This window comes from Nocardiopsis prasina DSM 43845 (assembly GCF_000341265.1).
Classification (GTDB): Bacteria; Actinomycetota; Actinomycetes; order Streptosporangiales; family Streptosporangiaceae; genus Nocardiopsis; species Nocardiopsis prasina.
The window spans coordinates 1-57,176 of record NZ_ANAE01000193.1 but is presented as its reverse complement, the minus strand read 5'-3'; the positions used below and the strand labels follow the sequence as shown (position 1 = coordinate 57,176).

General features: G+C 71.6%; 49 protein-coding genes and 1 pseudogene (1 of these 50 running past the window's edge). 9 read left to right on the top strand and 41 right to left on the bottom strand.

From position 1 onward, the window contains the following. Together D452_RS0123650 and D452_RS0123645 are read left to right on the top strand one after the other, a co-directional pair. On the top strand, positions 1-274 hold the final stretch of the coding sequence (locus D452_RS0123650) for a TetR/AcrR family transcriptional regulator (RefSeq protein WP_040694737.1). It extends 317 nt beyond the left edge of the window; 274 of the gene's 591 nt are visible here — the last part of the coding sequence; its start codon lies beyond the left edge, outside the window; it ends in the stop codon at positions 272-274. 104 nt (positions 275-378) lie between these two features. Next, complete coding sequence (locus D452_RS0123645) at positions 379-1,104, top strand: HNH endonuclease family protein (RefSeq protein WP_017546617.1); 726 nt, start codon at positions 379-381, stop codon at positions 1,102-1,104. Between the two features lie 58 nt (positions 1,105-1,162). Here the strand turns inward: D452_RS0123645 and D452_RS0123640 are convergent, their stop codons facing one another. The 9 genes and pseudogenes from D452_RS0123640 to D452_RS28860 all read right to left on the bottom strand — a co-directional run bounded on the left by D452_RS0123640 (position 1,163) and on the right by D452_RS28860 (position 11,552). Further along, positions 1,163-1,669: a hypothetical protein gene (locus D452_RS0123640; protein ID WP_017546616.1), complete on the bottom strand. Its 507-nt coding sequence runs from the start codon at positions 1,667-1,669 to the stop codon at positions 1,163-1,165. A 190-nt stretch (positions 1,670-1,859) separates the two neighbouring features. Then, on the bottom strand, positions 1,860-3,077 hold the full coding sequence (lhgO, locus tag D452_RS0123635) for an L-2-hydroxyglutarate oxidase (RefSeq protein WP_017546615.1): 1,218 nt from the start codon (positions 3,075-3,077) through the stop codon (positions 1,860-1,862). Between the two features lie 74 nt (positions 3,078-3,151). Then, positions 3,152-3,604, bottom strand: a complete 453-nt coding sequence (locus tag D452_RS0123630) for a DUF742 domain-containing protein (RefSeq protein WP_017546614.1) — start codon at positions 3,602-3,604, stop codon at positions 3,152-3,154. Continuing rightward, a complete protein-coding gene (locus D452_RS0123625) occupies positions 3,594-6,029 on the bottom strand; it encodes a nitrate- and nitrite sensing domain-containing protein (RefSeq protein WP_026129622.1) in 2,436 nt (811 codons plus the stop codon). Before D452_RS0123625 ends, D452_RS0123630 begins: the two co-directional genes overlap by 11 nt. A 270-nt stretch (positions 6,030-6,299) precedes the next feature. Beyond that, positions 6,300-7,217 carry a sirohydrochlorin chelatase gene (locus D452_RS0123620; protein WP_017546613.1) on the bottom strand — a complete coding sequence of 306 codons (918 nt, stop codon included), beginning with the start codon at positions 7,215-7,217 and terminating at the stop codon, positions 6,300-6,302. A gap of 147 nt (positions 7,218-7,364) precedes the next feature. Then, the gene (locus D452_RS0123615; RefSeq protein ID WP_026129621.1) at positions 7,365-7,985 is read right to left on the bottom strand and encodes a GTP-binding protein; all 621 of its coding nucleotides are present in this window, start codon (positions 7,983-7,985) and stop codon (positions 7,365-7,367) included. Further along, positions 7,966-8,424: a DUF742 domain-containing protein gene (locus tag D452_RS28865; protein ID WP_051061358.1), complete on the bottom strand. Its 459-nt coding sequence runs from the start codon at positions 8,422-8,424 to the stop codon at positions 7,966-7,968. Before D452_RS28865 ends, D452_RS0123615 begins: the two co-directional genes overlap by 20 nt. Positions 8,425-8,471: 47 nt before the next feature. Further along, positions 8,472-8,906, bottom strand: a complete 435-nt coding sequence (locus D452_RS0123605) for a roadblock/LC7 domain-containing protein (protein WP_017546610.1) — start codon at positions 8,904-8,906, stop codon at positions 8,472-8,474. A 1-nt stretch (position 8,907) separates the two neighbouring features. After that, a pseudogene (locus D452_RS28860) lies at positions 8,908-11,552 on the bottom strand (sensor histidine kinase). A 286-nt stretch (positions 11,553-11,838) separates the two neighbouring features. Here D452_RS28860 and D452_RS0123595 point away from each other — a divergent pair. Together D452_RS0123595 and D452_RS0123590 are read left to right on the top strand one after the other, a co-directional pair. Then, the gene (locus D452_RS0123595) at positions 11,839-12,420 is read left to right on the top strand and encodes an XRE family transcriptional regulator (protein WP_017546608.1); all 582 of its coding nucleotides are present in this window, start codon (positions 11,839-11,841) and stop codon (positions 12,418-12,420) included. Positions 12,421-12,524: 104 nt separating this feature from the next. Continuing rightward, entirely contained in the window at positions 12,525-13,418 is an 894-nt protein-coding gene (locus D452_RS0123590) for a class I SAM-dependent methyltransferase (protein WP_017546607.1), read from the top strand. Positions 13,419-13,447: 29 nt separating this feature from the next. On the opposite strand, the gene argH is transcribed toward D452_RS0123590, so the two are convergent. The 20 genes from argH to ruvX all read right to left on the bottom strand — a co-directional run bounded on the left by argH (position 13,448) and on the right by ruvX (position 36,872). Further along, positions 13,448-14,866, bottom strand: a complete 1,419-nt coding sequence (argH, locus tag D452_RS0123585) for an argininosuccinate lyase (protein ID WP_017546606.1) — start codon at positions 14,864-14,866, stop codon at positions 13,448-13,450. A gap of 80 nt (positions 14,867-14,946) precedes the next feature. Continuing rightward, on the bottom strand, positions 14,947-15,480 hold the full coding sequence (locus D452_RS0123580; RefSeq protein WP_017546605.1) for an arginine repressor: 534 nt from the start codon (positions 15,478-15,480) through the stop codon (positions 14,947-14,949). After that, complete coding sequence (argF, locus tag D452_RS0123575) at positions 15,477-16,424, bottom strand: ornithine carbamoyltransferase (protein ID WP_017546604.1); 948 nt, start codon at positions 16,422-16,424, stop codon at positions 15,477-15,479. The genes D452_RS0123580 and argF overlap by 4 nt, the downstream gene beginning before the upstream one ends. After that, entirely contained in the window at positions 16,421-17,629 is a 1,209-nt protein-coding gene (locus D452_RS0123570; protein WP_017546603.1) for an acetylornithine transaminase, read from the bottom strand. Before D452_RS0123570 ends, argF begins: the two co-directional genes overlap by 4 nt. Continuing rightward, the gene (gene argB, locus D452_RS0123565; RefSeq protein ID WP_086002875.1) at positions 17,626-18,576 is read right to left on the bottom strand and encodes an acetylglutamate kinase; all 951 of its coding nucleotides are present in this window, start codon (positions 18,574-18,576) and stop codon (positions 17,626-17,628) included. Before argB ends, D452_RS0123570 begins: the two co-directional genes overlap by 4 nt. Before the next feature lie 38 nt (positions 18,577-18,614). After that, positions 18,615-19,421, bottom strand: coding sequence for a bifunctional ornithine acetyltransferase/N-acetylglutamate synthase (locus D452_RS28855; RefSeq protein WP_017546601.1), 807 nt, complete (start codon positions 19,419-19,421; stop codon positions 18,615-18,617). Positions 19,422-19,434: 13 nt separating this feature from the next. Continuing rightward, positions 19,435-20,463 (bottom strand): N-acetyl-gamma-glutamyl-phosphate reductase, encoded by a 1,029-nt coding sequence (gene argC, locus D452_RS0123555; RefSeq protein WP_017546600.1) that lies wholly within the window; start codon positions 20,461-20,463, stop codon positions 19,435-19,437. 137 nt (positions 20,464-20,600) lie between these two features. Next, positions 20,601-22,019: an NAD(P)/FAD-dependent oxidoreductase gene (locus D452_RS0123550; RefSeq protein WP_110051562.1), complete on the bottom strand. Its 1,419-nt coding sequence runs from the start codon at positions 22,017-22,019 to the stop codon at positions 20,601-20,603. A 195-nt stretch (positions 22,020-22,214) separates the two neighbouring features. Beyond that, complete coding sequence (locus D452_RS0123545) at positions 22,215-22,727, bottom strand: MarR family winged helix-turn-helix transcriptional regulator (protein WP_017546598.1); 513 nt, start codon at positions 22,725-22,727, stop codon at positions 22,215-22,217. 210 nt (positions 22,728-22,937) lie between these two features. Beyond that, on the bottom strand, positions 22,938-24,164 hold the full coding sequence (locus D452_RS0123540; protein WP_017546597.1) for an aminotransferase family protein: 1,227 nt from the start codon (positions 24,162-24,164) through the stop codon (positions 22,938-22,940). A 503-nt stretch (positions 24,165-24,667) separates the two neighbouring features. Then, positions 24,668-27,157 carry a phenylalanine--tRNA ligase subunit beta gene (gene pheT, locus D452_RS0123535; protein ID WP_017546596.1) on the bottom strand — a complete coding sequence of 830 codons (2,490 nt, stop codon included), beginning with the start codon at positions 27,155-27,157 and terminating at the stop codon, positions 24,668-24,670. After that, the gene (gene pheS / locus D452_RS0123530; RefSeq protein ID WP_017546595.1) at positions 27,157-28,275 is read right to left on the bottom strand and encodes a phenylalanine--tRNA ligase subunit alpha; all 1,119 of its coding nucleotides are present in this window, start codon (positions 28,273-28,275) and stop codon (positions 27,157-27,159) included. The genes pheT and pheS overlap by 1 nt, the downstream gene beginning before the upstream one ends. A 186-nt stretch (positions 28,276-28,461) precedes the next feature. Next, positions 28,462-29,694: a sensor histidine kinase gene (locus D452_RS0123525; protein WP_026129620.1), complete on the bottom strand. Its 1,233-nt coding sequence runs from the start codon at positions 29,692-29,694 to the stop codon at positions 28,462-28,464. A 666-nt stretch (positions 29,695-30,360) separates the two neighbouring features. Then, on the bottom strand, positions 30,361-31,209 hold the full coding sequence (locus tag D452_RS0123520; RefSeq protein WP_017546593.1) for a TrmH family RNA methyltransferase: 849 nt from the start codon (positions 31,207-31,209) through the stop codon (positions 30,361-30,363). 30 nt (positions 31,210-31,239) lie between these two features. After that, positions 31,240-31,611 carry a 50S ribosomal protein L20 gene (gene rplT, locus D452_RS0123515; RefSeq protein ID WP_026117095.1) on the bottom strand — a complete coding sequence of 124 codons (372 nt, stop codon included), beginning with the start codon at positions 31,609-31,611 and terminating at the stop codon, positions 31,240-31,242. Between the two features lie 163 nt (positions 31,612-31,774). Beyond that, positions 31,775-31,969, bottom strand: coding sequence for a 50S ribosomal protein L35 (rpmI, locus tag D452_RS0123510; RefSeq protein ID WP_017546591.1), 195 nt, complete (start codon positions 31,967-31,969; stop codon positions 31,775-31,777). A gap of 217 nt (positions 31,970-32,186) precedes the next feature. After that, positions 32,187-32,753 carry a translation initiation factor IF-3 gene (gene infC, locus D452_RS0123505; protein WP_255421507.1) on the bottom strand — a complete coding sequence of 189 codons (567 nt, stop codon included), beginning with the start codon at positions 32,751-32,753 and terminating at the stop codon, positions 32,187-32,189. 410 nt (positions 32,754-33,163) lie between these two features. After that, positions 33,164-34,003, bottom strand: a complete 840-nt coding sequence (locus tag D452_RS0123500) for a shikimate dehydrogenase (RefSeq protein ID WP_017546589.1) — start codon at positions 34,001-34,003, stop codon at positions 33,164-33,166. After that, on the bottom strand, positions 34,000-36,387 hold the full coding sequence (mltG, locus tag D452_RS0123495) for an endolytic transglycosylase MltG (protein ID WP_017546588.1): 2,388 nt from the start codon (positions 36,385-36,387) through the stop codon (positions 34,000-34,002). Before mltG ends, D452_RS0123500 begins: the two co-directional genes overlap by 4 nt. Further along, complete coding sequence (gene ruvX, locus D452_RS0123490; RefSeq protein ID WP_017546587.1) at positions 36,384-36,872, bottom strand: Holliday junction resolvase RuvX; 489 nt, start codon at positions 36,870-36,872, stop codon at positions 36,384-36,386. Before ruvX ends, mltG begins: the two co-directional genes overlap by 4 nt. Here ruvX and D452_RS30950 point away from each other — a divergent pair. After that, on the top strand, positions 36,864-37,013 hold the full coding sequence (locus tag D452_RS30950) for a hypothetical protein (protein WP_169336572.1): 150 nt from the start codon (positions 36,864-36,866) through the stop codon (positions 37,011-37,013). The genes ruvX and D452_RS30950 overlap by 9 nt on opposite strands. 387 nt (positions 37,014-37,400) lie before the next feature. On the opposite strand, the gene alaS is transcribed toward D452_RS30950, so the two are convergent. The 5 genes from alaS to D452_RS0123455 all read right to left on the bottom strand — a co-directional run bounded on the left by alaS (position 37,401) and on the right by D452_RS0123455 (position 42,520). Then, positions 37,401-40,067 (bottom strand): alanine--tRNA ligase, encoded by a 2,667-nt coding sequence (alaS, locus tag D452_RS0123480; protein WP_017546585.1) that lies wholly within the window; start codon positions 40,065-40,067, stop codon positions 37,401-37,403. A 342-nt stretch (positions 40,068-40,409) separates the two neighbouring features. Then, entirely contained in the window at positions 40,410-40,850 is a 441-nt protein-coding gene (locus D452_RS28850) for a hypothetical protein (protein WP_017546584.1), read from the bottom strand. A gap of 295 nt (positions 40,851-41,145) precedes the next feature. Then, positions 41,146-41,703 (bottom strand): hypothetical protein, encoded by a 558-nt coding sequence (locus tag D452_RS0123465; RefSeq protein WP_017546582.1) that lies wholly within the window; start codon positions 41,701-41,703, stop codon positions 41,146-41,148. A gap of 149 nt (positions 41,704-41,852) precedes the next feature. Continuing rightward, positions 41,853-42,131, bottom strand: coding sequence for a hypothetical protein (locus tag D452_RS0123460; RefSeq protein WP_017546581.1), 279 nt, complete (start codon positions 42,129-42,131; stop codon positions 41,853-41,855). Next, on the bottom strand, positions 42,128-42,520 hold the full coding sequence (locus D452_RS0123455) for a DUF948 domain-containing protein (protein WP_017546580.1): 393 nt from the start codon (positions 42,518-42,520) through the stop codon (positions 42,128-42,130). The genes D452_RS0123460 and D452_RS0123455 overlap by 4 nt, the downstream gene beginning before the upstream one ends. Positions 42,521-42,918: 398 nt before the next feature. On the opposite strand from D452_RS0123455, the gene D452_RS0123450 reads away from it, so the two are divergent. After that, positions 42,919-44,487, top strand: a complete 1,569-nt coding sequence (locus D452_RS0123450; RefSeq protein WP_017546579.1) for a serine/threonine-protein kinase — start codon at positions 42,919-42,921, stop codon at positions 44,485-44,487. Between the two features lie 70 nt (positions 44,488-44,557). On the opposite strand, the gene D452_RS0123445 is transcribed toward D452_RS0123450, so the two are convergent. Both D452_RS0123445 and D452_RS0123440 read right to left on the bottom strand, forming a co-directional pair. Then, a complete protein-coding gene (locus tag D452_RS0123445; protein WP_017546578.1) occupies positions 44,558-45,895 on the bottom strand; it encodes a replication-associated recombination protein A in 1,338 nt (445 codons plus the stop codon). Positions 45,896-45,949: 54 nt separating this feature from the next. After that, on the bottom strand, positions 45,950-48,004 hold the full coding sequence (locus D452_RS0123440) for a SpoIIE family protein phosphatase (protein ID WP_026129619.1): 2,055 nt from the start codon (positions 48,002-48,004) through the stop codon (positions 45,950-45,952). Positions 48,005-48,582: 578 nt separating this feature from the next. On the opposite strand from D452_RS0123440, the gene D452_RS30945 reads away from it, so the two are divergent. Next, complete coding sequence (locus D452_RS30945) at positions 48,583-48,723, top strand: hypothetical protein (protein WP_169336573.1); 141 nt, start codon at positions 48,583-48,585, stop codon at positions 48,721-48,723. Positions 48,724-48,780: 57 nt separating this feature from the next. Here the strand turns inward: D452_RS30945 and D452_RS0123435 are convergent, their stop codons facing one another. From D452_RS0123435 to D452_RS0123425, 3 genes are all read right to left on the bottom strand, one after another. Beyond that, positions 48,781-50,448 (bottom strand): ATP-binding cassette domain-containing protein, encoded by a 1,668-nt coding sequence (locus D452_RS0123435; RefSeq protein ID WP_017546576.1) that lies wholly within the window; start codon positions 50,446-50,448, stop codon positions 48,781-48,783. 305 nt (positions 50,449-50,753) lie between these two features. Beyond that, positions 50,754-52,520: an aspartate--tRNA ligase gene (gene aspS / locus D452_RS0123430; protein WP_083927605.1), complete on the bottom strand. Its 1,767-nt coding sequence runs from the start codon at positions 52,518-52,520 to the stop codon at positions 50,754-50,756. 152 nt (positions 52,521-52,672) lie between these two features. Continuing rightward, entirely contained in the window at positions 52,673-53,350 is a 678-nt protein-coding gene (locus D452_RS0123425; RefSeq protein ID WP_017546574.1) for an MBL fold metallo-hydrolase, read from the bottom strand. A gap of 457 nt (positions 53,351-53,807) precedes the next feature. Here D452_RS0123425 and D452_RS0123415 point away from each other — a divergent pair, with 457 nt between their 5' ends. Continuing rightward, the gene (locus tag D452_RS0123415; protein ID WP_026129618.1) at positions 53,808-55,040 is read left to right on the top strand and encodes a DUF349 domain-containing protein; all 1,233 of its coding nucleotides are present in this window, start codon (positions 53,808-53,810) and stop codon (positions 55,038-55,040) included. 132 nt (positions 55,041-55,172) lie between these two features. Continuing rightward, positions 55,173-55,940, top strand: coding sequence for an LPXTG cell wall anchor domain-containing protein (locus tag D452_RS0123410; protein WP_160167881.1), 768 nt, complete (start codon positions 55,173-55,175; stop codon positions 55,938-55,940). A gap of 55 nt (positions 55,941-55,995) precedes the next feature. On the opposite strand, the gene D452_RS0123405 is transcribed toward D452_RS0123410, so the two are convergent. Both D452_RS0123405 and D452_RS28845 read right to left on the bottom strand, forming a co-directional pair. After that, entirely contained in the window at positions 55,996-56,655 is a 660-nt protein-coding gene (locus tag D452_RS0123405) for a DUF11 domain-containing protein (RefSeq protein ID WP_026129617.1), read from the bottom strand. Between the two features lie 152 nt (positions 56,656-56,807). Continuing rightward, the coding region (locus D452_RS28845; RefSeq protein ID WP_040694732.1) for a methionine adenosyltransferase domain-containing protein at positions 56,808-57,176 on the bottom strand (369 nt) is incomplete at its 5' end.

Below are 57,176 nucleotides of genomic sequence, written 5' to 3'. Positions count from 1 at the left end.
TCCGGCCCCGACGGACACCGAGGCGCGGGCGACCTTCGCACGACCCGTCGAGGTGATCGCCGCGGTGCTGCGCGGGTTCGCGATCCCCGAACGGCAGATGGTGCACACGATCCGCGCGCTGCGCAGCGCCGTGCACGGGTTCGTCGACCTGGAGACCCACGGGGGCTTCGGGCTGCCGGAGGACGTCGACGAGAGCTATGCCGTGATGGTGGAGGGCTTCGTCCGCGCCCTGGAGAACTGGCCCGGCCGCGACGAGGGGGCCAGGGAGATCTGACCCCGGGCGTCGTTACGGTCCGGGCCGGTGATGGGCCAAGCTTGAGGGACCCGGATCGGACGACCCGCCCGTCACGGGAGGCAAGACAGTGTTGGAGTTCCCCGATGGCCCAGAAATCCTCCCCCCGACCCCCCGCCAAGGGCGGGAAGCCCACCTCTCGACTGACCGCGATCATCAGTACCGTCGTCGGCGTCGTGGTGCTCGCCGCCTTCGTGCTGCAACAGCTGGGCGTGATCGACCTGGAGTTCGGTGAGTCCGGCACCGAGCCGCAGAGCTCCCCCGAGTCGGGTTCCTCCGACGTCGACCAGGCCAGGCAGCAGTTGGAGGAGATCCGGATCGAGGAGGAGAACGACCCGCCGGGATACGACCGCGCGCTGTTCCCGCACTGGGACTCCGGGGTCGAGGACAACTGCTCCACCCGTCAGGTCGTGCTGCTCCGCGACGGTGAGGACGTCCAGACAAACGACAACTGCCAGCCGGTCTCCGGTTCCTGGCACAGCCCCTACGACGGCGAGACCTTCACCGACGCGCAGGACATCGACATCGACCACATGGTGGCGCTCAAGGAGGGGTGGCGGTCCGGAGCCCACGCCTGGTCCACCGAGGAGCGCCAGGAGTTCGCGAACGACCTCGACTCCTCACAGCTGTGGGCGGTGAGCGCCTCGACCAACCGGTCCAAGGGTGACGCGGACCCGGCGAACTGGCTGCCGCCGCTGGAGTCCTCCCACTGCGACTACGTCGTGTCCTGGATCGAGGTCAAGCACAAGTGGGATCTGACCGCCGATCCCGAAGAGGAGACCGCGCTGCGCGAGGTCCTCTCCGGTTGCTGACGCGGCCCCCGGTCCGATGACCACGTGACGCGCTGGCCCGGCGGTCCGGGCCAGCGCCCTAGGCCGGGTTCTCCTGAGCCATCCCCCGGGCGGTCGCCAGGATCTCCTCCTCGCCGATCAGGCCGAAGGGATCTCGGACTTCGACGGCCACCCCCGGCGCGGGCGTCCAGAAGGCCTCGGACCCCCCGTACAGGCCCCCGGTGCCGTTGTTGTCGAAGTCGCCCAGCGCCCAGGTGTCCGGATCGCGCTCGTGGTAGCGGGTGAGGAAGGAGCGGACCGTCTCCAGGTCGGTGAGCTCCTCCCCCCTCAGGACCAGGACCTGGAGCAGCACCTCGAACCCGCCGCCCTCCCTGGCCTGTTCCCAGGCCCGTTGGGTGAAGGCGACGTCTCCCCACTCGTAGGTGAAGTCCGAAGCAGAGGCCTCTGGCCCGACCTGCGCGGGCAGGTGGCCGATGGTGAATCCGTCCAAGGGTCCTCCTCGGGGGCCGACGGCGGACACCGCCGCCGTGAGAACGAGTGCGAGCACGGTGGCGAGGGCCACCGGGGCCCACCTGGTCAGGCGCATGTCACCTCCACCGGCGCCCCCGGGACCGTCCCGGGGGTGACCGGTGATTCCATGCTCCGCCGGGCGGGCGGTCAGTACCAGAGTGTCCTCGAACCTGTGGATAACTCCGCTCCGACACACCCCGCGGGTCCGCTCCAAGGGGGTTCCCGTGCCCCGGGGTGGGCCTTCCTGGTCCCCCGCCTCAGCCGTCTCAGCCCGCGTTGACGTGGTGGTCGTACAGGAACTCGGCGATCGCCAGGGACGAGGTGGCCGCCGGGGAGGGCGCGTTGCGCACGCACACGACCCGACCGTGCGTGTCCACGTGGAAGTCGTCCAGGAGTCCGCCGTCCCGGCCCAGGGCCTGGGCCCGCACACCGGCGGGGGCGGGACGCAGGTCGGCGGCGGTGAGTTCGGGGAGCAGGCGCCGGGCCTGGCCGGCGAACACGGCCTTGGAAGCGGACACCAGCGTCTCCCGGGCGCCGACGGTCCAGTGCCGGCGGGCCAGGCGCCAGAAGCCGGGCCAGGCGAGCGTCTGCGCGAACTCGCGGGCCCGCAGGTCGCGGGCTCGGTATCCCTCCCGGGCCAGGGCCAGGATGGCGTTGGGCCCCGCCATGACCTCGCCGTGCACGTGACGGGTCAGGTGCACGCCCAGGAACGGGTACCTGGGGTCGGGGACCGGGTAGAGCAGGCCGCGCACGAGGTCGCGGCGCTCGGGAACGAGTTCGTGGTAGTGGCCGCGGAAGGGGACGACCCTGGGGTCGGCGCCGCCGCCGGCCATGCGGGCGAGATGGTCGCTCTGGAGTCCGCCGCACAGGACCATGCGGTCGAACCGGTGGATGACCCGCTCTCCCTTGGGGTCCCCGGTCAGGGCCTCCGTGCCGTCGTGGTCCTGGCGGAGGTCGATGACGGGGGTGTTGAGCAGGACCCGGCCACCGGAGCGGCGCACGTCGTCGGCGAGCTGCTCGGCGACCGCGACAAAGTCCGTGATGGCGGTGGTGGGCGAGTGCAGCGCCCCGACGCCGACCGCGTGGGGTTCGAACTCGCGCAGTCCGTCGGGACCCAGACGGGTGACGCCGGGGACGCCGTTCTCCCTCGCTCTGCCCTCGATGTCGTCCAGGCGCGCCTCCTCCTCGGCGTTCACCGCGACGAGGAGCTTGCCCGCCTCCTCGTAGGGCAGGCCGTTCTCCGCGCAGTAGTCCCTGAGCAGACCGACGCCCCTGCGGCAGAGGGTGGCCTTGAGTGACCCCGGGCGGTAGTAGAGCCCGGCGTGGACGACGCCGCTGTTGTGGCCGGTCTGGTGCGCGGCGACCCGGTTCTCCTTCTCCAGGACGGTGACTCGGGTGCCGGGGCGGTGGAGGGTGATGTGGCGGGCCAGGGCCAGTCCGACGATCCCCGCTCCGATGATGCCGATGTGTTCGGTGCTGCGCATGGGCGCACGCTAGCAACCCGGTGTCCGGCGCCCGGGCACCGGGTGACGAGGAACACGGGGCACGCGTCCGCGGATCACAGTGAACGCAGTCCCACCAGCACGGCGTGCAGGATGTCCTCGTGCCCCAGGGGGCGTGAGGGTCCGCAGCGCTGGAGCGCCCCCTCGGCGACCATGACGGTGACCATCGAGCGCACCTGTCCCATGGGGAGGCCGACCTCGGCGGCGAGCTCCGCCACCGTCCGGGCGCGCCTGGCGTGGTTGAGGATGGCCTCCCGCTCGGGGCGCAGCCACTCGTGGCGGCCGGGGGTGCGGGCGGCCACCACGAGGGTGAGCAGGTCGAGGTCGGCGGAGTCCGTGGTGTGCGGCGCGGCGCGTTCCGCGGTTCCGACGTCGACGGCGTAGGGGCGCAGGAACCTCTCGTTCCCCACGTCCTCTCCTTCGTCGGCGGGTCTGCGGCCGTTGCCGTCGGTGCGGTCGGCCGGGCCGCGTTCCGTCAGGCGACGGGCGCGGCGGCCCTCAGCGGTCACTGGGTCCTCCTGGTGGTGTCGGGAAGGGCGAGGTGTCGGTGGGCGCGGGACCGAAGGGGGCCTGTTCCCCGGAGTCGAACCGGACGGACGGCCCCGTGGTGCCGTCGCGGTTCTGCGGACCCGACGGGTGGTGCGGTTGCTGGGCTCCGGAGGACCCGTACGGCCCTCTCGGGTCCGAGGCCCCGATCCGGTAGTGCGCGCCGCTCGCTGGGCGGGGACCCGTCCGGGGCCGGGGGCCGGTGTGCGCCTGCGGACCGGTGTGCGCCTGCGGGCCGGTGTGCGCCTGGGGGCCGGTCCGGGAGCGGGGGTCGTGCTGGTCGGGGACCCCCTGGGGCCCGGACTGGCCGAACGGTCCCTGGGGTCCCGTCTGCTGGCCGGTTCCCTGTCCGGTCAGGTGGCTCAGCGCGCCCGGGAAGGCGGGCACCCCCGCCGGGGCCCCGGTGACCGGGACCGGGTTGTCCGCGGGCTCCAGCAGGCTGTCCGGGATGAGCGCCGTGGCCAGGGTCCCGCCGTAGGGCGAGGGGTGCAGCCACACGCGGATGCCGTGCCGTTCGGCCAGGCGCGCCACGACGAACAGCCCCAGCCTCGGGTCGTCAGGAAGGGCCATGACGTCGAACTCCGGCGGCCGTGTGAGCGTGCGCTCGGCCGCCGCGTAGCCCTGCTCGGACATACCCAGCCCACGGTCCTCGATCTCCACCACGAGTCCTCCGCCGACCGGGGCGCAACCCATGTCCACGGTGGTCCCGGCAGGAGAGAACTGGGTGGCGTTCTCCACCAGTTCGGCGAGGAGGTGAACCACGTCCGCCACCACCTGGCCGTGCATGAGTACCCGGGGCGCGGAGGTCAGCCGAACGCGTTCGAAGTCCTCGGTCTCGGCGATGGAGGCGCGCAGCACGTCCACGAGGGGGCGGGGCTGGCGCCAACGGCGCGCGGACTGGCCGCCGCCCAGGATGATGAGGTTGTCCGCGTAGCGGCGGGCGCGGGTCGCCAGGTGGTCCAGACGGAAGAGTCGGCGCAGCGCCTCGGGGTCCTGCTCCTTGTACTCGATCTCGTCGAGCAGGCGCAGTTGGCGCTGGACCAGGGTCTGGTTGCGGAAGGCGATCCCCAGGAAGGCGCGGTTGGCGCCCCTGCGGATCTCGGCCTGGCGGACGGCGGCCTCCACCGCGGTGATCTGGGCGCTGTCGAAGGCGTCGGCGACCTGGCCGATCTCGTCGTCTCCCTCCTCGTCCAGGGCCGGGAGTTCGTCCACGACGTCGACCTTGTCCCCGCGCTGGGCCCGCTCGATGATGTCGGGCAGGTCGGCGTCGCGGTCCAGGATCTGTTCACGCAGACAGGTGAGGCGTTCGGTGAGGCGGCGCGAGGACCGGCCCACGAGCGCGATGGCGACCACCCCGCCGAGCAGGGTCACGGTGGCGGCCGCGACTCCGAGCGTGACCCTGAGCAGGGCCGCGCTCCAGGCCAGGTCCACGGTGCGTTCGATCTGGGCCCGGGCGATGCCGTCCAGGGACCGGGCCGCGACGGCGGAGGAGGTGTCCCAGTCGTTGGCCTCGATGTCGATGGCGGAGTTCCACTCGGTGAGGGGCTCCTGGCCAGGGAGGGCCTCGTCGTTCTGCGCGACCGGGGGCCGTGTGACGACCCTGCGGCTGAACCCCTCCGCCCTGGTCCACGCGTCGTCCTGGACCAGAGCCTCGTGGGCCGCGCGGACGCTGGGGTGCATGGCGTGGCTGACGGTGTCGAGGGTGGCGCGGTAGGAGGCGGTGAGGAAGGTGAAGTGGGCCGTCTCCTCGTAGGTCATCCGCTCCGCCGCGATGACCCCGGCGAGCAGGGCGTCGGCCGTCGCGTACTCCTCGCGGGCGGAGAGGAGCTCCCTGGTGAGGACGGCGTCGGTGAGGTTCTCCCCGCCGTCGGTGGTGTGCAACAGCGCGATGACGGTGTCAGTGAGGGTCCCCAGCAGGTCGCTGTAGCCGCTGAGGGCCTCCTCCCGGTTGGCCGTGCGGGCGTCGACCGTGGAGCGCAGGGCCTCGAGGCGGTCCGGGGCGCCGGTCACCAGCGCGGCGTTGCGGTTCACCTCGATGTCCCGGCCGTCCTCCAGTCCCTCGGCGAGGGCCACGGCCTCCACCAGGACGTCGTCGGTGCTGGCCCGCTGCTCCTCCAGGTCGTCCTGGTGGGTCGCCTCCCCTCCGCCGTCCTGGACGCCCAGGTGGACCATGGACAGGCGGCGTTCGGCCCGGAGTTCCGTCGCCACCCGGGACAGGACCTCGGTGCCCTCGCGGGCCTGGCCCACGGCGCTCATGAGCTGGGCGGCCTGCGCGGTCCCGAGTGTGGCCACGATGAGCCAGAGCGCGAGGAAGCACAGGCTCGGGATGAGCACGATCCGGGTGAGCTGCCCGCGGATCGTCCGGGTGGACGCGTGTGTTCTTCGCAATGGCCCCCTCCAGCCCGTGCGGGTGCCGGGGCGTCCTGGGGAGGTGCCTCGGCGGCTTTCGGTCCTGCCGAGGCTATCGAAAAACCATTGCCGTACGTTGTCAAACAATCACGACTAGTTATCCGAGCTTGTGGGAAGGGCCGCCGGGCGCGTCCGGGGACGGTTCGTGTCCACGATGAAGGGGCAGGTCACCGCCGATCAACGCGACAGGGCCGCCCGGTGGTCCGGGCGGCCCTGTTCGACGGGGTCCTGGCGGGGCGTGTCGCGGGATCAGGACTCCGGACGGTGTCGGGAACCCACCGGGGCGGGCAGCTCCTCGGCGGTGGGCGGCTGCTCCACACCGAGCGAGTTGAGCACCTCGGCGTAGCGCAGCGCGGCGATCTTGCCCAGGAGGCTGTCCGCCCCCAGGGGAGCCCCGGGACGGGCTCCGTGGCGCTCGGCGAGGTCGGCCAGGTAGTGGGCCGGGATCTCGGGGCCGAGGGCGCTGGGCGCGATGACCGGGCGCTGACACCCGCCCTGGCGCAGCTGGGCCACGACCTGCTCGATCGAGGCCTCGTTCTCCAGGTCGGCCGGCAGCACCGTCAGCCCGAGCCGGGCCGCGAGCAGCACGGCGGTGACGCCGGCCGCTCCCACGGCGCCCTCTCCGCCCACGGCACCGACGACGACGCCGTCCGCCATGGTGGTGTTGCGGGCGGTCACGCTGATCAGGCGCATGCGGTCGGCGCGCACGAACCCGGCCTCGGCCAGACGCAGGTGCAGCACTTCGGCCAGCATGGGGTGCGGGCCCAGGCCCTCGGTGACGCGGACGTCGGCCCCGGTCGAGGCCACGGCCGCCGCCACCGCGGCGTTGGTGCCCCCGTGCGGCGCCGTGACCAGGGGGACCACGACGCCGGCGAGTGGCCGTTCGTCGGACTTCTCCAGGTCGGACAGGGCCTCTTCGATACCCAGTTCGTGGCCCTCGGTGTGCCCGAACCTGATGGTGACCTCGGGGCGGTAGGCCCGGACGAGATCGGCCATTCGGGCACCGATCAACTCACCTTCGGCGTCCCTGGCCTGTTCGGCCGTGCCCGGGACCGCCATGATCAGTGTGGGGGTACCGAACCAGTTGTCGAAGGACAGCGGGTTGCGGTGGCGTCCGGAACGCCGCTTGGGCAGTTCGCGTGGGGGAAGTCGGTCAGAGTTTCGCATACCAGGATTCAGACGAGAAGTGGATGGGGCGCGCTGTCAAAGCGGGTGGTCACTGCCGCGACATTGTAGCGTTCAACACCACATTCACGGGCGTTTCTCCCGAACGTACAACGGACCGACCCGGCTCGGACTGGCGGGGTCGCCCGGTCAGCCGCTCAGTACCGGGCGACGGCTGTTGATAACGTGGGTGACCAGCTGGACGAGGACGTCCTTGGACGACTCCCGTTCCCTGGCGTCCGCCATCAGCAGCGGTACCTCCGCCGGGATGTCCAGCGCCTCGCGCACCTCCTCCGGCTCGTAGTGGGCCGCCCCGTCGAACTGGTTGACCGCGACCGCGAACGGCACGCCCCGGCGTTCGAAGAAGTCCACCGCGTGGAAGCACGTGTCCAGCCGACGGGTGTCGGCCAGCACCACGGCGCCCAGTGCGCCCTCCACCAGCTCGTCCCACATGAACCAGAAACGGTCCTGTCCCGGTGTGCCGAACAGGTACAGCACGATGTCGTCGTTGATCGTGATGCGGCCGAAGTCCAGCGCGACCGTCGTGGTGGTCTTGTTCTCCACTCCCCCGAGGTCGTCGACCCCCTGGCTGGCCTCGGTCATCACCTCCTCGGTGCTGAGCGGGGTGATCTCGCTGACGGAGGCCACCATCGTCGTCTTGCCTGCGCCGAACCCTCCGGCGATGATGATCTTGACCGCTTGGGGTATCGCCTCCGGCGCCTCACGCGCGTCCTGCGTACCCGGTCGGTTCTCAGAGTCTGCGGATGCCATCGAGTACCGCCTGAAGTACTTTCTTCTCGGGAAGCTGGGTCACGGGCGTCGCTGCCCGGGTGTGCACGTCGCCCTCGGCCACCAGGTCTCCGAGGAGCACCTTGACCACCGTCAGGGGGATGTCCAGGCGCGCGGAGATCTCCGCGACCGAGATGGGCCTGCGGCACAGGGCCAGGATCGCCTGGAGCTCGGGGTCGCGGACGCGGTCGTCGAGGTCGCGGGCGGCCATCACGATCGTGATCAGGTCCAGCCCGCGTCCGGCGCTGCCGGGCCGGGTCCTGCCCCGGGTCATCGTGTAGGGACGGACCAGCGGACCGGCCGGGGCGTCGCCAGCGGTGGCCCCGGCCGCCGGCCCCTCGGAGGTGGGGTGCCCTCTGCCCCGGTGCCAGGTGGGGTGCGTGCGCCGCGCCGGGCCCGCACCCTCCCGATCTCCTCTCATCGGCGGCACGCTCGACAGCGGGCCGCCGCGCTGTTCGCCCGGGGTGTTCACGAACTCCCGCCTCCCATCGCCGTGAGGTGGCCCGGGCGCCGTGGCGGCGCGGTGAGGAACTGGCCCACCCTCTTGACCCGGAGGTTCATCTCGTAGGCGACCAGTCCGACGTCGGCGTCCTCCGTTGCCAGGACGGCCAGACAGGCCCCGGTGCCCGCCGCGGTGACGAACAGGTACGAGTGCTCCATCTCCACGACGGTCTGGCGGACGTCGCCGCCGCCGAAGTGGCGCCCGGTGCCCCGGGCCAGGCTCTGGAACGCGGAGGCCACCGCGGAAAGATGCTCGGCGTCGTCCGAGACCAGTCCCCGGGAGCGCCCGAGCAGCAGTCCGTCGGCCGACAGCACGATCGCGTGGCTGGCGCCCACGACGCGGTCGACCAGGTCGTCCAGGAGCCAGTCCAGGTTGTCCGCGGCCTTGCTCATGCCCACCATCTCAGTCGCTCTCTCCTGTGTGGTCGTCGGCGCCTGCACCGACCTGGTCATCACTGCTGTGTCCGAGTCCGTCGCGGCCGATCTCCTCGGCTCGACCGCGTCGGGTTCCGGCGCTGAAAGCGTCCATCATGCGGCGTGCCTGTTCGGGGCTTCGCTGCGACACCGGTTCGGAGCCGGGCGGGCCCGCCCCGGTCGAGGGGTCGTCGCGGAGCTGGGGTGCGAGGTTGGCCTGCCGCCTGCGGCGGGGCAGCCCCGCCCGGTCCGGTCTGGATCCGGTCCCCGTCTCGTCTCCTCCTCTTCGGGGCAGGGGCGCGTTGACGCTGGGCCGGGACGGTCCGGGCGCGGGCCCGGGGTCCGGCGTGGGATCGGGCTCGGGTGTCAGGTCCGGCACCTGACGCAGCAGAGGCCCCCCGGGGGCGTGGTCGTCCGTCCCGTCGCCGGGGCGCCGGTCGTCGTGCTCGGGGACCGACCGCAGGACGGGGCGGGCGTGACGGGGACCCGACTCCGCGGCCAGCAGGTCGGCGGGGGCGTCGTGGTCGTCGCCCGCCTGGGGTTCGGGGTTCACGCCGCTGGAGCGGGCAAGCACCGCCGCCCGGGGGCGCTCCACCGGGGCTCCGCCGCTGGAGACCACCAGGGCGTTGGGCACGAGCACCACGGCGCGGGTTCCTCCGTAGGGCGAGTGCCGCAGCTGCACCCCGATCTCGTGCTTGAGCGCGAGCCTGGCCACGACGAACAGGCCGAGGCGGCCGTCCGTTCCGGGGGTCATGACGTCGAACTCCGGCGCCTCGGCGAGCGTGGCGTTGTTCTCGTCCAGGACCTCCTCCGTCATGCCCAGACCCCGGTCCTCGATCTCGATCACCACGCCCTTGGGGACGTTGTCGGTGGCGATGGTGACGTTGGTGTGCGGCGGCGAGTAGGCGGTGGCGTTCTCGACCAGTTCCGCGAGCAGGTGGATGACGTCGGCGACGACCGCTCCCACCAGTGACAGGTCCGGCACGGAGGTGAGTTCGACCCGGGCGTACTCGTCGGTCTCGGAGATGGCGCCGCGCAGGATGTCCACGAGCGGGACGGGGTGGCGCCAGCGCCGGCCGGGCTGGGCGCCGCCGAGGATGATGAGGTTCTCGGCGTGACGGCGGCCCCGGGTCGCGAGGTGGTCGAGCTGGAAGAGGCTCTCCAGCAGGTCCGGGTCCTCCTCCTCCCGCTCCACGCGGTCCAGGAGTTGGAGCTGACGTTGCACGAGGGACTGGTTGCGGTGGGCGATGCCGAGGAAGACCCGGCTGACGCCCGCGCGGATGTCGGACTGCTTGACGGCGGCGCCGACGGCGGTGCGCTGGGCGATGTTGAAGGCGTCGGCCACCTGCCCGACCTCGTCGGTTCCGTGGTCGAGCTGCTTCATCTCGGTGTCGAGATCCACGCTCTCACCCGCCTCCAGACGGCGCACGATGCGGGGGAGGTCGCTGCGGGCGATCCCCAGTGTCTCCGCCCGGAGCCTGGCNGGCCCAGCCGGTAGGTGAGGCGGCTGGCCGAGCTGGCGGCCACCCCGTAGGCGACCGTTCCGGCGAACAGGGAGGTGATACCGCCGCCGAGGGCCATCGTGAACATCCACGAGCTGGCCTCCTCGGTGGAGGTGACCACGCTGTCCACCCGGTCGGTGGTGACCTCGGCGAGCCCGGTGTTGACCTCGTCGGCCGCCTCGCGCCAGTCGCCGAGGCCGCGCGGCGGGGTGCGGTCGCGGTCGAACTCCCCGGTGAGGGGGTCGATCTCCACGGGCGCCTCGTGTTGGACCAGGGTGTCGGCGATCCCCATGGCCTCCACCCACGCGGCGCCGCGGGTGATCCGTTCGATGCGGGAGGCCTGGTCCTCCTCCTGGGTGCCGCGGGCCGCCCCGGCCTCCACCGGAGCCTCGGGGCCCTGGTCGTCGGGAAGTTCCTCGGGCGACTCCTCCGCGCTCAGGCGGCGGCGCGTGTCACCCGCGAGTGAGGCGATCTCGGCCTGGTGGGAGCGGGTGAGGTCGTTCTCCGCCTGAACCGCGGTGATGAGGGCGTCGACGTGGCCGAAGCTCTCCTGGGACCACAGCAGGTTGTCGGCCTCGGAGGCGGCGTCGGAGACGAGCCCGTCGTCCAGCCCCTGGACGGTGGCCGAGTAGAGGCGGATGCCCTGTTCGATCGCACCGGTGTAGGTGTCCAGGACGTCCGTCACCGCGCCCGGGTCGGCGAGGTTGTCGGTGCGCAGCGCCTGGACGTCCTCCAGGGAACCGAAGAACGCCAGGGCCAGTGGCTCGGGTTCGCCGCGACCGCCCTCCAGGGTGTCGCGCACCTGGCGGAGCTGGGCGAGGGCCTCGTCGGTGGTCCGAGCGGCGTCGACCAGCGCCTGTCGGCTGTCGCCGCCGGGGTCGGTCACGAACTCGACGCCGAGTCGGCGCTCGTCCTGGAGCGCGGTGAGCGCTCCGGCGAGGTCGGCCCCCGCTCGACCGTCCGTGACGGAGTGGTGCAGCGACACCGCCTGGGCGAGTGTGGCCGTGCTGAGCAGGATGAACAGCGCGAGGAAGGTGACACTGGGAATCAGCACGATCCGGTTGAGCTGTGTCCTGATCCCGGGGCCGTTCCCGGTCTTGGGCCCGCGACCCGTGCTCACTGGCTGACCCACTGCGCTCCTCCCACGGACTCGACGCGGGCACCGGAGACCACGCTTGGTGCGTGCCGGTCCCCGCACGGGTCGTCACGGTACGCGCAGATGGAAACACGTGCGGTGTCCGCAGACTCTGGACGCTACCGCACTCTTCCCTCTGGCGCGGGGGAATCGGAGATTGGATCCCTTCCGACCACGGGCCCTCGGGGCGTCCGTGGCGCGGTGTGTACACGCATGTCAGGCGATGGTGCTGGAAGTCCGGACCTCAGTGCGGTTGTTGCCGCTGGGACATAGGGTTCTGCCCATGACGCAAGAGGACCGTGATCTGGACCGGCTGGTACGAGGACGCATCCGCGCGCTGCGGGTGGCGCAGGGTTGGTCCCTGGAGGAGTTGGCCACCCAAGCCCGGCTGAGCCAGTCGACCCTGAGCCGGATCGAGAACGGGCAGCGCAGGCTGGCCCTCGACAGCCTGGTCACGCTCGCCCGGGCACTGGACACCACCCTCGACCAGCTCGTGGAGAGCACCACTGACGATGTCGTCACCAGCCCGATGGTCGACGGCAACCACGGCACGCTGCGCTGGCCGGTGAGGGCGGACCCCGGCATGACCGTCATGCGCCAGAGACTGACCGATCCCCCGCCGGACCAGCCGTCGCGGATGCGGGCGCACCCCGGCCGGGAGTGGTTGGTCGTGCTGTCCGGCACCGCCGTGCTGCTGTTGGGAGAACGGCGCCTGCGGATCGAGACCAACCAGGCGGCCGAGTTCCCGACCATGCTTCCGCACGCGATCGGGGCCGAGGGCGGTCCGTGCGAGATCCTCGGCATCTTCGACCGGGACGCCCGCCGGGGACACCAACGGGGTGGCTCCGAGGGCTCCCCCGCGTGAGCGCCGAGGCGGGCGCTTGCGCGTCCGGCAGCCACCGCCGGCACATTCTTGCCTTTGGCGAAAGAAGTGCTGCCACAAGCGCAAGATGTGCTTAGCCTGGGCGCATGACGCACTCTCACACACACCACGGTCACCACTCTGAGCACCAGCACCACGACCACCAGGAGAACCACAGGCACGCGCCCGGATCCCACGCCCTGGCGCTGATCCTCGACCTCGACGCGCGGGTCATGGCACCGCAGACCGACCGCGTCATCGGTTGGCTGCCCGTCCGGGAGGAGCCGCGCGAGATCGTCGACTTCGGCTCCGGCACCGGGGCCGGGACCCTCCCGCTCCTGGACCGCTTTCCCGAGGCGCGCGTGACCGCCGTCGACTCCTCGGCCGAGCACCTGGACCGCCTGCGGGTGAAGGCCCGGGAAGCGGGGGTGGAGGACCGCGTGCGCACCGTCCTGGCCGACCTCGACCAGGCCGACTGGCCCGACCTCGGGACGCCGGACCTGGTGTGGGCCTCGGCGTCCCTGCACCACATGGCCGACCCCGACCTCGCCCTGCGCCGGGTCCGCGACCTGCTCGCACCCGACGGGCTCCTCGCCCTGGTGGAGCTGTCCGGCTTCCCGCGATTCCTGCCCGAGGACGCCCCGGAGGAGCGGCCCGGACTGGAGGAGGCCCTGCACGCGGTGAGCGACCGGTGGCACGCCGGACACCTGACGCACCGGGGCGCCGACTGGACGCGGAAGCTGACGGCCAACGGGTTCGTCATTGAGGGCGAACGCACCGTGACGGCGGAGGTCCAGGGCTCCGGGGACCCGGTGATCGGCGAGTACGCCCTCACCAGTCTCAGGCGCCTGCGGGAGAGCGTGGCCGACAAGCTGGCCCCCGAGGACCTCGCGGCGCTCGACCGGCTGCTGGATACTGACGGCCCGGGTGCGATCACGCGCCGCGACGACCTGACGGTGCGTACCGTCCGCTCCGTCTGGGCCGCCCGCCGCTCGGACTGATCCGGGTCCCAGCGGCGGACGGTCGCGGGCTAGGCCACGAAGGCCTTGCGGTGTTCTTCGACGTCGGAGCGGAGCCGGCCGAGCTGTTCGGCGACCCGAACCGGGGCGGTGCCGCCCCGGCCCGCGCGGGAGGCCAGGGAGCCCGGGACGGTCAGGACCTCGCGCACGCCCGGGGTCAGGTGCTCGGAGATCTCGGCGAAGTCGGCGTCGGTGAGGTCGGGCAGGTCGATGCCGCGCTCCTCGCAGACCCGCACGCAGGTACCGGCGATCTCATGGGCATCACGGAAGGGGACGCGCTCGCGGACCAGCCATTCGGCGATGTCGGTGGCCAGGGAGAAGCCCTGCGGGGCCAGCTCGGCCATCCGGTCGGTGTGGAAGGTGAGCGTGGCGACCATTCCGGTCATGGCGGGCAGCAACAGGTGCAGGCTGTCCACCGCGTCGAAGACCGGCTCCTTGTCCTCCTGGAGGTCCCGGTTGTAGGCGAGCGGGAGCCCCTTGAGGGTGGTGAGCAGGCCGGTGAGGTCACCGACCAGTCGGCCCGCCTTGCCCCGGGCGAGCTCGGCGACGTCGGGGTTCTTCTTCTGCGGCATGATCGACGAGCCGGTGGAGAAGGCGTCGTCCAGGGTGATGAAGGAGAACTCCTTCGTCGCCCACAGGATGATCTCCTCCGAGAGCCTGGACAGGTCCACGCCGATCATGGCGGTGACGAAGGCGAACTCGGCGACGACGTCGCGGGCCGCAGTGCCGTCGATGGAGTTCTCCGAGGAGGCGGGGAAGCCGAGTTCGTCGGCGACCGCCTCGGGGTCCAGTCCCAGGGAGGACCCGGCCAGGGCACCGGAGCCGTACGGGGAGACGGCGGCGCGGCGGTCCCAGTCGCGGAGTCGTTCGACGTCGCGGACCAGCGGCCAGGCGTGTGCCATCAGCTGGTGGGCGAGCAGCACGGGCTGCGCGTGCTGGAGGTGGGTCCGGCCCGGCATGGCGGCGTCCGGGTGGGCCCCGGCCTGGTCGGCGAGGGCGCGCACGAGGTCGAGGAGCTGGTCGGCGATGGACCGGGCCTCCTCACGCAGGTACATGCGGACCAGGGTGGCGATCTGGTCGTTGCGGGAGCGCCCGGCGCGCAGCCGTCCGCCGAGCTCGGGCCCGACCCGCTCGATGAACCCGCGCTCCAGCGCGGTGTGCACGTCCTCGTCCTCCAGCACGGGGGTGAAGTCCCCGGAGGCCACATCGGTCTCCAGCCGGTCCAGTCCCGCGATCATGCGGTCCAGCTCGTCGGCCGTGAGCAGCCCGGCGCGGTGCAGGGCGCGGGCGTGGGCGCGCGACCCGGCGATGTCGTGGCGTGCGAGGCGCCAGTCGAAGTGGGTGCTGAGAGAGAGGCGGGCCAGGGCCTGGTCCGGTCCCCCCTCGAAGCGGCCGCCCCACAGGCGCAGGGCCTCGGGCTGGTCGGCCATCGTGGTCTCCTTCGTGACGTTTCGGTTGGTGCGGGGACGGCGCCTGGGCCGTCCGAAGCCGGGTGGACGGCCCCGGGCCGTCAGGGTCTGCGGTCGGCCAACCGCAGCAGCGCCGCGGCGAGGTCCTCCCCGCCCTGGGGGTCCCGGGAGATCACCAGGATGGTGTCGTCTCCGGCGATGGTCCCCAGGATGGTGTGGAAGTCCGTGTGGTCGATGGCCGAGGCCAGGTACTGGGCGGCCCCCGGCGGGGTGCGCACGATGACCATGTTGGCGGAGGCCTCGGCCGAGACGAGCAGGTCCTCGGCCAGCCGGGTGAGGCGGGCCCCGGAGACCTGTTCGAGGCTGAGGGTGTCGGGGCGGGTGCGCTGGAGGCGTTCGCCGCCCTCCCCCGGGAGTACGTAGGCCAGGTGACCGTCGGCGGTACGGAGTTTGACCGCGCCCAGTTCGTCCAGGTCCCGGGAGAGCGTGGCCTGGGTGACCTGCACCCCGGCCTCGGAGAGGCGTTTGGCCAGTTCTCCCTGGGAGCGGACGTCCTCGCGGGTGAGGACGTCCGTGATGCGGGCGTGCCGGGCGGCCTTGGTCATCGGGACCGGTCCGCTGTGGTCGTGGCTCATCGCGTCTCGGGCTCGGGGTTGTCGCTGCTCTCCAGCAGGTAGGCGAGCAGGGCCTTCTGGACGTGGCGCCGGTTCTCGGCCTCGTCCCAGACCACGCTCTGGGGTCCGTCGATGACCCCGGCGGTGATCTCCTTGCCCCGGTAGGCGGGCAGGCAGTGCAGGACGATGGCCTCGGGCTGGGCGGAGGCCACCAGGTCCTCGTCCACGATGTAGGGGCGGAAGGGGGCCTCGCGGTCCTCCTTCTCGCTTTCCTGCCCCATGGACACCCAGGTGTCGGTGGCCACGACGTCGGCGCCCTCGGCGGCCTGGCGGGGGTCGGTGGTGACGGTGACTGACCCGCCGGTGCCCTCGGCGATCTCGCGGGCCCGGGTGAGCACGACCTCGTCCGGGTGGAACCCCTCGGGAGCGCCGATCCGCACGTGCATCCCGGCGGTGGCGCAGCCCAGCAGGTAGGAGTGGGACATGTTGTTGGCGCCGTCGCCGAGGTAGGCGAGGGTGAGACCGGCCAGCGTGCCCTTGAACTCGCGGACCGTCTGGAGGTCGGCGAGGATCTGGCAGGGGTGGAACTCGTCGGTGAGCGCGTTGATCACCGGGACGCCGATGTGCCGGGCGAGGTTCTCCACGTCGGCTTGGGCGAAGGTGCGCCAGGCGACGGCGGCGACCTGGCGTTCCAGGACGCGCGCGGTGTCCTCCAGGGGTTCGCCGCGCCCCATCTGGGTGCTTCCGGAGTCCAGGACCAGCGGGCTGCCGCCGAGGTCGGCGACGCCCACGGAGAAGGACAGCCGGGTCCGGGTCGAGGGCTTGTCGAAGAGCAGGGCGACGGTGCGGGGACCGGCCAGGGGGCTGTACGCGAAGCGGTCCCGCTTCATCTCGTCGGCGAGGTCGAGGACGCGGGTCTGCTCCTCGGGTGTGAGGTCGTCGTCACGCAGGAAGTGCCGGGTCATGACTGCTGCTCCTTCGTGGCGGCGGCCTCGGCGGCGTCGAGGATGGTGGGCAGGGCCTCGATGAACACCCCGATCTGTTCGGGGGTGATCACCAGGGGCGGGGCCAGGCGGATCGCGTCGGGGGCGACCGCGTTGACCAGGAACCCGCGGACCGCGGCCTGTTCCTGGACGTGTGCGGCGTGCGGTCCGGTGAACACGAGGGCGCGCCAGAGGCCGCTGCCGCGCTGTCCCGCCAGCAGGGGGTGGTCGACGCCCTCGATCTGCTCGGCGAGGAGGTCGCCCATCACCTTGGTGTGGGCGAGCAGCCCCTCGGCCTCGATGGTGTCGATGACGGCGAGCGCGGCGGCGCAGGCCACGGGGTTGCCGCCGAAGGTGGAGCCGTGGTCTCCCTTGTGGAAGGCGTCGGCGAAGCGGCCGAAGCCGACGCAGGCGCCGATGGGCAGCCCGCCGCCCAGGCCCTTGGCGAGGGTGAGCACGTCAGGGCGCACACCCTCCTCCTGGTGGGCGAACCACTGGCCCGTGCGGCCGATGCCGCTCTGGATCTCGTCCAGGACGAAGGCGGCGCCGGTGCGGTCGCACAGGGCGCGGACTCCGGCGAGGTAGCCCTCGGGCGCGGGGACCACGCCCGCCTCCCCCTGGGTGGGCTCGACGAACACGGCCACGCAGTTCTCGTCGACCGCCTCGGTGAGGGCGTCGATGTCGCCGTGGGGCACGAAGCGCACGTCCATGCCGAAGGGGCCGAAGGGCTCGCGGATGGAGTCCTTGCCGGTCAGGGCGAGGGCCCCGGCGGAGCGGCCGTGGAAGCCCTTGGCGGCGGCCACGAAGTAGTGGCGGCCCGATCCGGCGGCGCGCTTGACCAGCTTGAGGGCGGCCTCGTTGGCCTCGGTGCCGGAGTTGGCGAAGAAGACCTTGGCGTCGCCGCCAACCAGCTCCACGAGGCGCTCGGCCAGTTGGACCTCGCGCTCGTGCACGAAGAGGTTGCTGGTGTGGGCGAGGGTGGCCGCCTGGTGGGCGACCGCCTTGACCAGGGCGGGGTGTCCGTGTCCGAGGCTGGAGACGGCGATACCCGCGATGAGGTCGAGGTACTGGCGTCCGTCGGCGTCGTAGACCTCGCAGCCGCGCCCGAGGGACAGGGCCACCGGCGGCACGCCGTAGTTGGGCATGAGTGAGGCGGCGAAGCGCTCCCTCAGGTCGCTGCTGGTCACTTGTGGGCTCCCGGGTTCTGATCGGTGGTGTACGTGGGGCGCCAGGGGCGCGGGTAGTGGCCGCTTCCGGAGAGGAGTTCGGCCTCCAGCTCCTCGTCGGCGACCATCGTGCCCACTCCGAGGTCGGTGAAGACCTCGAGGAGCAGGGAGTGCGGCACGCGGCCGTCGATGATGTGGGCCTGGGGCACGCCGCCCTCGACCGCCTTCAGGCAGGCCTCCATCTTGGGGAGCATCCCCGAGGAGAGGGAGGGCAGGATGGCGCGCAGCTCGTCCACGTTGAGGCGCCGGATGAGGTCGGTGTTGGCCGGGTAGTCGGCGAACAGGCCCTCGACGTCGGTGAGCATGATGAGCTTGCTCGCGCCCAGGGCGACGGCGAGAGCGGAGGCGGCGATGTCGGCGTTGACGTTGTAGACGCCGCCGTCGTCGGCGCGGGCGACGCTGGAGACGACGGGGATGCGGCCGTCCGCGATGAGAGCGGAGACGGCGCCGGGGTTGACCTCGGTGACCTCGCCGACCCGGCCGATGTCGACGGTCGCACCGTCCACCTCCACGCTCTTGCGCTCGGCGTAGAGGAGGTTGGCGTCCTCGCCGGACATACCGACCGCGAACGGGCCGTGCTGGTTGATCAGCCCGACGATCTCGCGGTTGACCTGTCCGGTGAGGACCATGCGGACGATGTCCATGGCCTCGTCGGTGGTCACCCGAAGCCCGGCGGTGAAGCTGGACTCCACACCGGAGCGGTCGAGCATGGCGCTGATCTGGGGTCCGCCGCCGTGGACGACGACGGGGCGCAGGCCCGCGTAGTAGAGGAAGACGATGGACTCCGCGAAGCGGACCCGCAGCTCCTCGCTGATCATGGCGTTGCCGCCGTACTTGACCACGACCGTGCGGCCGTGGAAGCGGGAGAGCCAGGGCAGTGCCTCGATGAGGTGCGCCGCCTTGTCCATGGCCTGGGCCTGGTCCTGGGTGGTGTGTGTCGCGGAGTTCACTGGTGGGCCTGCCTGTCCTCGGGGGCGCCGGGTTCGGCGGTGACGGATGCGGGTGCGTCCGCCGCGATCTGGGCGGCGAGTTCCTCGCAGACCCCGGTGAGCAGGAGGGCGATCTCCGACTCGTCGGGGGTGGCCGGGGCGGCGCCGCTGGCGAGCAACAGGACGGTGTCGTTGGTGCCGGTCAGCGGGGCAAGGGCCGAGGCGGCCGCGTCGGCGACCAGGCGCTGGCACTGTTCGGGGCTGAGGGCGGCGTCGGTGGTCAGGACGCACAGCGCCGAGCCGACGGAGGCGTCGGGCCCCTTGGCCATGCCGCCGACGGTGACTCCCCCGCCGCGCCGGAAGGCGAACTTGGCCACGGTGTCGTCGGTGCGGATGGCGTCGGCGGCGGAGAGGCCGCCGCCCCGGGCCGCCTGGGCGAGCGCGTCCGTCACTGCGGTGTTGAGGGGGGCTGCCGGTGGGACGGCCCCGATCTCACCGGCGGAGCAGAGCGCGATCTCGGCCGCGGAGTCGGCCAGCAGGCCGGCGGTGTGCTCGGCCTCGGCGTGGGCGGTCTGGAAACCGAGCGGACCGGTGGCGGCGTTGGCGCTGCCCGCGTTGAGGACGACCGCGCGGACGCGGCCGCCCGAGACGACCTGCCTGGTCCACAGGACGGGTGCGGCGGGCTCGGGGTGGTCGGTGAAGACGGCCCCGGCCGCGCGTGAGGGACCGTCGTTGACGACGACGGCGACGTCTCGGGCGTGTTCCCCGCCCGAGCCGGCGGTGACACCGGCGGCGCGGAACCCCTGGGGTGCGGTGACGCTCATGTCGGCCCCTTCCCTAGGGCGCGACCGCGGCGAGCGGGAGGCCGGTGGTCTCGGGCAGGCCCAGGGCGAGGTTCGTGCTCTGGACCGCTCCGCCGGCGGTGCCCTTGGTGAGGTTGTCCAGGGCGGCGACGGCGACCATACGACCCGCGTCGGGGTCCACGGTGACCTGCACGAGCGTGGTGTTGGCGGCGAGGGTCATGGCGGTGTTGGGCCAGGTCCCCTCGGGGAGCAGGTGGACGAAGGGCTCGTCGGCGTAGGTGGTCTCGTAGGCGGCGCGGACCTGGTCGGCGGTGACCCCGGGCTTGAGGGGCGCGGTGCAGGTGGCGAGGATGCCTCGGGGCAGGGGTGCCAGGACCGGGGTGAAGGAGAGCCGGACCGGTTCGCCGCTGACCGAGGTGAGGTTCTGGATGATCTCCGGGTTGTGCCGGTGGGCGCCGCCGACCCCGTAGGGGCTCAGGGCTCCCATGATCTCGCTGCTGACCAGGTTGGGCTTGGGTGCCTTGCCCGCGCCGGAGGTGCCGGTGACGGCGACGACGGTGAGGTCGGTCTCGACGAGCTGTTGGGCCAGGCTGGGGAAGAGGCCGAGGGTGGCGACCGTGACGTGGCAGCCGGGGACGGCGATCCGGCGGGCGCCGGTCAGGCGGTCGCGCTGTCCGGGCAGCTCGGGAAGGCCGTAGGGCCAGGTCCCCGCGTGGGGGGTGCCGTAGAAGCGTTCCCAGGCGGCGGCGTCGTCGAGTCGGAAGTCGGCTCCGCAGTCAACGACGAGGACGTCGTCGCCGAGCTGTTGGGCGATGTCGGCGGACTGGCCGTGCGGAAGGGCGAGGAAGACGACGTCGTGGCCGCGCAGTTCCTCGACGGTGGTGGGCACGAGTGTGCGGTCGGCGAGCGGCAGCAGGTGGGGCTGGTGCTGGATCAGGGGGGTCCCGGCGTTGCTGCCCGCGGTGAGGGCGCCGATCTCGATGTCGGGGTGTCCCAGGAGCAGACGCAGCAGCTCGCCTCCGGCGTAGCCGCTGGCTCCGGCGATGGCCGCTGTGTATCCCATGGTGAGACCCTCTCTTCTCGCTTGGACTGAACCATCATGCATGCCAGTGTAATTTTATGCAACTGGTGACGGTCGAAGCGGGGGGTGTATCAGGAGGGTGGGGTGGACACCGCGGGCGCGACCGGAGGGGGCTCGGGTCAGTTGCCGGGCATGCGGGTGGCCAGATCGGCCAGGCGGGAGGTGTGGCCCCCCTCGGTCCGGGACTCGCGGCGGTCCGCGGTGCGGTACAGCCCGCGCACGACCTGGGTCCCCATCCAGCGCAGGGGCTCGGGCTCCCAGCCGCGCACCTCGTGACCGACCCACGGCAGGCGGGTGAGGTCGGTGCTGCGCCCCAGGACCAGGTCGCGCAGGGTGCGTCCGGCGAGGTTGCTCGTGGAGACCCCGCTGCTGGAGTAGCCGCCCGCCCAGCCCAGCCCGGACTCGGCGTCCAGGTTCACCGTCGGCGACCAGTCCCGGGGCACACCGAGCACACCGGACCAGGCGTGCTCGATCGGGGCGTCCGCGACGTCGGGGAACATGCCGGTCAGCGACCGCCACAGCTCCGCGATGGCCTGCGGGGCCGTCGCGCCCTCGTTGTCCTCCGAAGCGCCGAGGCGGTGGGGCGCGCCCCGGCCGCCGATGGCGATGCGGTCGTCGGCGGTGCGCTGGGCGTAGACGTAGGAGTGAGCGGAGTCGCGCAGGAGCTCACGGCCCTCCCAACCGATGCGTTCCCACAGGTCGGCGGGGATCGGCTCGGTGACGATCATCGAGGAGTACATGGGGCGCCACCGGCGGCGCTGCCCGCGCAGGGTGGAGGTGAAGCCCTCGGTGGCCCGCAGTACGTGGTCGGCGCGGACGGTGCCGTGCTCGGTGACCACGGACGGGCGCTCGGAGCCCTGCCGGGGTCGGATCTCCGTCACCGGGGTGTCCTCGAAGATCTCCACGCCCAGGGCCTCGACCGCTCGGGCCAGGCCGGTGACCAGTCTGGCCGGTTGGACGCGGGCGGCGTGCGGCGAGTAGGCCGCCGCGACGGCGCCCTCGACCGCGATCGGGGGCGCGTGGTCCGGGTCCACCATGTGGATGTCGTCCGGCCAGTACCCCCAGTCCTGGAGGTAGTCGATGTGGGCCTGGAGGCGTTCGCGCTGGGCGGCGTTGCTGGCGACCACGCGCATGCCGCCCTTGACGACGTCCGCCTCGATCCCCTCGGCCTCGGCGACCGAGACGACCTCGTCCACGGTGTTCATCAGCGCGCGCTGGAGGGCGATCATGGCGGGCTTGCCATGTGACCGTGCGTAGTCCTCCTGGGATCCGGAGAACTCGGCGGACAGCCACCCTCCGTTACGCCCCGAGGCCCCGAACCCGGCGAACTCCCGCTCGACGACGCAGACGCGCAGGTCGGGCTGGTCCTTCTTGAGGTAGTAGGCGGCCCACAGGCCCGTGTAACCGGCTCCGACCACGCAGACGTCGTAGTCGGCGTCTCCGGGGAGCGGGGCTCTGCGCTCCGGCAGACCGTCCTCGCGGAACCAGAAGGAGACACCGCCGTTGGCGAAGCGAGAGGACCGGGGAATGGGCCTCATCTGGGCAGCAGTGGTGAACAGCCTCATCATTCCCCCCGGAACCTCAGTGCTCCCGACCCACCCCGCGTTGGGCCCCCGAACTCTGGCCAACCTACATGGGAACGAACGCGGATGGGATGTTTTCTGCACATTCACGTGGATCGCCACGCCACTGAGTGGGAATTCGACTACGCAGAGTCCTCATTCGGGCTCGCGTCAGCCGCGGGCACTGTCACGGAGCGTACGCGCGATGGCGGCGAGTTGTCGAACCCCCGCCTCGCCGAGCGGTGCGAGCACGTGCTCCCTGAGGCGTTCGACGTGCCTCACCCGCGCGGCGACGATGAACTCCAACCCCTCCTCGGTGAGGGTGGCGTAGACGACCCGGCGGTCGCTCGCACAGTTGTGTCGTTCCAGGTAGCCCTCCTTCTCCAGGCGGTCGGCCAGCTTGGTGAAGCCACCCGTGCTGAGGCTGACCTCGCGCGCCAGGCGGCTCATCGGCAGCTGGTGCCCCGGGGTGCGCTGAAGGCGGATGAGGACCTCGAACCACGGCCCGGCCATGTCCTTGCCGTCCGGAGTGATCCCGTGCAGGAGGCGCGGCTGGATCGCGTTCATCGCCTCGTGCACCAGCCCCCAGGCCGTGATCAGATCGTCGTCGCTGGATCCGGACTCCCGCGGCTCGACGGTGTCCGCACCGTCCCGCTCCTCCGTGGTGTCGCTCTGTGCCGTCATGGACCGCTCCCTGCCGTGTGCACGGGGGGCCTCGTCCATACGCACCCCCGAAGAAGTATCTTCCCAGTAAATATTACTGCACGATACCAGTACCTGACAGAGGTTTCCTGGGAAAATAATCAACCCACCGGCGTCCCGCACCGGTGGGTTCCTCGGGTCCTGCTGTGGGTCCTTCTTCCGGGGAGCCCGGAATGACCGGGCTCCCCCTCGTCAGTGTCGGGCCATGACGGCGTCCAGGGCCGCCGACAGGGTGGACGTCAGGTGCTCCACCTGCTCCCAGGTGATGACCAGGGGCGGCGAGACCAGCAGCGCCTTCGGGACCGGACGGACGATGACGCCCCGCGTGCGGGCCTCGGCGAAGACCTCCGCCGTGGTGATCCCGCGCTCGGTGAGGGCCTCCTCGGTGAGCTCCACCGCCCCCATCACCCCCATCCCGGAACGGACCTCGGCCACCAGCGGGTGGTCGGCCAGCCCGCGCAGCGCGGAGTCCAGGTGGGTCTCCACCTCACGGGAGACCGTGAACAGGTCCTCGCGCTCCAGGATGTCGAGGTTGGCCATGGCCGCCGCGCAGGCCGACGGGTGCCCGGCGTAGGTGGTTCCGTGCAGGAACGGGTTGCCCTCCTCGTTCCAGAAGGGATCGGCCACGCGACCGTTGACCACGACCCCGCCCAGCGGCAGGGATCCGCTGGAGACGCCCTTGGCGAAGACGATCATGTCCGGGCTCACCCCGAACCGCTCGATCCCGAACCAGTTCCCCATACGCGCGAAGCCGCAGATCACGCTGTCCACGACGAAGAGGACACCGTACTTGCGACAGATCCGCGCCACGTCGGCGAAGTAGTTCTCCGGAGGCAGGAAGACCCCGCCCGCCCCGATCACCGGCTCGGCGAAGAAGGCGGCCACCCGGTCCGCCCCCACCCGCAGGATCTCGGCCTCCAGAGCGGCGGCGGAGTCGTGCGGGACCACCGAGGTGTCCTCGACGAGCTTCCCGTAGCCGGAACGGAAACGCTCCATGCCGATGATGCTCGTACCGAAACCGTTGAGGCCGTGGTAGCCCCCGGTCCGGCTGATCAGGTGCTGCCGCTCCGGCTGGCCCTGCGTGGTCCAGTAGGCCCGTGCCAGCTTGGCGGCGGTGTCGATCGACTCCCCTCCCCCGCAGGTGAGGATGATGCGCGGGTCATCGACAGGGGCGTGGGCGGCGAGGCGCTCACTCAGCTCCATCGCGGGTACGTTGGCGAAGTCCCCGTAGACGGTGTAGGCGTCCAGGGTGCTCATCTGTCGGTGGACCGCGTCCGCGATCTCAGCGCGACCGTGACCGACGTTGGAGTACCAGAGACTGGCGGTGCCGTCGAGGTAGCGGTCACCGAACCGGTCCCAGAGCCACACGCCCTCGGCGCGGGCCACGACGAACTCCGGGCCCTTGGCCACGGTGTTCATATCACAGAAGGTATGCCAGAGGCGGCTGGGCTCCCGGTGTTCCTTGGGAGCGAGCGCGGACGAGACAACCGTTTCGGTCATATGGCGACCTCCGAGCCGTGACATGCGCGAGAACGCGCAGCGGAAAACGGATCTGACCCCTTCCTGGGCGCCCAGGTCGTGGCAGGTACTCGCAGGCTAAGTTCTCAAGCCGCTCCACAGCAAGAGCCAAAACGAGCTTTCATGCCCCGAAACCCAAACTTCATTCCGGCTACCCCCGGCGCCTCGCACTAAAACCCTTACTACGCTGGAAAGACGTGGCCGCAATTTCCTTGAAATCCAAACCCTGCGACCGAACGTTTCACAGCGTGCGGCGCACTCGGGGCATTCCTTCCCACGGTGTCCGGACCCGCTCCCCCTGTCGTAACACAGAAGGGCGGGGCGGGTCCTCCTCCTGAGGGAGTACCCGCCCCGCCCTTCCCCCGCGACCCCGTGTCGTCCGTCCGGGCCGGAGCCGACCGGGATCAGCCGCGTAGGACCGCGCCGGTGCGCTCGGTGGCCAGGGCGACGGCGGCGTCACGCGCGGCCCCCGCCTCCTCGGCCGTCAGCGTCCGGTCCTCGGCCCGGAACCGCAGCGCGAAGGCCACGGACCGGCGGCCCTCGCCGACCTGCTCACCGGTGTAGACGTCGAACAACCGCACGCTCTCCAGAAGGGGGCCCGCCCCCTCGGCCAGCGCCTCGCTGATCCGGCCGACCGGCACCGAGGCGTCGACGACCAGGGCCACGTCCTGGGTGGCCACCGGGTAGGTCGACACCGTCGGCGCGGGCGAGTCCGTGCGGGCCCGCTCGACACCGTCGAGGTCGATCTCCGTCGCGGAGGTGCGCTCCGGCAGGCCGAACGCCTGGACGACCCGCGGGTGCAGTTCACCGGCGTGGCCGACGAGCACGCGCTCGCCCTCGACCCGCACGTACAGGGCGGCGCAGCGACCGGGGTGCCACGGCGCGCGGGCGTCGGCCTCGATCTCCAGGTCGACCCCGGCGACGCGCGCGACGTCCCGGGCGGCCTGGATCGCGTCGGCCCAGGTGGCCGCGCGTCCCTCGCCCCACCAGCCGGCGCGCTCGGCGTCACCGGTGATGACCACGCCCACGCGGCGCGGCTGCTCGGGCAGGGCGGCGTCGACGAGCGCGAGCTCCTCGGCGCTCGGACCACGGTCCACCGGCAGGATCGGCGCGCGGGTGGCGCCGGGAACCGGCAGGTACACCAGACCGGTCTCGAACAGCGCGACGTCGGTGAGGCCCCGTCCCACGTTGCGGGCGAGCGCCTTGAACAGCCCCGGCAGGAGGGTGGTCCGCAGCAGCGGCTCCTCCTCGCTGAGCGGGTTGGCCAGGCGCAGGCTGGCGCGGCGCGGGTCGTCGGCGGCCAACTGGAGTCCGTCGAGGTCGCGCTCGGCGGTGAACGGGTAGGACAGCACCTCGTTGTAGCCGGTGTCGGCCAGGACCCGGCCGACCGCCCGGCGCAGGCGCTGGCTGGAGGTCAGACCACGTCCCGAGCCGCTGGGCCGGATCGAGGGGATGTTCTCGTACCCCTCGAAGCGGATGATCTCCTCGGCGAGGTCGTTGGGGTCGGTGATGTCGGGTCGCCAGGTGGGCGGGGTGACCCGCAGCAGGTCCCCGTCCGTCTCGACAGCGCAGCCCACGGCGCGCAGCCACCGCTCGCTGGTGCCCTCGGGGTAGTCGACGCCGGCCACGCCCGACGCGTGGGAGGCCCGGATGACGATGGGCTCACGCGGGGTGCTCTCGTCGACCACCGTGTAGGCGGTCTCGACCGTGGCACCGCCGAGCTCGGCCAGCAGCTCCACCGCTCGGGTGGCGGCGACCAGCTGTCCGGCGGCGTCGATGCCGCGTTCGAAGCGGCGGGAGGCCTCCGAGGAGAGCTGGTGCCGCCGGGAGGCGCGCGCGATGCTCATGGCGTCGAAGTGAGCGGCCTCGACCAGGACGTTGGCGGAGTCCGGGCCGATCTCGGTGTCGAGCCCGCCCATCACACCGGCGACGGCCTGGGCGCCCGAGTCGTCGGCGATGACGATGTCGTCGGAGTCGAGGGAGCGCTGGACGTGGTCCAGGGTCTCCAGCTTCTCCCCCGCCGCGGCCTGGCGGACCCGGATCGCGCCGTTGACACGGTCACGGTCCCAGGCGTGTAGCGGCTGGCCGAGTTCGAGCATCACGTAGTTGGTGACGTCCACGGCCAGGGAGACGGGGCGGACCCCGCTCTGGTGCAGGCGGCGCTTCATCCACAGCGGGGTGGGTGCCTGCGGGTCGAAGCCGGTGGCGCCGCGCAGCACGAGGCGGTCGCAGCGCGCGGGGTCCTCGACCGAACCCGGGTGGCCGGGGCCCGTGGCCCCGGCGACGGTGACGTCGGCGGGATCGTGCAGGGCGACCCCGTACAGCGCGGCGACGTCACGGGCCACGCCGCGCAGGGACAGCGCGTACCCGCGGTCCGGGGTGACGGCGATGTCGAGGACGTCCTCGCGCAGGCCGAGCGCGGCGATGGCGTCGGCGCCGATCTCGGCGAAGCCCTCGGGCAGCACGACGATGCCCTCGTGGTCCTCCCACAGGCCGAGTTCGGTCGCCGAGCAGATCATGCCCGCCGACATCTTCCCGTAGGTCTTGCGGGCACCGATCCGGAAGCCGCCGGGCAGTTCCGCTCCGGGCAGGGACACCACGACGAGGTCGCCCTCGGAGAAGTTGCGGGCGCCGCAGACGATCTCCTGCGGCTCGCCGGTGCCGTTGGCCGAGCCGACGTCCACCCTGCAGTAGCGGATGGGCTTCTTGAAGCCGGTGAGCTCCTCGATCTCCAGCACGCGGCCGAAGACGACGGGGCCGGTCAGGTCGGAGCCGAGCTCGTCGACGGTCTCGACCTCCAGCCCGGCCAGCGTCAGCTGGGAGGCGAGGTCACGGGCGGAGACGTCGGCCGGAAGCTCGACGTACTCACGCAGCCAGGTCAGGGGGACGCGCATCAGTTCTCACTCCCGAACGCCGAGGTGAAGCGGATGTCGCCCTCGACCATGTCGTGCATGTCGCGCACACCGTGCGCGAACATCAGTGTCCGTTCGATTCCCAGGCCGAAGGCCCAGCCGCTGTAGACCTCGGGGTCCACCCCGGCGGCGGTGAGCACGCGCGGGTTGACCACGCCGCAGCCGCCGATCTCGATCCAGCCCTCGCTGGAGCAGGTGCGGCAGGGCCGGTCGGGGTCGCCCACGGAGGCGCCCCGGCAGACGAAGCACTCGATGTCCACCTCGGCGGAGGGCTCGGTGAAGGGGAAGTAGGACGCGCGGAACCGGGTCCGAAGGCCCTCACCGAAGACGGACTCCACGAACGCGTCGATGGCGCCGCGCAGGTGCGCCAGGGTGATCCCCTTGTCGACGACCAGGCCCTCCAGCTGGTGGAAGACCGGGCTGTGCGTGGCGTCCAGCTCGTCGGTGCGGAAGGTCTTGCCGGGCGCGACCACGTACACGGGCAGCTCCCGCGAGAGCAGCGCGCGGATCTGGACCGGGGAGGTGTGCGTGCGCATGACCAGGCCCGACTCGCCGCCGTCGGGACCCTCGACGAAGAAGGTGTCCTGCATGCTCCGGGCCGGGTGGTCGGGCTGGAAGTTGAGGGCGTCGAAGTTGAACCACTCCGCCTCGACCTCGGGGCCCTCCGCGACCTCGAAGCCCATGCCGACGAAGACGTCGGTCATGCGCTCGGCCACGGTGGTCAGAGGGTGACGGGCCCCACGGGGCGTGCGGTCCCAGGGCAGGGTGACGTCGACGCGCTCCTCGACGAGGACGCGCTCGTCGCGCTCGGTCTCCAACACGGCCTGACGGGCCTTGAGGGCCTGCCCGACGTCGCGTCGGGCGCCACCGACACGCTTGCCCGCATCGGCCTTGGCGGCCGGGGGAAGGGCGCCGATCTCCCGGTTGGCCAGGGCCAGCGGGGAGCGGTCGGAGGCGTGCGCGAGCCGGACCTCCTTGAGTTCGGCGAGGTCGGCGGCGGCCTCGATGGCGGCCAGCGCCTCCTCGCGCATGCGGGCGACCTCGTCGGGGTGCAGGGAGGTCACCTCGACCGGGTCGAAGGAATTGTTCGGTGCAGACATGGTTGGTTGCCTCGCCGTCACCGGTCCTCCACGGAAGCGGGGACCGGCGCGGCAGTCACGGTCCGCACGGGGGCGGACGAAGCCGACAGGAAAAGCACAGGCGGTTTCGGGCAGCCCGGGAAGGTTTCCGTCGCGGGGTCCGGGACATGCCACGTGCGCCCACCGGGGGGCCGAAGGTCTGAGGGCTCAGACGAACTCGGGCGTCCCGGCGGGCACGGTAAATCGGAACTCGGCGCCGCCGTTGGGGGCGCGTCCGACGGTGATCGTGCCGCCGTGGGCCTCGACGAGGCCCTTGACGATGAACAGTCCGAGGCCGGTTCCGCCACGGCGCTTCCCGCGCCAGAACTGACGGAAGACGCGCGGAACGGTCTCGGGTGCTATGCCCTGGCCTTCGTCGCGCACCGACACCGCTGCTCCTCCTTCACACGGCTCGATCACGACACTGACAGTACCAGCGCCGTGCCGCACCCCGTTTTCCACGAGGTTGGAGAGGATCTGTTCCACCTTGTCGGAGTCCAGCCACATCTGCGGGAGTTCACCGCGGGCCTCGACCCGGAAGCGCTCCTCGGCGTACCCGGAGGCGACCCGGCTGGCGACCAGTCGGCGCACGGCGGCGGGCAGGTCGACGACCTGGCGGCGAACCTCCAGGCGGCCGGACTCGATGCGGGAGACGTCCAGGAGGTCGTGGATGAGCCGGGTGACACGGTCGGCGTCGGCGTTGACGGTCTCCAGCATGAACAGCTTCTGCTTGTCGGTGAGCCGTTCCCACTTGTTGAGCAGGGTGGAGGTGAAGCCCTTCACGCTGGTGAGCGGGGAGCGCAGCTCGTGCGCGACCTCGGAGACGAGGTCGGCGCGGGAGCGTTCGGACCGGGCGGAGGCGTCCCTGAGGGTGAGGACCAGGCGGACGAGGTCCCCCCCGGGCCGGGCCCGCACGTAGCGGGCGGAGACGAGGATCTCGCGTTCGTCGGGCAGGCAGAGCATGCGCTCGGGCTGACGGGTGCGTTCGCGGTCGCCGCCGTAGGGGTCGCTGGACTCCCACCAGTTGTGGCCGTCGAGACCCTTCAGGGGCAGGGCGGCGCGGAAGTCGCGGCCGATGGCGGAGGCGGTGGGAACGCCGGTCAGCTGCGCGGCGAGGGTGTTGAAGAGGACGACTCTCCCCCCGGCGTCGGCGACGACCACTCCGTCGGGCAGGTCGTCGGCGTGCAGTGGCGGAGCGTCGGCCGCCGAGGCGGTCTCGACCTCCCACAGGGCGGACGCGGCACCGCGGCGACGCACGCCACGGGGATCCGCTCCGGCGCTCTCCCGCTCTGCGGGGGCGTCGGTGGTGTGTCCTTGCCCTGGGACGGGGTCCTTTGAGGGTCGCGCCGCCGCACCGTCAGAGTCCTCCGCCGGTTGGCCCACGTGTCGGCCGCTGCCCACGCCTCTCCCCGCTCCCCTCCGAAGGTCCGCGACCACAGGACTCCTGGGTCGGGATCGCTGACCGGTCGTGCCCGTGGCTGAACTCCCCGGACACCACCGCAGATCTACCCTGCACTCCCACCTGGTACGCCTGATGACCCGGGATACGGCGTCACCCGGAACCCGGGAGACGGCCACCGGTCCGTCGCCGTCCGTCCGAGGCGGACGGACACGCGTCGGCCCACGGGCCCGCTCGCCGAGGCGTTCGGGCTCCGGTGCTCACGCCCTGTCGTCAAGCCTGCCGTGTCGTGGCGGACACACGCACCGTCCCACCCGTGACAGGGGTCGGGCGGGGGTGGACAAGCGGAAGCGCGTGAACCACCGTCGTACTGGCCCGACCCTATCGACACTCGAACCCCGTGCACGTGCATTTCGGGTGGTTGAGGAGACCTGTTACCGAGCGTGTACACCGCCCGGCACTCCATGCCGGGTCAGCCACCCAATGGTGACGGGGAGTGACGATCGGGCGTGGTTCCGCCACGCCGGAGAGCGTGCTGAACGCGTCCGGGGCGACGCCGCCGAAGCCGCGTCGAGACGCCCTGAAGAACCCTCAGAACCGGGGCCGGATCCAACCTTTCGGCCCCGCCGTAGACCGGGGGGCCGTTCTGCCGGACCCGCTCGGGCGGTTCAGGCGCGGCGCTGCTGGCGGGCGGTCGTGTACAGGCAGACCGCCGCGGCCGTGGCCAGGTTCAGGCTCTCGGCCCCGCCGTAGATCGGGACGCTGACCGCGCCGTCCGTCAGCTGGACGATCTCCTCCGGAAGGCCCCAGGCCTCGTTGCCGAAGACCCAGCCGACCGGGCCGTCCAGGTCGCCGTCGTCGGCGAGCTGGTGCAGGTCGCGGTCGCCGCTGCCGTCCGCCGCCCAGGCCTTGGCTCCGGCTCCGTGCAGGAAGTCCACCGCCCGGGCCACCGGTACCCCCACCACCACGGGCAGGTGGAACAGGCTTCCGGCGGAGGCCCGCACGCACTTACCGTTGTAGGGGTCCACCGAGGCGTCGGTGAAGATGACGACGTCGGCTCCGGCCGCGTCGGCGGTGCGCAGGACCGTACCGGCGTTGCCGGGATCGCGCACGTGGGAGAGGACGACGGCGAGCCGCGCGTCGGAGACGCTCTCCAAGGGGACGTCGACGAACTCGCAGACCGCGATGACCCCCTGCGGGGTGATGGTCTGCGCCAGTTCGGACATCACGTCGAGACTGACCCGGTGGGTGGGCACGCCCGCTGTGTGGGCGGCGTCCATCAGGTCGATGTGGCGTTGCATGGCCTCCGCCGTGGCGTAGACCTCGACGACACCGTGGGCGGTCCCGTTGTAGGGGGACCGCCCGTCGCCGCCGTTGACGGCGGCCAGGGCCTCCCGTACAGCCTGCGGCCCCTCCGCGAGGAAGCGCCGCTCGCGCTGACGGAAGGTGCGCTTGGCGAGCCGCCGAACCCCCTTGATCCTGGGTGACCGGACACTCGTGAACTCGTGGCTCGCCATCGCTACCCGTCTGGTTCTTCCGACTGCCTGCTAGGCCGCGGCGGTGGTGGGGAGGGCCTGCTTGGCCTTCTCCACGAGGACGGCGAAGGCGGCCTCGTCGTTGACGGCCAGCTCGGCCAGCATGCGACGGTCGACCTCGATCTCGGCCAGCTTCAGACCCTGGATGAGACGGTTGTAGGTCAGGCCGTGAGCGCGGGAGGCGGCGTTGATGCGCTGGATCCACAGACGACGGAACTGCCCCTTGCGGTCCTTGCGGTCCCGGTAGGAGTAGGTCATCGAGTGGAGCATCTGCTCCTTGGCCTTGCGGTACAGACGCGAGCGCTGCCCGCGGTAACCACTGGCCCGGTCGAGAACGACCTTGCGCTTCTTCTTGGCGTTGAGAGCCCGCTTCACGCGTGCCACAGTGACTCCCTCATTGGTTCTTCCGGCGCGCACGGCGCGCCGACCGGTCCGGCCAGGACGCACCCAGCGACCGCGTTCGCTTCAGGTGGTTGTCCTCCGGGCGCCTCAGCGCGCCGACGGGGTCGGGCGCACGGGCTGGCCAAGGAGGACGGGTGCTCCGGTGCTACTTGCCCAGGAGCTTCTTGATGTTCTTGGTGTCGGCCGGAGCGAGCTCGGCCTCCGTGCCCAGCTTGCGCTTGCGCTTGGAGGTCTTGTGCTCAAGGATGTGGTTCTTGTTGGCACGGCGGCGCATGATCTTGCCAGAGCCGGTGACCTTGAAACGGTCCTTGGCTCCACTGTGGGACTTGTTCTTCGGCATGTCGCCGTCGTCTCCTACTCCGTCGGCGCGGCACCCGCACAGGATGCGGACACCGCGATTGTTCCGCCACTACGGCGGGGGGCCCCGCGATTGTTCCGCCACTACGGCGGGGTCCCGTCGCACACCGGTGCATCACGGACTGGTCGGGAGCAGCCCACCCCACCACCCGGTCGTCGCCTTGACGGCGTCCGGGCGGTGGGGGACTTCCCCTGGCGCCTTACGCCTGGTCGCGCTCATCGCGGCGGGTCTTGTCCCCCGCCGCGGCGCGGGCCTCGGCCTTGTGCTCGGAACGCCGCTTGTGCGGACCGATCACCATGACCATGTTGCGGCCGTCCTGCTTGGGCTGGGACTCGACCGTGCCAAGATCCTGGACGTCCTCGGCCAGACGCGCCAGCAGCCTGCGCCCGAGTTCGGGCCTGGACTGCTCACGGCCACGGAACATGATCGTCACCTTGACCTTGTCCCCGCTCTTGAGGAACCGAACGACGTGACCCTTCTTGGTCTCGTAGTCGTGCGGGTCGATCTTCGGGCGGAGCTTGATCTCCTTGATGATCGTGTTCGACTGGTTCTTGCGCGACTCACGGGCCTTGACCGCGGACTCGTACTTGAACTTGCCGTAGTCCATCAGCTTCGCGACCGGCGGGCGCGCGGTCGGCGCGACCTCGACGAGGTCGAGGTCCGACTCCTGGGCCAGACGCAGCGCGTCCTGCACGGAGACGATTCCGACCTGCTCACCGTTGGGTCCGACGAGTCGGACCTCGGGCACCCGGATACGGTCATTGATGCGGGGCTCTGTGCTGATGAGACCCCTCCCTAGCTTTCTCGGATTACCTGGGACCGGCCGCCCACCCCGTGGTGGTCGGCCTGTTCGACCGGGTCGCCCGTGCTTGTTCAGGCCACCCGCCCGCGTTGGGGTCTCACCAGAAACGAAAAACCCCGCCAGCGTGTGCAAGCGGGGCGATCCGACCGGATGTTCACGACGGGACCGCGAACCAGGCCGACGGAACCCGTACACGGGTTTCCGACGAACTCGGGGCGGCGTGCCCATCGTCTGACCGGGACCCACACGGGCGCGGCCCGGTAGGTGGGAGGATCATCTCCGCTTGCGGCTCCGGTGTGTCAGACACACCGGACCAAGTCGATGACACCCAATATAGCAGGACCCCGCGACCGCCCGACCACCGTGCCCGGGGGTCAGTGGGCCACCCGGGCGGAGCGCCGGAGGAGTTCCGCCTCGCCGGCGGCCCGCATGGCCTCCACCGGGACGTCCCCGATCCCCGTCATCAGGCGGACCTGGGCGGCGGCCTGGTGCAGGAGCATCGGGAACCCGCCGACCACGCGCCCGCCACGGGCCGCCACCGCCGAGGCGGCGGCGGTCGGCCATGGGGCGTAGATCACGTCGAACAGGTCGGCCCGGGAGGCCGCGATCCGAGTGGCGTACCCGTCCGTCGCACCCGAAGGCAGGGTGGAGACCACGAGGTCGGCGTCCAGGTGGTGGTCGATCTCCGCCAGCGGCGCCACCCGAACGGGGCGGCCGAGGCGCTCCGCGGCCGCCGTGACCTCGCCGGTGCGCGCCGTGTCACGGGCCAGGACGGTGACCGGTCCGGTCGTGCCCAGATCCCGCAGGGCCGCGAGGGCGGAGGCCGCGGTGGCCCCCGCGCCCAGGACGAGCGTGCTGGCCGGAACCGCCACGCCCGCCTCGGTGAGGGCGGTGGCGATCCCCTCGACGTCGGTGTTCAGCGCCGACCACCGTGCCCCCCTACGAACCAGGGTGTTGGCGCCGCCGACCGCCGTGGCAAGGTCCGTGACCTCGTCGGCCAGGTCCATGGCCCGCCGCTTCAGCGGCATGGTCAGGGAGAGCCCGGCCCACTCGGACGGGTCCAGCTCGGCGAGGAAGGGAGCCAGCCCCGCCTCGTCGCACTCGACTAGTCCGTAGGACCAGTCGTCCAGGCCCAGCGCCGCGTAGGCGGCCGTGTGCAGGACCGGGGAGAGCGAGTGGGCCACGGGCGAGCCCAGGACGGCCGCGCGCGTCACTCCTCACCCCCGCCGCTGCCGCCGCCCCAGGTCTCCTGGAAGCGTTCCTTGAGGACCTCGAACTCCTCGTGGGACTCGGCGAACTCGGTGACGCCGTTGTCCGGGTCCGTGGCCACGAAGTACAGCCACTCGCCGTCCGCCGGTTCCAGGGCGGCCTCGATGGCCTCCTCGCCCGGGGCGACGAACGGGCCGGGGATCAGCCCGGTGCTGTAGTAGGTGTCGAACCCGCTGGTGTCGTCCCGGCACTGCCTGAGCTGTTCGCTGTTGAGCGCGATGCCGTACTCGCCGATGGCGTAGAAGCAGGTGCTGTCCATCTGGAGCGCCATGTCGATGTCCAGGCGGTTGTGCACCACCCGGGAGATCTTCGGCATGTCCTCGGCCCGACCGCTCTCGGCCTGGACGATGGAGGCGATCGCCATGACCTCGTTGGAGTCGTACCCGAGGTCGGCGGCGCGGGACTCCAGGTTCACCTCCTCGGCGACCTGCCGGTACTGGGTGACCATGGTGCGCAGCATCGAGAGGGGCTCGGTGTCGGGCTCGAACCGGTACGTGGACGGGAACAGGTAGCCCGCCGGGCCCTCGGAGGCGTAGTCGGGCAGGCCGAGCTCGTCGGTCTGTTCGTACGCCTCCTGGAGCTCCTCCAGGCTCAGCCCCGTGTTCTCGGCCAGGAGCTGGAGCACCTGGTCCGAACGGAGCCCCTCGCGGATGGTGACCCGACCGCCCAGGCGGTTCTCCGGGTCCAGCAGGGCCGCCACGGCGTCCTCACCGCTCATGCCCTCGGCCAGGGAGTAGGTACCCGGGACAAGCCCGTCGCCCTCGCTGGAGCTGAGCGCGTTGGTGAAGGCCCGCACGCTGGCGACCACTCCCTGGTCCACGAGGCTCTGGGCGACCGCGGTACCGCTCTGCCCCTCCTCGATGGCGAAGACGACCTCGCCCTCGCCCCCGCCGGAGAAGTCGGGCGGGAACACGTAGGTGCGCGCCACCCCGTAACCGCCGCCCGCGACCACGAGCAGCAGGACCAGGGCGAGCAGGACCGTCAGGCCCTTGCTCTTCTTGCGCTTCTTGGGCTTGCCCTTGTTGAGCCGGGCGGCCTGCGCGGCCTTGGCTCGCTTGGCGCGCTTGCGGTTGGCACGGCTGTCACCGTAGGAGGCGGCGATGTCCTCGAGGCTGTCCTCTTCGTAGAGGTCCTCCTCGGGCTCCTCCTCGACCTCGGGCTCGGGTTCGGGCTCGGCCCGGCGCCCCCGCTTGGCGCGACGACGACCGCGACGTCCCCTGGGCTCCTCGTCCTCCGGTTCCTGTGCGAGGAAGGAACCGGTGTCCGTGAGGTGCTGCTCGTCCTCGTCCAGGTTGGACAGCTCCGCGAAGGCCCCGGTGTCGGTGACCGGCACCGCGGCGAAGGCCCCGCTGTCCTCGGGCTCCTCCTCCGCGGCACGGCGGGCGCGGCGACGACCGCGACGGCCGGCCGGCTCCTCGGGCTCCGGTTCGGGCTCCGGTTCGTACTCGGGCTCGCGTGCCCGGAAGGCCCCGGTGTCCTCGGGCTCCTCCTCCGCGGCACGGCGGGCGCGCCGCCGACCGCGACGCCCCGTGGGCTCCTCGTCCTCCGGCTCCAGCGCGCGGAAGGCACCCGTGTCGCGCACGGGCTCGGGCCGCGTCTCCTGGGCGCGCTTGCGGCGGCCCCTGCGGCCCTGGGGTTCCTCTTCCGGGGGATCCGTGTGGAATGCGGGGGCGGGTTCGTCGGCGTCGTCGCCCCAGAAGGCGGAGCGCGACTCGGCGGGCTCCTCGGCGCGTGCGCGCCGGGCCCTGCGTGGGGGCTGCTCCTGGGCGGGGGTGTCCGCGGGCGGCTGGGGGGTCCCGCGTGAAGGGTTCTGTGCGCCACCCAGGTTGGCCAGGGCCGCCAGGGCGTCCTGGGTCGCGTCGGCGCTGGGCCGCTGATGGCTTCCGGTGTCCGAGGGGGACCCCTGCTCGGGGTGCTGGGGCGCCTGTCCGCCGCGTGCGGCACGGCCGCCGCGCAGGGCGTCGGCGGCACCGAAGCGCCGGGGACCGGCGGACTGCGGTTCGCCGTTCCACGGTGCCTCGTCCTCGGGCGGTTCGGCCCTGCGGCGGCGTCCGGGGGCGGGCGCGGTCCGGCTGCTCGTGTCGCCCTCCCCGGGGGCGGGGGCCGCGTACCGGGGGGCGCGGACATCGCCGGCGGGTGGTCCGGTGTGCCCGAACTCACCTGTACCGGGCTGCTCGGTCCAGGGGCCGGACTGGGGCTCGGGGCGCGCCCGACGGCCGCGTGACGGCGGCTGCGCGGGCAGCGGGTCGGAGAGCGGGTCGTAGTCGTAGCCGCCCTCGCGGTCGGCACGGCCACGGTAGGGATCGGGGTAGTCATCCCTGTCGGTCATGAATCTCCCTGGCTGGCATGGACGATCTCGCCCGGGGGATGGCCTGTCGACCGTTCCTGGTCCAAGGCACTCTGCAAGAGCACGGTGGCGGCCGCCTGGTCGATGACCGAGCGGCGGGCTCGGCCGCCCTTGGCACCCTTCTTCCCGAAGGAGGCGCCGGAGAGCAACTGTCCCTGGGCGGTCACCGTGGTGAGTCGTTCGTCCACGAGCCTGACGGGGACGGGGGCGAGGAGTCGGGCCAGGGTGTTCGCGAACTCGCGCGCGGACCGGGCCGCCGGTCCCTCCTGGCCGGACAGTGAAGCAGGGTAGCCCACGACGACCTCGCGGGCCTCCTTCTCCAGTACGAGGAGGGCGATGCGCTGCACGTCGCCCCTGCCCCGTGGGATGGTCTCGACCGGGCTGGCCAGCACGCCGCTGGGGTCGCTGGCGGCGACGCCGATACGCGCGTTGCCCGGATCGATCGCCAGGCGCACACCGTGTCTCACGAGGACGCCTCCTCCTGCCTGGGGGCGCTGCTCGCGCGGGCCGTACCGTCGACGGCACAGCACCGCTGCTGGGAAATCCTCAACACGGTGGTCCTGTTCATCAGCTGGATCGCGGGAATCTCCGCGCAGACAGCCATGTGATCGGCTGTGACGCGCCACAGTATGCCCGATTCGATGACGGTGCGCAGCCTGACCCGTGGAACGCTCCCGGTCGCGCGGGGACCGGGCCACGGGCCTCGGGTCTGGCCGTGTCAACGGGGACCGGGGCGCACGCGTACCGTCCGAGTGTAGGTCACAGCGGTCACGCGCCGGGCCCGGGCGGGTGTCACCGGGTCGTCCGACGGCATCGTGCGTCGGATCGGGTCCCGGCGACGCGGGAACCGTCAGCTTGGTCACATAACGAAACTGTACGGACAGGTTCGACAACTCAGGGTGATTGACCCGTTCGGAGTGGCGGAAAGGCGACCGCGCCCCGCGGGACCTCCAGGGCCCCACAGGGCGCGGTCGGACCGACCGTCGCCAAGGCGCCTAGGCGCCCGCGACGCGCGCCTCCACGGCGCGCAGGGCCTCGTCCACCTTGCTCGCGTCGGTGCCGCCGCCCTGGGCGATGTCGGGCTTGCCGCCGCCACCGCCGCCGAGGGCGCGGGCCGCGACACCCACGAGGTCGCCCGCCTTGATCCCGGCCTTCTGCGCGGCCTTGTTCGCGGCGATCACCACGACGGGACGGTCCTTGGGCACCGCGGTCATCGCCACGACCACGGGCTCGTCCTCACCGAGGCGTCCGCGCACGTCCAGGACCAGCTTGCGCAGGTCGTCACCGCTGGCACCCTCGGGCGCCTCGGCGGCCACGACCCGGGCCGAGCCGTGTCGGCGCGCGCCCGCCGCGAGGTCGCCCGCGGCCTGGAGCACCTGGGCGGCGCGCAGCTTCTCGATCTCCTTCTCGGCGACGCGCAGCCGCGAGACCATCGTGTCGATCCGCTCGGGCAGTTCCTCCCGAGGCGTCTTGAGCTGCTCGGAGAGCTGTCCGACCAGAGCCGACTCCTTGGACAGGCGCTTGAACGCGTCCACGCCCACGGCCGCCTCGACACGGCGCACGCCCGAGCCGATGGAGGACTCCCCCAGCAGCTTGACGATGCCGAGCTTGGCGGTGGAGCCGACGTGCGTACCGCCGCAGAGCTCGACCGAGTAGTCGCTCATTTCCACGACCCTGACGCGGTCGCCGTACTTCTCCCCGAACATGGCCAGGGCGCCCATCTTGAGCGCCTCGTCCAGGCTCTTCTCCTCGGTCTGGACCGCGATGTCGCCGGCGAGGACCGTGTTGACCTCCTCCTCGACCTCGGCCAGGCGCTGTCCGCCCAGCGCGTTGTCGGCGGTGAAGTCGAACCGCAGCTGGCCGGGGCGGTTCTCCGAACCGGCCTGTCCGGCGGAGGGGCCGATCGCGTTGCGCAGCGCCGAGTGGATCAGGTGGGTGGCCGAGTGGGACCGTTCGATGGCGTGGCGGCGACCGGTGTCGATCTCCGCGTGCACGGTGTCGTCCAGGACGACCTCTCCCGAGCGGACGGTGCCCCGGTGCACGAACAGGCCCGGGAGCGGCTTCTGGACGTCCTCGACGTCCACCACGCCGCGCCCGTCGACGGTCAGGGTGCCGGTGTCGGCGAGCTGACCGCCGCTCTCCCCGTAGAACGGGGTGCGGTCCAGGACGATCTCCACCTTGTCGCCCGCGCGCGCGGCGGGGACGCCCTCGCCGTCCACGACGATGCCCTTGACGCGGGAGTCGCTCTCGGCCTCGGTGTAGCCCAGGAACTCGGTGTTGCCGGCGTTCTCGTGCATCTGCGCGTAGAGCGAGATGTCGGCGTTGCCGAGCTTCTTCGCCTTGGCGTCGGCCTTGGCGGTGTCCTTCTGGCGCTGCATGAGTTCACGGAAGGCACCCTCGTCCACGCTGAGGCCCTGCTCGGCCGCCATCTCCAGGGTGAGGTCGATGGGGAAGCCGTAGGTGTCGTGGAGCTGGAAGGCGTCCACACCCGAGAACTCGGTGCCGCCCGCGGCGCGGGTGCGCTCGGCCGCGCGGCCGAAGAGCGTGGTACCCGCGCGGAGGGTGTCCGCGAAGTTGCGCTCCTCGTTGTCGATCACGCCGTGGACGACGTCGGCCTTGTCGAGCAGGTCCGGGTAGATGTCCTTCATCGCGTCGATGCTGACCTCGGTCAGGTCGTGCAGGAAGAAGGAGTCGGTGCCCGAGAGCAGCCGCAGGTTGCGGATCGAGCGGCGAAGGATGCGGCGCAGGACGTACCCGGCCTTCTCGTTGCCGGGCTTGACGCCGTCTCCGACGAGCATGACGGCGCTGCGCACGTGGTCGGCGACCACGCGGAGCATCACGTCCTGGTCGTGGTCGCCACCGTAGGTGGTGCCGGTCAGCTCGGCGGCGCGGTGCAGTACGCGGCCGATGATGTCGGTCTCGTAGATGTTGTCGACGCCCTGGAGGACCGCCGCGAGGCGCTCCAGACCGAGACCGGTGTCGATGTTCTTCCTGGGCAGTTCGCCGAGGATCGGGTAGTCCTTGCCGGAGCCCTCACCCCGTTCGTACTGCATGAAGACGAGGTTCCAGATCTCGATGTAGCGGTTCTCGTCCGCCTCGGGACCACCCTCGACACCGTACTCGGGGCCGCGGTCGTAGAAGATCTCGGAGCAGGGGCCGCAGGGACCGGGCACGCCCATATCCCAGTAGTTCTCCTCCATGCCCATGCGCTGGATGCGCTCGGGGCGGACGCCGACCTTGTCGCGCCAGATCGACGCGGCCTCGTCGTCGTCAAGGTAGACGGTCACCCACAGCTTCTCGGGGTCGATCCCGAAGCCGCCCTCGGACACCGGGGTGGTGACGAGCTCCCACGCCAGCGGGATCGCCCGCTCCTTGAAGTAGTCACCGAACGAGAAGTTGCCCAGCATCTGGAAGAAGGTGGCGTGACGGGAGGTCTTGCCGACCTCCTCGATGTCCTTGGTCCGGATGCACTTCTGGACGCTGGTGGCGGTGTCGTAGGAGGGTGTGCGCTGACCCAGGAAGTAGGGCTTGAAGGGGACCATGCCTGCTGGCACCAGCAGCAGCGTGGGGTCCTCGGCGATCAGGCTTGCCGAGGGCACCACGGTGTGTCCGTTCTTCTCGAAGAAACTGAGGAAGCGGCGCGCGATCTCTGCCGTCTCCATTGATGCCCTCCTGTGCTTGGCTCCGCCGCCCGGTGGCGGCGGGGTTGTCCCTGGGTGGGACCGTGGTCACGCGTGGTCGGTAGGGGCCCATCGTAGAGGGGACCGCCACGTCTGCGCGCATGGTTTGCAGTGGCCGCCGAGGACCCGCACCGTTGATGACAACGGCGGCGGTCCGGCCATTCCAAGGCTATCGCCGCTGGCCACCGACGCATCCCCGATGGGCCGCCCGCGAGGGCTCCGGGCCCGGGTGCGGGAACGCCGAGGGGCCCGGCGGTCTCCCGCCGGGCCCCTCATCGGTGGTCACGCTTCCCCTGCCGTGTCGGCGGGCCGTGACGAGGCGCCTCAGACGCCGTAGAACTCCCGCACCTTCGGGGCGAACATGAGCCCGGTCATCGTGGCGTGGAAGGCCAGCGGGATCAGGGAGGTGGGCGCACCCTCCATGGCGAGCGCGCTGACCACGTTGAGGACCAGCAGGAGCGCGGAAACGATGTTGAACACGACGACGCCCCAGTAGACGCCCTTCGTGCGCTTGCCCATCTTGGCGGCGAGCGTCGTCGAGACGATGCCGTAGACCAGGGGGATCAGCGCGAAGAAGGCTCCGAGGGCACCAAGGACGCCCACCACCCCGGCGACCTCGGCGCCGCTCGCCTCGGACGCGGTCCCGGCCGCGGCGCCGACGCCCACGCCGAGCGCGACGAACACGCCGATAGTCAGGCCGAGGAGGATGCCGACCGGACCGCCGATGAACATCAGCACGCGGACGGTGGTGGCCGGGCCGGGCACCGTGTCGAGGACTCCGGGCGAACCGTGGAACTGCGGGGGTGGGGGCGGGGCGCCGGGCGCTCCGTAGGGCTGGCCGGGGNTCGGCTGCGGGGGTTAGCCGTAGCCGCCCTGCTGGTGCTGGGGCGGGCCCTGCTGGTACTGGGGCGGCTGGCCCTGACCGTAGGGCTGCTGGGGGCCTGAGGGAGGCGTGGGGTACACCTTGGTCCTCTCTGAGGAATCGTGTGGACAGCGGGAGGATCTCGACAGAGACAGACCCGGAGAGAGCAGTGCCGGGGCGGGGGTTCCGCCCCGGATCTCAGTAGCCGGGGTAGTGACCGGCGGGCGCGGGCTTGTAGTACGCGCGGGTCGCCGGGACCACCATCAGGACGATCATGCCGATCGCGAAGAGCAGCGGGATGAACGATCCGACGGCTCCGGTGAAGATGTTGACGAGCAGCAGGAGGGCGGCCAGGGCCTGGAAGACGACGATCGACCAGAGGATGCCGCCGCTGCGCCGACCCATGAACGAGGCCAGGGCGGTGGAGACGAGGCCGTACACGAGCATGACGCCGCCCAGGATCGCCATGACGGCGACGATCTCCGCGGCGTCGATGTTGACCCCGGTCTCCTGGACGCCCTCGGCGAAACCCTCGCCGAACTCGTTGTCACCGCCGGCCATCAGCCCCATCAGCAGGACGAGGCCGCCGAAGAGCAGCCCGCACACACCGCCGATGAACATCAGCACGCGCACGGTGATCGCGGTCCCGGGCATCTTGGGCGGCCCCTGCGGGACGCCGGGGTAGCCGGGCTGTCCCTGGTTGTAGGGGTCCTGACCACCGGAGTAGGGACCCTGGGGCGGCTGTGGCGGGTACATGGCGCTTCCTCACGTGTTGCACTGGTTCGTCAACCCTACAGACGCGCGTCCGAGAGCATCGGTTCGCGATTGCGACGTAACGATCCGACGGATTCGACGCCCGACCGGTTCCCCTCGTTGCCCCAGGTTGTGCCCAATACGGCCAGCCGCTACCCGCGGTCGCGGAGTCCCGGTGAGTCGGGGTCTGCGGAGCGCAGGGAACGAGGCTCGGGCGCGTAGCGGCGCAACAGCTCCGCCTCCTCCTCCCGGACCGCCTCCGCGAGGTCCTCGTTGAGCTCCTGGAGGGCGCCCCGGTACTCGCTGACCCGGCCCTCGACCCGGTCGGCGATGCCGCCGGGCGTCATGGCCCGGCGGGCCCGGTGCACGCGGTGCACCGCGTAGCCGCCGATCGCCGCACCGGCCGCGAGGTAGAACAGTCGCCCGATCAACGGTTCTCCCTCCGCTTGCGGCCGCGCATCACGGCCAGGGCCTTGCGGCGGCCGAGGACCTGACGGACGGCGTAGGAGAACGAGGCGATCCTCACCAGCGGGCCGGTGAACACCGACCGGGTGAGGGCGGTCATGGTGGACACGTCCTCCGAAGACGCCTGCACGTTGGCGGTGATCTCCTCGACCCGCTCCAGTGACGTGTTGGTGCGCTCCACCGTGGAGGCCACGTCGTCCAGCAGCGGCGGGGTCCGGTCCCCCACCTCGGAGACGACCTTGGTGGTCTCGTTGATGAGCTTGATCAGTTTGACGAGCGCCACGCACATGAACGTGGCCAGCACCGCCCAGACCACCGCTGCGACGAGCGCGGCGACCTCTCCTCCGGTCAGCATGAAGGCTCCGTAGGGCAGATAGAGGGTTGCTTCGAGGGTGTGCGAACGGTCCGCGCGCGCTCGGGCGCGCACCGGACGCCTTGGGCGGGTACGGGGGCCAGCGATCGCGCCGGGTCGGGGCTCCCGATCCGCGTCCGCCGCCGCTGCCACTGAGGGCCGAGGCGGCTGGTTTCGGCTGACCCTATCGCGTCCGGTGTCGGCACGCGTGGGCGCGCCACGGTGTGGCAGGCAGTGGGGAGGGTCATGTGTCCGAGAGGTCCGGTTCGGGACCCTCGGGGATCGACGGACCGGCGAGCGTCGGCGAGAATCACCGCAGAGATGGTTCTTCACTACGATGTCCGGACACCAGGGCACGCCCCGCAGCCCCTCGCTGGCCCAGAAGCACCGACAGGACACCCATGAGCCCCCGTTCTCCGCGTGAGATCTCCGTACTGGTACCCCCGGACCTGGCCCCCCTCTACCCGGACGACCCGTCGCGGATCGGCCCCTACCTCGTCCTCGGACGACTGGGGCAGGGTTCCACCGGCACCGTGTACGCCGCCGTGGACACCGCCTCCACCACCGCTGGCGACCGTTTGGTCGCCGTGAAGCTGCTCCGGTCCCCCGAGCTGGAGTCCCCCGACGTCTACCCCGCGCTGGCTCGGAGGTTGCGCAACCTGTCACAGGTCGACCCGGAACGGGTCGTCGTGCCGCTCGCCTTCGACCCGGACGCCAACCCGCCGTGGCTGTCCATGCCCTACCTGGCCGGGCAGCGGTTGTCCCACTACGTGACCAGGCGTGGCGGCGTGGGGGTCGGGAAGCTGATCGCGCTGGCCACCGCGTTGGCCGAGGGGTTGTCGGCCCTGCACGCCCGCGGGGTCTCCCACGGATCGCTGCGTCCCAGCGAGATCCTGCTGGAGTCGCACGGACCGCACATCATGGAGTGCGCGATCGCACCGAAGGCGGAACGGCTGCGCGGTTCGGGTGCCACCTGGCTGAGCCCCGAGCGGTACCTGGGCGGGGCGCCGTCGCCCGCGGCGGACGTGTTCGCCTGGGGCGCCGTCGTGGCGTTCGCCGGGACCGGGCGTCTGCCCTTCGGCCCGGGTGAGCCCGAGGAGATCGCCGAGCGGGTGGCCGCCGGGGACTTCGCCCTCGACGGGCTTGCGCAGGGTCTGCGCCCGGTCGTGGGGCGCGCCCTGGACCCCGATCCGGACCGTCGGCCCAGCCTGCGAGAGGTGACCGGAGCGGTCATCGCCGTGTGGCACGCGGAGGGGTCCGATTCCGAGGAGGGAGACGCCCCGACCGGTAGCCGCGAGGAGATCAGCCGTCTCCTCGAACGCGAGTGGCACGCGGTCGAGCCGCCCGCGCGGGTGCCCGAGGTGATCCGGTTGGAGGGCCGGATGGGCAACCACCGTCCCACCCGCACCCTCTTCCTGGTGGGCGCCGTCTCGGTCGCCGCCGCGCTCGTCGGCGGTGGTGTCTGGGGCCTGTCCCAGATGGTCGGCGACGGCGCCGAGGCCGACCCGGTCGCGGACGAGGCCTCGGAGGCCCCCGAGTCCGAGCCCGCCGCGGAGGAGGACCCGGGGACGCTGGTGGTCCGGTTCGACCCCTCGGAGCAGGCGGAGCCGGAGGCGGGGGTCGATGAGCGGACCTGGGTGTACACGCCGGTCACTCGGGACGACGAGATCCCGCGCAACCAGGGGATTCCGAGCCACGAGGCCTGGGCGGAGCAGTGGCGGGAGGCGGGCGACCCGGGTGAGGCGGTGATCCGGCCCGACGCCGAGGTGAAGTGCGCCCGCTTCTGCGCCGCTCCCGAGCACGTCTTCCTCGACGAGGAGGCGCGCGGCACCTGGGACCTGAGCGGGAACGACTTCGTCGACTACCTGTCCTGGGGGCCGGTGATGATCGTGGAGATCACCTTCGCGGAGGAGTCGGAGGGTGAGGGGCCCCGCGAGGTGGTGGAGGTCGTCGAGCTGTTCTCCGACTGAGCGGGGGCGGACGGTGACCGCCCCTCCCCGTGACACGGCCCCGGCGCACCGCGCCGGGGCCGTCGTGGGTCTAGCCCTCGCTCTTGAGGACGCTCCTGATCCTCTGGAGGACCTCGGTGAAGCGACGTTCGGCCCCGTGCTGGGTGGGACGGTAGTACTCGCGTTCGGTGAGCCCCTCGGGGGCGTGCTGCTGCGGGGCCACCCCGCCCGGGTGGTCGTGCGCGTAGCGGTACCCCCTGCCGTGTCCGAGGTCGGCGGCGCCCTTGTAGTGGGCGTCGCGCAGGTGGGCCGGGACGGGACCGGCCCGGCCCGCGCGGACGTCGCCCATGGCCTCGTCGATGGCGGTGATCACCGCGTTGGACTTGGGGGCGAGGCTGATGTGGATGACCGCCTGGGCCAGGTTGATCCGGGCCTCGGGAAGCCCGATCAGCTCCACCGCCTGGGCGGCAGCGACGGCTGTCTGGAGGGCGGTGGGGTCGGCCATGCCGACGTCCTCGCTGGCGTGCACCACCAGGCGCCGGGCGATGAAGCGGGGGTCCTCCCCCGCCTCGATCATGCGGGCCAGGTAGTGGAGGGCGGCGTCCGGGTCGGAGCCGCGCATGCTCTTGATGAAGGCGCTGATGACGTCGTAGTGCTGGTCCCCGGAACGGTCGTAGCGCACGGCGTGGCGGTCCACGGCTCGCTCGACGTGCTCGGCGGTGATCTCCACCGGGCCCTCGGCGGAGGGCGGCCCCGCGACGAGGGCGCCCGCCTCCAGGTAGGTGAGTGAGCGGCGGCCGTCTCCCCCGGCCAGCCGGATGAGGTGCTCGGCGCCCTCCTCGGTGAGGGTGTACCTATCGTCCAGCCCGCGTTCGTCGGTCAGCGCCCGGTCCACCAGGGCCCTGATGTCGGAGTCGTCCAGGGACTCCAGGGAGAGCAGTAGCGACCGGGACAGGAGAGGACTGACCACGGAGAAGAAGGGGTTCTCGGTGGTGGCGCCGATGAAGCTGACCCAGCGGTTCTCCACCGCGGGCAGCAGGGCGTCCTGCTGGGTCTTGTTGAAGCGGTGTACCTCGTCCACGAACAGCAGGGTGCGTGTCCCGTTCATGCCCATGCGGCGCTTGGCCTCCTCGACGACCGCGCGCACGTCCTTCACCCCGGCGTTGACGGCCGAGAGCTCCACGAACCTGCGCCGGGTGACGCGGCTGACCACGGTGGCCAGGGTGGTCTTTCCCGTTCCCGGCGGCCCCCAGAGGAACACGGACATGGGCGCGTCGTCCTCGACCAGGCGGCGCAGCGGGCTGCCCTCGCCCAGGAGGTGGCGCTGGCCCACGACCTCGTCGAGGGTGCGCGGCCGCATGCGTACGGCCAGCGGCTCCTGCCCCTTGGCCGCCTCGGCCCCGGCATCGTCGAACAGTGTTTCGGACACACACCCAGGGTAGGCGAGGACGAGCACGTTCGTGGCCGCGGCCGGGGCCGGCCCTCAGCCCTGGTGGACGGAGATGTTCTCGGGGCTCTCGGCCTGTTCGGGCGGGGGCGTGGCGCGCGGGATCATCCGGGTGATGAGCAGGGCGATGTCGTCGCCCCGACCCGCCGGAGCCATCTCGGCCAGGACCTGCGCGGCGGCGTTGGGGTCCTCCCCGTGCTGGGCGAGCGCCTCCCCCACCTGGGCCAGCCCGTCCTGCATGGTGACGTCGGAGCTCTCCACGAGCCCGTCGGAGCAGAGCAGCAGCGTGGTGCCGGGCGCCAGGACCCGGGTGGTGACGGTGTACTCGGTGTCCGCGAGCACGCCCAGGGGCGGCCCGGTCTCGGGCGACCACAGCTCGTAGGTGCCCTGGGTGGCGAGCACGGCCGGTGGCTGGCCCGCCCCGGCGGCCTGCATGACCCCGCTCGCCCGGTCCACCACGAGGTAGCCGCAGGTGGCGAAGACGATCTCGCCGGTCTCGGTGAGCAGCCGGTTGGTCTCCCCCAGGACGACGCCGGGGTCGGACTGGTTGCTGGCGTAGGCACGGAAGGCGACACGGATCTGGCCCATGGCGGCGGCCGCCTCGACGCCGTGGCCCTGGACGTCGCCGACCAGGAGGCCCACCTTGTTGTCGGGGAGCTCGATGACGTCGTAGAAGTCGCCGCAGATCCGCCACTCGGCGCGCGAGGGCAGGTACTTGGTGGCGATGTCCATGTCCGGGAAGCTCGCCACCTGGCGGGGCAGCATGCGGCGCTGGACGGCGTCGGCCAGCTCCAGCTCGGCCTGCTGGGCCTTGATCCGCTGGAGCGCCTGTCCGGCCAGCCCCGCGAAGGTGAGCATGAGGGCGCGTTCGTCGCGGCTGGCGTGGTGCGGCCGGTCCCAGACCATCTGCCAGACGCCGAGGGCGATCTTGCCGTCGCCGAAGATCGGGACGGTGGCCCAGGCCTGGCCGCGGGCCGAGCGCATGAGGTCGACGGCGGCCGGGAAGCGGCTGGCGATCTCGGCGCGGCTCTCGAAGAACCGCGGCTGGCGGTCCTGGATGACCGCGCCCATGGGGAAGTCGGTGTCGTCGGCCCGTCGACCGTCTATGCGGTGGGTGTTCCCGCGCTCCCTGGCGCTGGGTGAGGTGCGCAGCAGGCCCTCCTCGACGTACAGCGCCAGGGCGTAGACGCCGCCGAAGATCGGCAGGAACTCCTCGCTGAGCAGGTCCATCACCTTGTCGACGGTGGTGGCGGAGACGAGCTTGGAGGAGAGTTCGGTGACCAGGCGGCCGTGTTCGGCCTCGGTGCGGCGGCGGTCGGCCAGGCGCCGTACCAGCTGGACGTGTTCGGTGACGTCGTCGATGATCCCGACCAGCCGGTCGGGCTGGCCGGGTACGAACCGGGCCCGAACATGCAGGGAGCGTTCGTCGCCGAGGCGGTCGAAGATCCGGAAGCGCTGCTCGTAGTCCCGACCGGCGAACGAGGCCGCCATGGCGTCGCGCACGCGGGCGTTGTCGTCGGGATGGATGCGTTCGAGGATGCGTTCCAGCTCGCGGTCGTTCCCGGCCAGGAGTCCGCCCAGCGGGGTGGGGCCGAAGAGTTCGCGCAGTCGCCCGTTGCTCAGGTCCAGGCTCCACAAGACGGAGTCGGAATTGTCGGTGCGCAGCTCGCCGACCACCCGGAGGTCGGTCTCCTCGGTGGAGAGCACGTGCAGGAGGACGACCACGGCCGCGTCGGAGGGGTCGTCGGGCACGAGGTCGGCGTCGCCGTCGACGGGGCGGAGCCGGACCTCCGCCAGTCTGGAGGACTTGTCGGTGACGGCCAGGCGGAGCCGGGAGCGGCGGTGCCAGTTCCCGGCGAGCGCGTCCTGGTGCGCTCCGGTGCCCTGTTCGACGTCAGCGGAGTCCAGGAGCTCGAACCAGGGGCGTCCGGTGAGCTCTGCGGCGTCCCGGCCGAAGAGCTCGGTGAGCGCGCGGTTGGCGTGCTGGATCGCGCCGTCGGTCCCGGTGACCGCCATGGGCTCGGGGGCATGCCGGAACGCCTCCGCGAGTGCGTTCTCGGAGCCACCGCCTGAAGCGCGTTTTCCGTTCACGTATGACTCATCCTCATGTCGGCTCGGACGTCACACCCGCGTCAGGCGCGGTCACCCCTGGAACGTACCGATTCGGCTCATTGTAGTGTCCGGAACGGGACCGGTCCGGGGAGGGAACCGAGGCCGCTCCACCGGCGCCCGCCTCCCGTCGGCTGCGCCACCTCGTCGAACACGGACCCTCATGGTCCATCAACGTGATGGGGTCACGGCCGGTTCCACTCCGGAAGGCCGTACCCTACCGACCCCAGGGCGTGAATCGTTACGCTCGTGTGACTCGGCGGCGCAGAAATGCACTCCGCTCCCACGGTGCCCTCTCTTGGGGCGGGCCCCGTCAACGCTCCGTGTTCACTCCCGGACACGTGCGTACCTCGGCGTGGGAGGGTGATTCGCCCCCAACGGTAGGGGATGACGGGCCCGGCCGCATCCGTGTGTCGACCTCTTCCACATTCCGGACGAGGTTTTTGACCTGTTAATCACCTATTTTCACTTTCTGGCCGAATGTGGCACGTTCAAAGCGGGGTCATTACGGGCACCGAACTGGTCAGTCGAGAACTCGTCACCCACCCCGAGGACTCACCATGCATCCTGAACGCGTCCGTGCCCTGACGGGAGCCCCCCTTCGCGACGCCGTCTGCGACTGGACCTGTCGGCTCTGCACCCACAGCAATCCCGAGGACGAGGACATCTGCTGCCAGCGCTGCGGCGCCACCAAACCCTGACCCGCTGACGCCGCCGGTGGCGGCACGCGGAAGGCTCCGCGTGCCGCCACTCCGTCCCTATCCGAGCGTGGCCTCCGTGACCGGTTCGGTGGCCCCGAGGTCGAGCCGTTCCCAGGTCCCCGTGTCGCGCCGCAGCTGACGGTCGTGGGTGGCCAGGACCACCGCTGCGCCGGTCGCGCCGAGCCCCTCGGTGAGTTCCTCGACCAGCGGGATCGACAGGTGGTTGGTCGGCTCGTCGAGCAGCAGCACGTGCGGCCGCGACGCCAGTGCGAGCGCCAGGTCGAGTCTGCGCTGCTGGCCCGTCGACAGCTCGCGCACCGATCGGCCCCCATCAACGGACGAGAGCAGCCCCAAGGCGCTCAGGGAGACCGTCTCGTCCTCGCGGAGGACCCCCTCGCTGACGAGGCGACCCTGGTACGCGGTGAACACGTCGTGCGCCCGCCGGGCCCCGGCCGACGGCGACTCCTGTTCCAGGAGCCGCACCCGCGCGCCGCGCGCGGTCCGCACGAGCCCGGCGCTCGGTTCGGCCCGCCCGGTCAGTACGGACAACAGGGTCGACTTGCCCGCGCCGTTGGGTCCGGTGACGACCAGCTTGGTGCCGGACTCCAGGGCGAGCGTCACCGGCCGGTCCAGCCTCCCCTCGACGCGGACCTCCTCGGCCCGCAGCAGGATCGTTCCCGATCGTGCGGGCAGCTCCGGAAACCGGAACGGCATGGGAGGCGGCGGCATGGTGACCGCGTGCGCCTCCAGGTCGTCCCGGCGCCGGTGTACGGCGCGGACCAGGGCGGGCGCCCGGGTCGCCCGCTGGTGCTTTCCGGTGCCCTTCTCCGGCCGCCAACCGCTGACCAGCCGGTTCTGGGCCTCGGACAGGTCCTGGGTGAGCCGGGCGTGCTCGGCGCGCCGCTGTTCGTACTCCTGCTCCCAGCGCTCCCGCTCGGCGCGCCTGCCCTCCTGGTATCCGGCGAACCCCCCGCCGAAGACGCGCGGCGCGCCGTCCCGACTCGGGTCGAGGTCGAGCACGGTCGTGGCCACGTCCGACAGCAGGGCGCGGTCGTGGCTGACCAGCACCACGCCGCCCGGATGACCCCGCAGCCGGTCAGTGAGGAAGTCGAGCCCTGCGGCGTCCAGGTGGTTGGTGGGCTCGTCCAGGAGGAGGAAGTCACGGGTGGCGCCGAGCAGACAGGCGAGTCTGACCCGGTAGCGCTGGCCCACCGACAGCTCCGCCAGGGGGCGCGACCGGTCGGTGACCGCGCCGAGTTGCTCCAGCGCGAGGTCCACGCGGCGGTCCGCGTCCCAGGCGTCCAGCACCTCGGCCGCGTCCAGCGCCTCGGCGTAGTGTTCGGCGGCCTCCGGGTCTCCGGTGGCCAGGCCCGAGGCGCTGGCGTCGAGCGAGGCCAGGGCCGCGCGGGCGTCGGCCAGTTCGATGTCGACCAGGTCGCCGACGGTGCGGCCGTCCGTGACGGTCATCTCCTGTTCGGCGACACCGAGCGTGCCGACGCGCCGCACCCGACCGGAGTCCGCGACGAGCGCACCGGTCAGGACGTGCAGAAGGGTCGACTTGCCACGGCCGTTCTCGCCGACCACACCCCACCGGGAGCGGGGAGTGACGGTCATGTCGACACCGGACAGGACGGGGCGGCCGCCGCGGGCGAGGTGGACGCCGGACACGGTGAGTTGGGCCCGGTCTCCGGCGGGCAGGCCGGAAACGGGGTTGAGGGCGGTCAAGGTTCCTCCGAACCGAGCTCCGCCCCGGCCGGAACGCGAACACGGTTCGACGGCGGGGCGCGTGTGAGCTCCTCGAGCAGACGGGATGACCCGGGAGGGGTCAGGACACACGTCCGGCGCCCGCGGCCACGTCGTGGCGGGCGGGCGCCTCGGCTCGGATTACAGGAAGTAGAGGTACTGCACGGGCCCAGGCTAACAACGCGGGGAGGGGAGGGGCCAGGCAATAAAGCAGAGGCGCCGGTCACCGGAGGGTTCCGGTGGCCGACGCCTCGTGTCCGGCGGCCCCGTGTCCCGGGGCCGTCCGGCTACTTCTTCTTCTGCTCCGGGAGCACTGTACGGATGTGCACGTCCCGCAGCTGCTGCTCGGAGACGACCGCCGGGGCGCCCATCATGAGGTCCTGGGCGTTCTGGTTCAGCGGGAACGCGATGGTCTCGCGGATGTTGGGCTCGTCCGCGAGGAGCATGACGATCCGGTCGATGCCCGGGGCGATGCCGCCGTGCGGCGGGGCGCCGAACTTGAGCGCCTTGAGCATGCCGCCGAACTCGGCCTCGACCGCGTCCTTGTCGTAGCCCGCGATGTTGAACGCCTTGTACATGATCTCGGGCGAGTGGTTCCGGATCGCGCCGGAGGACAGCTCCACGCCGTTGCAGACGATGTCGTACTGCCAGGCGAGGATGTCCAACGGGTCCTTGTTCTCCAGCGCGTCCATCCCGCCCTGGGGCATGGAGAACGGGTTGTGGCTGAACTCGACGTGGCCCTCGTCGGAGCGCTCGAACATCGGGAAGTCCACGATCCAGCAGAAGCGGTAGACCTTCTCCTCGGCGAGGTCGGCGCGGCGCCCGGCCTCGACGCGGACCGGCGCCATGATCCGGTTGATCTCCGCCTCGTCCTCGCTGGCGCAGAAGAACAGGCCGTACCCGGGACCGGCGTCCAGGGTCTGGAGCAGGTCCTCGCTGATCTCGGTGACGAACTTGGCGATGGGACCGGTGAGCTCACCGTTCTCGCCGACCTTCAGCCAGGCCAGGCCCTTGGCCCCCTGCTCGACGGCGAAGTCGCCGATCCCGTCGAAGAACTTGCGCGGCTTGTCGCCCACCTGGGGGACGGCCAGGGCCCGGACCTTCTTGCCAGCGAAGGCGCGGAAGTCGGTCTTGTCGAAGAGCGCGGTGACGTCGAGCATCCTCATCGGCACGCGCAGGTCGGGCTTGTCGGTGCCGTACCACTCCAGCGCGTCGCGGTAGGCGATGCGCGGGAAGGGCGAGGTGATCTCCCAGTCCGTGGAGAACGCGCGGAAGACGTCGGTCATGACGCTCTCGATGACCTCGAAGACGTCCTCCTGCTCGACGAAGCTCATCTCGACGTCGAGCTGGTAGAACTCGCCGGGCGAGCGGTCGGCGCGGCTGTCCTCGTCGCGGAAGCAGGGCGCGATCTGGAAGTAGCGGTCGAACCCGGCGATCATCAGCAGCTGCTTGAACTGCTGGGGCGCCTGCGGGAGGGCGAAGAACTCACCCGGGTGCAGACGGGAGGGCACCAGGAAGTCGCGGGCGCCCTCGGGGCTGGAGCTGGTGAGGATGGGGGTCTGGAACTCGTTGAAGCCCAGCTCCGTCATCTTCTGGCGGATGAAGGCCACCACCTGCGAGCGCAGCATGACGTTGCGGTGCATGCGCTCACGGCGCAGGTCGAGGAAGCGGTAGGTGAGACGGCGCTCCTCCGAGGTGTTGTCCTCGGGGAAGACCGTCAGCGGCAGCTCCTCGGTGGTACCGAGGACCTCCACGTCCGTGGCCTCGATCTCGATCTCACCGGTGGGCAGGTTCGGGTTGACGTTCTCCGCGCTGCGCGCCGCCACCACGCCGGTGACCTGGATCACCGACTCCTTGGAGATGCGGCTGAGCTCCTCGAACACCGGGGACTCGGGGCGGGCCATGAGCTGCGTGACACCGTAGTGGTCGCGCAGGTCGACGAAGAGCAGACCACCGAGATCCCGGCGGTTGTGCACCCAGCCAGAAAGGCGCACCTGCTGCCCGACGTGCTCCTTACGGAGCTGACCACACGAATGAGTCCTGTAACGATGCATGAGTTACCAAGTCCACTAACTACGCGGCTGAGCGAGGATGCCGGGGAGCCCGAGACCGGGTCCGGCGGGGGCGGGGCGTCGCCCCTTGAACAACTGGAATCCTACCGCCAACGACACCGGCCGGTCCCCTGGAATACGACGGCGGGCGGGGGTCAGCCCGTGACCCCGCGCAGGTACGGGTTGGTGGTGCGCTCCCGCTCCACCGTGGTGGCGGGTCCGTGGCCGGGGAGGATCTGGGTGTCGTCTCCCCGTCCGAGGACGGTGCGGGCGAGGCTGGCGTTCATCGCGTCGCCGTCGCCGCCGGGGAAGTCGGTGCGTCCGATCGACCCCGCGAAGACCAGGTCCCCGGCGAACATGACCGGCACCCCGTCCCCGGTGCGCGTGAGGTACACGACCGATCCGGGAGTGTGTCCGGGGACGTGCTCGACGGTGAACTCCATCCCGCCCGTCGTGAGGGTCTGGCCGTCCGTCACCTCGACCAGCTGGTCGGGTTCGCTGAAGGGGCCGGGGCCGAGAAGCATCTCGAGCTGCGCGGCGAACCCGGCGTCGACGCCAGCGGCCGGTTCGGTGAGCAGACCGCGGTCGGCCCCGTGCAGGTACACCGGTACGTCGTGCAGTTCACTGAGTTCGGCGGCCGACCAGACGTGGTCGAAGTGGCCGTGGGTGAGCAGGATCGCGGCCGGTGCGAGGTCGTGTTCGGCCAGAGCCTTGGCGACCTGTGGTGCCGCGCCCTGTCCGGGGTCGACGATGACGCACGCGCCGCCGGGAGCGGGTGCGAGCACGTAGCAGTTCGCGGAGAGGGGCCCGGTGGGAAGCGCGGCGATGAGCACGGCTGTCGTCCTGTCCTGGTGGCTTCGGCTGTCCGGGAACCCTCCGACCTCGGCCGGAGCACGGGTCCCCTGGCCGCAGAGCCTACCGAGCCGGGTCAGGGCGGGCGAACCGGCGGGTTCGTCCGAGAACGCGTTTGATCACCATTCGATCACCGCGCGCGCCCCTGCTCTTTGCCTGGGCGCGTGGTAGTGCCATATTGGTCAGCGTCGTCGAGTTGATCGAGGCCCTCGACCTGCGCCTCCTCTTCAGAGGCGGGAGACGGGCCCGGCCGACGGCACGGCAGCGGGACCAGAACCCCCGGACTGCGTTGACGTGAGACACGGCGCGTCGTTGTCCGCCGAATCGTATGGATATCGTGCTGGTGCACGGTGGTTCCCATCACGAACAGGCGCGGTACCGCCGCGACGACCCGAACCCGACCGCGACCGGCCGGGTTCATGACAGCAGGAGGACACGGTGACCACGGACCCTTGGGGCCGCGTAGACGATGACGGCACGGTCTATGTGCGCACAGGTGAAGGCGAACGGGTCGTCGGATCGTGGCAGGCGGGCGCCCCGGAGGAGGCCCTGGCCTTCTTCCGGCGCAAGTACGACTCTCTGGTCACCGAGGTGGAGCTGCTGGAGAAGCGGCTCCGCAGCACCGACCTGTCCGCCTCCGCCGCGATGACCACCATCGACAAGCTGCGTTCCACGATCACCGACGCGAACGCGGTCGGTGACCTGGACTCGCTCATCGGCCGACTGGACGCGCTGTCCGGCCGCGCCGAGGAGCGCAAGGTCGAGCAGAAGCAGGCGCAGGAGGAGGCCCGGGGCCAGGCCCGCGAGGTCAAGGAGCGGATCGTCGCGGAGGCCGAGCGGGTCGCCACGGAGACCACTCACTGGAAGTCCGGCGGCGAGCGGATGCTCCAGCTCATCGAGGAGTGGAAGAAGGCCCCCCGGGCCGACCGCCCCACCGAGCAGGCGCTGTGGAAGCGGATGTCCGCCGCGCGCAACTCCTTCTCCAAGCGGCGCAAGGCCTACTTCGCCAACCTGGACCAGCAGCGGGAGGGGGTGCGCTCCGAGAAGGAGCGCATCGTCGCCGAGGCGGAGGCGCTGTCCGGCTCCACCGACTGGGGGCCCACCGCACGCGCCTACCGCGACCTGATGCAGCGGTGGAAGGCCACGGGCCGGGCCGACCGGGCCAGCGAGGACAAGCTGTGGACCCGGTTCAAGGCCGCGCAGGACACGTTCTTCGACGCGCGCAACGCGACCTTCGCCGAGCGCGACGCGGAGCTGCGGGTGAACGCGGAGGCCAAGGAGCGGATCCTGGCTGACGCCAGGGCCGAGATCCCCGGTATCACCGACCCGCGCCGGGCCCGTGCCCGCCTGCGCGACTTCCAGGAGGCCTGGGAGGAGGCCGGCGACCTGCCGCGAGACGTGCGCGACCAGCTGGAGGGCGCGTTCCGGCAGATCGAGGACGGCGTGCGCCGGGCCGAGGACGCCGAGTGGGAGCGCACGAACCCCGAGGCGAGGGCCCGCGCGAAGGACACCGTGGACCAGCTGTCGACGGCGATCGCGGGCCTTGAGGCCAAGTTGGAGAAGGCCCGGGCCAACAACGACGCCCGCCGGATCAAGGAGCACGAGGCCGCCCTGGAGGCCCGCCGTTCCTGGCTGGCCGAGGCCGAGAAGGCACTGGGCGAGTTGAGCTGAGGCTCTCCCGCCGCGCACACGTGGGGCCGTACCCGTTCGGGTACGGCCCCTTTCATGACTCTCGCCCTGTTTTCCTCTTTCGTTGTCGTGCCGGTGGGAGCATCCGCACGCAGAATTGATCACAATGGGCACATGACCGATCACATTGAGAAGTCGAGTCGGCGCGATCAGGCACGGCTCGGCACGACAGGCGGAGGCGCCCTGCGCGCCGCGGCCACTGCGGCGGCGGGGGCCGTGGTGGCCGTCCCCCTCTTCTGGGGGTGGGGATCGGCGGTGGCCGCCGAAGGACACACCCCGGCTCCGGCGCCGCACGGTGAGAGCGGGTTCGTGGCCGAGGGCGGACCATCGGGCCAGGATCTGACCGCGGAGGGACCCGCCCCGGGGTCGGACAGCCGGGAGGACCGGCCCCAGAGCGGGTACGGGTACGCGGAACCCGACCCCCAGGGCGGGTACGGATACGCGGAACCCGACCCCCAGGACGACTCGGGGCACGCTGCCCCGGAGTCCGGGCTGGCCGCGGAGCCCGAGCCGGAGCCCGAGCCGAAGCCCGGATACGCACCGGACGGGTACGCGGAACCGGAGCCGGGCCATGCGGCTCCCGGCTACCCGGAACCGACCCCCGGATACCCGAGCACTCCGCCCTCACCGAACCCGCCGGAGAGCCCCGGCCCGTCACCCTCGCCCAGCCCGAGCGAGCCGACGCGCCCGTCGCCCTCCCCGAGTGAGAGCCCGTCTCCCTCGGCCAGCCCGTCGGAGAGCCCGAGCACCCCGCCCACCACTCCGCCGACCCTGCCCGTCACCGGAGCGGGCGCGGTCGTCCCGGCGGTCGCCGGTCTGCTGACCGCCGCCGCCGGCGTCGCCGCACTGTTCGCCGGCAGGCGCCGCACCGACCTGGACTGATCCACAGGAGAGGCGGGACCGGGGATGGTCCCCGGCCCCGCCTCTCAGCCCCTGGTCACCTGTGGGCGTCCAGGTGGTAGACGGGCGCCCGTCCCGGGAAGGTCCGCAGGTTGGGCACCGAACCCGGGCTGTGGTTGCTCGGCGCCTCCGGTTCCGGCCGGGGTCCACGGGTGCCCCGATAGCGCAGGTAGCCGCCCACCGCGATCGCGAAGGCCGCCACGGCGAGCAGTCCGGCCACCACCCAGACCATCGGCACCATCCGCTGGACCTCGTGGACGGCGGAGGCGCAGGAGGACAGCGACGCGTCCGCGGCGGGGCGCAGGCACACGGTGGAGACCGGTTGCTGGGCGCCCTCGGGTACCTCGGTGAGTTCGCCGACCACGGTGAGGGCCGCGCGCTCCCCCGGCTCAAGGGGCTGGACCCACTCGGCCCGCCCCTCCTCGACCCCTTCGGGGGCACCGGAGACGTAGCGCATCGAGGAGGGCAGGAACTGCACCACGCGCGCGTCCGGCAGCGCCTCGTGTCCGGCGTTGCGCACCTTGATGGTGTACTCCACGCGGTCGCCCGGGCGCAGTCGTTCCTCCGACCGCTCCTGGACGGTGACGTGCAGACTCCCGGCCCCGGGTACCGGCCCGTCGTCCGTCCGGACTGGCTGTCCGGGCAGCGCGATCAACGCGGCCAGGCCCAACACCGACACCGCAGCTGGCACGGCCATGGTGTTCCCCCTCCACATGGCACCATTAATGACTTTCTGTGCATAGTTAACAGCACAGAGTAGTCAAATGGTGCGTAGGGCATACGGCGGGTCCCGGACACGGCCGAGGGCGGGTGGCCCACGGCCACCCGCCCTCGGTACTGGTACGTCTCCTAGGCGCCGACGAACGAACGCAGCGAGGCAGCCCGGTCCGTGCGCTCCCAGGTGAACTCCGGCAGCTCACGGCCGAAGTGACCGTAGGCGGCGGTCCGGGAGTAGATCGGACGCAGCAGGTCCAGGTCGCGAACGATCGCGGCCGGACGCAGGTCGAAGACCTCCTTGACGGCCTTCTCGATCAGCTCCGGCGCCACCCTCTCGGTGCCGAAGGTCTCGATGAACACACCCACCGGGTGGGCCTTGCCGATCGCGTAGGCCACCTGGACCTCGGCGCGCTCGGCCAGCTCGGCGGCGACGATGTTCTTCGCGACCCAGCGGGTGGCGTAGGCGGCGGAGCGGTCCACCTTCGACGGGTCCTTGCCCGA

What these genes read in the sequence shown, in the direction of transcription:
- D452_RS0123645 (WP_017546617.1), top strand. Translation starts at nt 379, where the DNA reads ATGGCCCAGAAATCCTCCCCCCGACCCCCCGCCAAGGGCGGGAAGCCC.
- D452_RS0123640 (WP_017546616.1), bottom strand. Translation starts at nt 1,669, where the DNA reads ATGCGCCTGACCAGGTGGGCCCCGGTGGCCCTCGCCACCGTGCTCGCA.
- lhgO (WP_017546615.1), bottom strand. Translation starts at nt 3,077, where the DNA reads ATGCGCAGCACCGAACACATCGGCATCATCGGAGCGGGGATCGTCGGA.
- D452_RS0123620 (WP_017546613.1), bottom strand. Translation starts at nt 7,217, where the DNA reads ATGCGAAACTCTGACCGACTTCCCCCACGCGAACTGCCCAAGCGGCGT.
- D452_RS0123615 (WP_026129621.1), bottom strand. Translation starts at nt 7,985, where the DNA reads ATGGCATCCGCAGACTCTGAGAACCGACCGGGTACGCAGGACGCGCGT.
- D452_RS28865 (WP_051061358.1), bottom strand. Translation starts at nt 8,424, where the DNA reads ATGAGAGGAGATCGGGAGGGTGCGGGCCCGGCGCGGCGCACGCACCCC.
- D452_RS0123605 (WP_017546610.1), bottom strand. Translation starts at nt 8,906, where the DNA reads ATGGTGGGCATGAGCAAGGCCGCGGACAACCTGGACTGGCTCCTGGAC.
- D452_RS0123595 (WP_017546608.1), top strand. Translation starts at nt 11,839, where the DNA reads ATGACGCAAGAGGACCGTGATCTGGACCGGCTGGTACGAGGACGCATC.
- D452_RS0123590 (WP_017546607.1), top strand. Translation starts at nt 12,525, where the DNA reads ATGACGCACTCTCACACACACCACGGTCACCACTCTGAGCACCAGCAC.
- argH (WP_017546606.1), bottom strand. Translation starts at nt 14,866, where the DNA reads ATGGCCGACCAGCCCGAGGCCCTGCGCCTGTGGGGCGGCCGCTTCGAG.
- D452_RS0123580 (WP_017546605.1), bottom strand. Translation starts at nt 15,480, where the DNA reads ATGAGCCACGACCACAGCGGACCGGTCCCGATGACCAAGGCCGCCCGG.
- argF (WP_017546604.1), bottom strand. Translation starts at nt 16,424, where the DNA reads ATGACCCGGCACTTCCTGCGTGACGACGACCTCACACCCGAGGAGCAG.
- argB (WP_086002875.1), bottom strand. Translation starts at nt 18,576, where the DNA reads ATGGACAAGGCGGCGCACCTCATCGAGGCACTGCCCTGGCTCTCCCGC.
- D452_RS28855 (WP_017546601.1), bottom strand. Translation starts at nt 19,421, where the DNA reads ATGAGCGTCACCGCACCCCAGGGGTTCCGCGCCGCCGGTGTCACCGCC.
- argC (WP_017546600.1), bottom strand. Translation starts at nt 20,463, where the DNA reads ATGGGATACACAGCGGCCATCGCCGGAGCCAGCGGCTACGCCGGAGGC.
- D452_RS0123550 (WP_110051562.1), bottom strand. Translation starts at nt 22,019, where the DNA reads ATGAGGCCCATTCCCCGGTCCTCTCGCTTCGCCAACGGCGGTGTCTCC.
- D452_RS0123545 (WP_017546598.1), bottom strand. Translation starts at nt 22,727, where the DNA reads ATGACGGCACAGAGCGACACCACGGAGGAGCGGGACGGTGCGGACACC.
- D452_RS0123540 (WP_017546597.1), bottom strand. Translation starts at nt 24,164, where the DNA reads ATGAACACCGTGGCCAAGGGCCCGGAGTTCGTCGTGGCCCGCGCCGAG.
- pheT (WP_017546596.1), bottom strand. Translation starts at nt 27,157, where the DNA reads ATGCGCGTCCCCCTGACCTGGCTGCGTGAGTACGTCGAGCTTCCGGCC.
- pheS (WP_017546595.1), bottom strand. Translation starts at nt 28,275, where the DNA reads ATGTCTGCACCGAACAATTCCTTCGACCCGGTCGAGGTGACCTCCCTG.
- D452_RS0123520 (WP_017546593.1), bottom strand. Translation starts at nt 31,209, where the DNA reads ATGGCGAGCCACGAGTTCACGAGTGTCCGGTCACCCAGGATCAAGGGG.
- rpmI (WP_017546591.1), bottom strand. Translation starts at nt 31,969, where the DNA reads ATGCCGAAGAACAAGTCCCACAGTGGAGCCAAGGACCGTTTCAAGGTC.
- mltG (WP_017546588.1), bottom strand. Translation starts at nt 36,387, where the DNA reads ATGACCGACAGGGATGACTACCCCGATCCCTACCGTGGCCGTGCCGAC.
- alaS (WP_017546585.1), bottom strand. Translation starts at nt 40,067, where the DNA reads ATGGAGACGGCAGAGATCGCGCGCCGCTTCCTCAGTTTCTTCGAGAAG.
- D452_RS0123465 (WP_017546582.1), bottom strand. Translation starts at nt 41,703, where the DNA reads ATGTACCCGCCACAGCCGCCCCAGGGTCCCTACTCCGGTGGTCAGGAC.
- D452_RS0123455 (WP_017546580.1), bottom strand. Translation starts at nt 42,520, where the DNA reads ATGCTGACCGGAGGAGAGGTCGCCGCGCTCGTCGCAGCGGTGGTCTGG.
- D452_RS0123450 (WP_017546579.1), top strand. Translation starts at nt 42,919, where the DNA reads ATGAGCCCCCGTTCTCCGCGTGAGATCTCCGTACTGGTACCCCCGGAC.
- D452_RS30945 (WP_169336573.1), top strand. Translation starts at nt 48,583, where the DNA reads ATGCATCCTGAACGCGTCCGTGCCCTGACGGGAGCCCCCCTTCGCGAC.
- aspS (WP_083927605.1), bottom strand. Translation starts at nt 52,520, where the DNA reads ATGCATCGTTACAGGACTCATTCGTGTGGTCAGCTCCGTAAGGAGCAC.
- D452_RS0123410 (WP_160167881.1), top strand. Translation starts at nt 55,173, where the DNA reads ATGACCGATCACATTGAGAAGTCGAGTCGGCGCGATCAGGCACGGCTC.
- D452_RS0123405 (WP_026129617.1), bottom strand. Translation starts at nt 56,655, where the DNA reads ATGGCCGTGCCAGCTGCGGTGTCGGTGTTGGGCCTGGCCGCGTTGATC.